Annotated in this window: 44 protein-coding genes and 1 riboswitch (1 of these 45 running past the window's edge); of the genes, 32 read left to right on the top strand and 12 right to left on the bottom strand. The window is 58.7% G+C overall.

Annotated features, from left to right (window positions below; all coding sequences use genetic code 11):
• Nucleotides 1–4,080, bottom strand: a 4,080-nt coding sequence (locus B9Z50_RS18110; RefSeq protein ID WP_370463065.1) for a beta strand repeat-containing protein, incomplete at its 3' end; no start/stop codon positions are given.
• A gap of 407 nt (nucleotides 4,081–4,487) precedes the next feature.
• On the opposite strand from B9Z50_RS18110, the gene B9Z50_RS09455 reads away from it, so the two are divergent.
• The 4 genes from B9Z50_RS09455 to B9Z50_RS09440 are packed head-to-tail and all read left to right on the top strand — an operon-like array spanning nucleotide 4,488 to nucleotide 10,625.
• The gene (locus tag B9Z50_RS09455) at nucleotides 4,488–6,203 is read left to right on the top strand and encodes a type I secretion system permease/ATPase (RefSeq protein ID WP_108363545.1); all 1,716 of its coding nucleotides are present in this window, start codon (nucleotides 4,488–4,490) and stop codon (nucleotides 6,201–6,203) included.
• Nucleotides 6,200–7,906, top strand: a complete 1,707-nt coding sequence (locus tag B9Z50_RS09450) for a type I secretion system permease/ATPase (protein ID WP_108363543.1) — start codon at nucleotides 6,200–6,202, stop codon at nucleotides 7,904–7,906. Before B9Z50_RS09455 ends, B9Z50_RS09450 begins: the two co-directional genes overlap by 4 nt.
• On the top strand, nucleotides 7,903–9,234 hold the full coding sequence (locus B9Z50_RS09445) for an HlyD family type I secretion periplasmic adaptor subunit (RefSeq protein WP_108363541.1): 1,332 nt from the start codon (nucleotides 7,903–7,905) through the stop codon (nucleotides 9,232–9,234). The genes B9Z50_RS09450 and B9Z50_RS09445 overlap by 4 nt, the downstream gene beginning before the upstream one ends.
• Before the next feature lie 2 nt (nucleotides 9,235–9,236).
• Complete coding sequence (locus B9Z50_RS09440; RefSeq protein ID WP_158270656.1) at nucleotides 9,237–10,625, top strand: TolC family protein; 1,389 nt, start codon at nucleotides 9,237–9,239, stop codon at nucleotides 10,623–10,625.
• On the opposite strand, the gene B9Z50_RS09435 is transcribed toward B9Z50_RS09440, so the two are convergent.
• Nucleotides 10,549–11,781: a glycosyltransferase family 4 protein gene (locus B9Z50_RS09435; RefSeq protein ID WP_108363537.1), complete on the bottom strand. Its 1,233-nt coding sequence runs from the start codon at nucleotides 11,779–11,781 to the stop codon at nucleotides 10,549–10,551. The two genes, B9Z50_RS09440 and B9Z50_RS09435, sit on opposite strands and share 77 nt — an antisense overlap.
• Nucleotides 11,782–12,150: 369 nt before the next feature.
• Complete coding sequence (locus tag B9Z50_RS09430) at nucleotides 12,151–13,125, bottom strand: NADPH:quinone oxidoreductase family protein (protein WP_108363535.1); 975 nt, start codon at nucleotides 13,123–13,125, stop codon at nucleotides 12,151–12,153.
• A gap of 194 nt (nucleotides 13,126–13,319) precedes the next feature.
• Between B9Z50_RS09430 and surE the strand changes: the two genes are divergently transcribed.
• From surE to rlmD, 5 genes are all read left to right on the top strand, one after another.
• Nucleotides 13,320–14,090 carry a 5'/3'-nucleotidase SurE gene (gene surE, locus B9Z50_RS09425; RefSeq protein WP_108363533.1) on the top strand — a complete coding sequence of 257 codons (771 nt, stop codon included), beginning with the start codon at nucleotides 13,320–13,322 and terminating at the stop codon, nucleotides 14,088–14,090.
• On the top strand, nucleotides 14,087–14,920 hold the full coding sequence (locus tag B9Z50_RS09420; RefSeq protein ID WP_108363531.1) for a protein-L-isoaspartate(D-aspartate) O-methyltransferase: 834 nt from the start codon (nucleotides 14,087–14,089) through the stop codon (nucleotides 14,918–14,920). The genes surE and B9Z50_RS09420 overlap by 4 nt, the downstream gene beginning before the upstream one ends.
• Nucleotides 14,921–14,934: 14 nt before the next feature.
• Nucleotides 14,935–15,756: a peptidoglycan DD-metalloendopeptidase family protein gene (locus tag B9Z50_RS09415; protein WP_370463069.1), complete on the top strand. Its 822-nt coding sequence runs from the start codon at nucleotides 14,935–14,937 to the stop codon at nucleotides 15,754–15,756.
• Nucleotides 15,757–15,801: 45 nt separating this feature from the next.
• Nucleotides 15,802–16,587 carry a 3'-5' exonuclease gene (locus tag B9Z50_RS09410; protein ID WP_108363529.1) on the top strand — a complete coding sequence of 262 codons (786 nt, stop codon included), beginning with the start codon at nucleotides 15,802–15,804 and terminating at the stop codon, nucleotides 16,585–16,587.
• 65 nt (nucleotides 16,588–16,652) lie between these two features.
• The gene (rlmD, locus tag B9Z50_RS09405; protein WP_199221701.1) at nucleotides 16,653–18,089 is read left to right on the top strand and encodes a 23S rRNA (uracil(1939)-C(5))-methyltransferase RlmD; all 1,437 of its coding nucleotides are present in this window, start codon (nucleotides 16,653–16,655) and stop codon (nucleotides 18,087–18,089) included.
• An 84-nt stretch (nucleotides 18,090–18,173) separates the two neighbouring features.
• Here the strand turns inward: rlmD and B9Z50_RS09400 are convergent, their stop codons facing one another.
• A complete protein-coding gene (locus B9Z50_RS09400) occupies nucleotides 18,174–18,866 on the bottom strand; it encodes a Bax inhibitor-1/YccA family protein (RefSeq protein ID WP_108363527.1) in 693 nt (230 codons plus the stop codon).
• A gap of 192 nt (nucleotides 18,867–19,058) precedes the next feature.
• On the opposite strand from B9Z50_RS09400, the gene B9Z50_RS09395 reads away from it, so the two are divergent.
• Nucleotides 19,059–19,466, top strand: coding sequence for a heme-binding protein (locus tag B9Z50_RS09395; RefSeq protein WP_108363745.1), 408 nt, complete (start codon nucleotides 19,059–19,061; stop codon nucleotides 19,464–19,466).
• A 105-nt stretch (nucleotides 19,467–19,571) separates the two neighbouring features.
• Here the strand turns inward: B9Z50_RS09395 and ilvD are convergent, their stop codons facing one another.
• Nucleotides 19,572–21,272 (bottom strand): dihydroxy-acid dehydratase, encoded by a 1,701-nt coding sequence (gene ilvD, locus B9Z50_RS09390; protein ID WP_108363525.1) that lies wholly within the window; start codon nucleotides 21,270–21,272, stop codon nucleotides 19,572–19,574.
• A 103-nt stretch (nucleotides 21,273–21,375) separates the two neighbouring features.
• On the opposite strand from ilvD, the gene lgt reads away from it, so the two are divergent.
• The 3 genes from lgt to B9Z50_RS09375 all read left to right on the top strand — a co-directional run bounded on the left by lgt (nucleotide 21,376) and on the right by B9Z50_RS09375 (nucleotide 24,899).
• Complete coding sequence (gene lgt, locus B9Z50_RS09385; RefSeq protein WP_108363523.1) at nucleotides 21,376–22,173, top strand: prolipoprotein diacylglyceryl transferase; 798 nt, start codon at nucleotides 21,376–21,378, stop codon at nucleotides 22,171–22,173.
• An 87-nt stretch (nucleotides 22,174–22,260) separates the two neighbouring features.
• On the top strand, nucleotides 22,261–23,256 hold the full coding sequence (locus B9Z50_RS09380) for a tripartite tricarboxylate transporter substrate binding protein (protein WP_108363521.1): 996 nt from the start codon (nucleotides 22,261–22,263) through the stop codon (nucleotides 23,254–23,256).
• 77 nt (nucleotides 23,257–23,333) lie between these two features.
• The gene (locus B9Z50_RS09375; protein WP_108363519.1) at nucleotides 23,334–24,899 is read left to right on the top strand and encodes a malonyl-CoA synthase; all 1,566 of its coding nucleotides are present in this window, start codon (nucleotides 23,334–23,336) and stop codon (nucleotides 24,897–24,899) included.
• A gap of 67 nt (nucleotides 24,900–24,966) precedes the next feature.
• On the opposite strand, the gene B9Z50_RS09370 is transcribed toward B9Z50_RS09375, so the two are convergent.
• Together B9Z50_RS09370 and B9Z50_RS09365 are read right to left on the bottom strand one after the other, a co-directional pair.
• Nucleotides 24,967–26,205: an ABC transporter substrate-binding protein gene (locus tag B9Z50_RS09370; RefSeq protein WP_108363517.1), complete on the bottom strand. Its 1,239-nt coding sequence runs from the start codon at nucleotides 26,203–26,205 to the stop codon at nucleotides 24,967–24,969.
• A gap of 228 nt (nucleotides 26,206–26,433) precedes the next feature.
• Nucleotides 26,434–26,877, bottom strand: a complete 444-nt coding sequence (locus B9Z50_RS09365; protein WP_108363515.1) for a universal stress protein — start codon at nucleotides 26,875–26,877, stop codon at nucleotides 26,434–26,436.
• A 107-nt stretch (nucleotides 26,878–26,984) separates the two neighbouring features.
• Between B9Z50_RS09365 and B9Z50_RS09360 the strand changes: the two genes are divergently transcribed.
• The 9 genes from B9Z50_RS09360 (at nucleotide 26,985) to B9Z50_RS09320 (ending at nucleotide 34,876) form a co-directional block, all read left to right on the top strand.
• Complete coding sequence (locus B9Z50_RS09360; RefSeq protein WP_108363513.1) at nucleotides 26,985–29,375, top strand: cation-translocating P-type ATPase; 2,391 nt, start codon at nucleotides 26,985–26,987, stop codon at nucleotides 29,373–29,375.
• Between the two features lie 10 nt (nucleotides 29,376–29,385).
• The gene (gene ccoS / locus B9Z50_RS09355; RefSeq protein ID WP_062405104.1) at nucleotides 29,386–29,523 is read left to right on the top strand and encodes a cbb3-type cytochrome oxidase assembly protein CcoS; all 138 of its coding nucleotides are present in this window, start codon (nucleotides 29,386–29,388) and stop codon (nucleotides 29,521–29,523) included.
• A 73-nt stretch (nucleotides 29,524–29,596) separates the two neighbouring features.
• Complete coding sequence (gene ccoN, locus B9Z50_RS09350; protein WP_108363511.1) at nucleotides 29,597–31,033, top strand: cytochrome-c oxidase, cbb3-type subunit I; 1,437 nt, start codon at nucleotides 29,597–29,599, stop codon at nucleotides 31,031–31,033.
• Between the two features lie 13 nt (nucleotides 31,034–31,046).
• On the top strand, nucleotides 31,047–31,673 hold the full coding sequence (gene ccoO, locus B9Z50_RS09345; protein ID WP_108363509.1) for a cytochrome-c oxidase, cbb3-type subunit II: 627 nt from the start codon (nucleotides 31,047–31,049) through the stop codon (nucleotides 31,671–31,673).
• A gap of 9 nt (nucleotides 31,674–31,682) precedes the next feature.
• Entirely contained in the window at nucleotides 31,683–31,823 is a 141-nt protein-coding gene (locus tag B9Z50_RS09340; protein ID WP_090046611.1) for a cbb3-type cytochrome c oxidase subunit 3, read from the top strand.
• Between the two features lie 42 nt (nucleotides 31,824–31,865).
• Nucleotides 31,866–32,798: a cytochrome-c oxidase, cbb3-type subunit III gene (gene ccoP, locus B9Z50_RS09335; RefSeq protein WP_108363507.1), complete on the top strand. Its 933-nt coding sequence runs from the start codon at nucleotides 31,866–31,868 to the stop codon at nucleotides 32,796–32,798.
• Nucleotides 32,799–32,855: 57 nt separating this feature from the next.
• Entirely contained in the window at nucleotides 32,856–34,313 is a 1,458-nt protein-coding gene (gene ccoG / locus B9Z50_RS09330; protein ID WP_370463064.1) for a cytochrome c oxidase accessory protein CcoG, read from the top strand.
• A 24-nt stretch (nucleotides 34,314–34,337) separates the two neighbouring features.
• Nucleotides 34,338–34,622 (top strand): nitrogen fixation protein FixH, encoded by a 285-nt coding sequence (locus tag B9Z50_RS09325; RefSeq protein WP_108363505.1) that lies wholly within the window; start codon nucleotides 34,338–34,340, stop codon nucleotides 34,620–34,622.
• 17 nt (nucleotides 34,623–34,639) lie between these two features.
• A complete protein-coding gene (locus tag B9Z50_RS09320; protein ID WP_108363503.1) occupies nucleotides 34,640–34,876 on the top strand; it encodes a hypothetical protein in 237 nt (78 codons plus the stop codon).
• Nucleotides 34,877–34,915: 39 nt separating this feature from the next.
• On the opposite strand, the gene fnr is transcribed toward B9Z50_RS09320, so the two are convergent.
• Nucleotides 34,916–35,638, bottom strand: coding sequence for a fumarate/nitrate reduction transcriptional regulator Fnr (fnr, locus tag B9Z50_RS09315; RefSeq protein ID WP_108363501.1), 723 nt, complete (start codon nucleotides 35,636–35,638; stop codon nucleotides 34,916–34,918).
• Between the two features lie 207 nt (nucleotides 35,639–35,845).
• Here fnr and hemN point away from each other — a divergent pair, with 207 nt between their 5' ends.
• From hemN to B9Z50_RS09300, 3 genes are all read left to right on the top strand, one after another.
• On the top strand, nucleotides 35,846–37,228 hold the full coding sequence (gene hemN / locus B9Z50_RS09310; protein ID WP_108363499.1) for an oxygen-independent coproporphyrinogen III oxidase: 1,383 nt from the start codon (nucleotides 35,846–35,848) through the stop codon (nucleotides 37,226–37,228).
• Between the two features lie 82 nt (nucleotides 37,229–37,310).
• Entirely contained in the window at nucleotides 37,311–37,988 is a 678-nt protein-coding gene (locus B9Z50_RS09305) for a sulfite exporter TauE/SafE family protein (protein ID WP_108363497.1), read from the top strand.
• Between the two features lie 91 nt (nucleotides 37,989–38,079).
• Nucleotides 38,080–38,820: an SIMPL domain-containing protein gene (locus tag B9Z50_RS09300; RefSeq protein ID WP_233249817.1), complete on the top strand. Its 741-nt coding sequence runs from the start codon at nucleotides 38,080–38,082 to the stop codon at nucleotides 38,818–38,820.
• Nucleotides 38,821–38,861: 41 nt separating this feature from the next.
• Here the strand turns inward: B9Z50_RS09300 and B9Z50_RS09295 are convergent, their stop codons facing one another.
• The 3 genes from B9Z50_RS09295 to B9Z50_RS09285 form a co-directional block, all read right to left on the bottom strand.
• On the bottom strand, nucleotides 38,862–39,677 hold the full coding sequence (locus tag B9Z50_RS09295) for a sulfite exporter TauE/SafE family protein (RefSeq protein ID WP_108363493.1): 816 nt from the start codon (nucleotides 39,675–39,677) through the stop codon (nucleotides 38,862–38,864).
• Between the two features lie 275 nt (nucleotides 39,678–39,952).
• Nucleotides 39,953–40,285, bottom strand: a complete 333-nt coding sequence (locus B9Z50_RS09290) for a cell division protein ZapA (RefSeq protein WP_108363491.1) — start codon at nucleotides 40,283–40,285, stop codon at nucleotides 39,953–39,955.
• Nucleotides 40,282–40,521 carry a DUF904 domain-containing protein gene (locus B9Z50_RS09285; RefSeq protein WP_108363741.1) on the bottom strand — a complete coding sequence of 80 codons (240 nt, stop codon included), beginning with the start codon at nucleotides 40,519–40,521 and terminating at the stop codon, nucleotides 40,282–40,284. The genes B9Z50_RS09290 and B9Z50_RS09285 overlap by 4 nt, the downstream gene beginning before the upstream one ends.
• 84 nt (nucleotides 40,522–40,605) lie before the next feature.
• Nucleotides 40,606–40,853, top strand: a riboswitch (cobalamin riboswitch).
• Between the two features lie 67 nt (nucleotides 40,854–40,920).
• Between B9Z50_RS09285 and B9Z50_RS09280 the strand changes: the two genes are divergently transcribed.
• From B9Z50_RS09280 to B9Z50_RS09250, 7 genes are read left to right on the top strand one after another with little or no spacing between them, the layout of a single operon-like run.
• Entirely contained in the window at nucleotides 40,921–42,798 is a 1,878-nt protein-coding gene (locus B9Z50_RS09280; protein WP_108363489.1) for a TonB-dependent receptor domain-containing protein, read from the top strand.
• The gene (locus B9Z50_RS09275) at nucleotides 42,798–43,607 is read left to right on the top strand and encodes an ABC transporter substrate-binding protein (protein ID WP_108363487.1); all 810 of its coding nucleotides are present in this window, start codon (nucleotides 42,798–42,800) and stop codon (nucleotides 43,605–43,607) included. The genes B9Z50_RS09280 and B9Z50_RS09275 overlap by 1 nt, the downstream gene beginning before the upstream one ends.
• Complete coding sequence (locus B9Z50_RS09270; RefSeq protein ID WP_108363485.1) at nucleotides 43,600–44,571, top strand: ABC transporter substrate-binding protein; 972 nt, start codon at nucleotides 43,600–43,602, stop codon at nucleotides 44,569–44,571. Before B9Z50_RS09275 ends, B9Z50_RS09270 begins: the two co-directional genes overlap by 8 nt.
• Nucleotides 44,568–45,572: an iron ABC transporter permease gene (locus tag B9Z50_RS09265; protein ID WP_108363483.1), complete on the top strand. Its 1,005-nt coding sequence runs from the start codon at nucleotides 44,568–44,570 to the stop codon at nucleotides 45,570–45,572. The genes B9Z50_RS09270 and B9Z50_RS09265 overlap by 4 nt, the downstream gene beginning before the upstream one ends.
• Nucleotides 45,569–46,336, top strand: a complete 768-nt coding sequence (locus tag B9Z50_RS09260; protein WP_108363481.1) for an ABC transporter ATP-binding protein — start codon at nucleotides 45,569–45,571, stop codon at nucleotides 46,334–46,336. The genes B9Z50_RS09265 and B9Z50_RS09260 overlap by 4 nt, the downstream gene beginning before the upstream one ends.
• Before the next feature lie 38 nt (nucleotides 46,337–46,374).
• A complete protein-coding gene (locus tag B9Z50_RS09255; protein ID WP_089961140.1) occupies nucleotides 46,375–46,617 on the top strand; it encodes a glutaredoxin domain-containing protein in 243 nt (80 codons plus the stop codon).
• A gap of 38 nt (nucleotides 46,618–46,655) precedes the next feature.
• Entirely contained in the window at nucleotides 46,656–47,639 is a 984-nt protein-coding gene (locus B9Z50_RS09250) for a TauD/TfdA family dioxygenase (RefSeq protein WP_108363479.1), read from the top strand.
• 16 nt (nucleotides 47,640–47,655) lie between these two features.
• Here the strand turns inward: B9Z50_RS09250 and B9Z50_RS09245 are convergent, their stop codons facing one another.
• Nucleotides 47,656–47,686: the 3' portion of a DUF2894 domain-containing protein gene (locus B9Z50_RS09245; protein ID WP_108363477.1), read on the bottom strand. It continues 608 nt past the right edge of the window; the window shows 31 of its 639 coding nt (coding positions 609–639); the start codon falls outside the window, past its right edge — the gene reads right to left on this strand; the stop codon is at nucleotides 47,656–47,658.

Raw genomic sequence — 47,686 nt, 5'->3', positions numbered from 1 at the left:
GATGCGGTAATCGCCAAAGCGCCCGGAGAAGACGGCGATGTCTTTGTCGTTGGGGCCATCGCCGCCAATGAGGGTGTCGCTGCCTGCGCCGCCGACCAGCGTGTCGTTGCCTGAGCCGCCGATCAGGAAGTCGGAGCGGTCGCTGCCCTCCACCGAGTCGTTGCCAGCGCCGGCATCAAGGTACTCGGCATTGGCGCCAGCGGAAAGGGTTTCGCTGGCATCGGTGCCCATGAGCTCGCGCAGGACGGTGAAGCGGTAAGCCTGAACGCTGTTGAGGGGCAGTTGGTTGTTGAAGACTTGCACCGCCAGTGCGCCATTGGCATCGAGCGTGGTGGATTGGATTTGATCGGGCCAGGTGCTGTTGTTGAAGTTGGCGGTGTTGGCCGACAGGGTGGAGCCATCGCCACCGGCAAAGCTGATGCGTACGGACTGGTTGGCGGTGCCACCGGTGAGCTGGAACCAGTCCTTGTCGCCCACAAAGGTTTGGCCAGTGGTGGCTTGGCCGAAGCTGACTTGGGTGTTGGTGTTGGCCTGAATGTTGGAGATGTCATCCAGGATGCGCTCGGTCAGTCCGTCCAGGAACTGGATGCGCTGGATGTTGATGAGGGTGTCGGTGCCGTCACTGGCATAGGGGGTGCCGGCGATGGCGCGCACGGTAACAGAGCCGTCACTGAGGCGAGTGACGATGTAGTCGTATTCGCTGCCTGCGTACTCGACGACGTTGAAGCCCGCACCACCATCGATGGTGTCGTTGCCGGACCTGCCCACCATCGTGTCGTTGCCGTCCGATGCGATGACTGTTCCTGACCAGTCAGCGGGCAGAGTGCTGTATTCAAATCGACCCGCTTGCGTGAGCTCAATTCGATTGATTTCGTGGAGTGTTAGACCCGTGTAGTCTTGGTTCAAAGCCACTTTAAGATGACCATTGGCCGATGTGATTCTTTCCACATCCACAAACGTTAGGCCTGCAATCGATGGGTTGCTGCTGTCGGCCACAAAAGTGTCAAAGCCAGCGCCGCCATCGATCAGACCGCCTGCATCACCGGGCACATCGGTGAGGGTGTCATCCCCCTCGCCGCCGCGCAGGGTGTCGTTGCCTGCGCCAGCCACCAGTCGGTCGTTGCCATCACCGCCACTGAGTGAGTTGTCGCCCTCATCGCCCACCAGCAAGTCAGCGTTGGCACCACCAATCAAGGTGTCATTGCCACTGGTGCCACGGATACCTACAAAACCTGCTGGCAGAGTGCTGACATCGGTTTGGCCGGGCGTGGTCATTTTGAGGATGAGGCCTGCCTTGCCGCTGAGGTTGTCTTTGAAATGGTCGTATTGCGTTTGCGTCAACGCCAAACTCGCAGAGTTGGCCTCGAGCTTCTCAATGCCCGTCAATGTGGCGTTGGACAGGTCCACATCACTGCCTGTGATGCGCAGGGTGTCGGTGCCTAAGCCACCGTGAATGGTGTCGGTCAGCGTGCTCTTGCCACTGACAATGACCAGGTCATTACCGGCGCCTGCATCGATATTGTCTGTGCCAGAGCCGCTGCTGATGGTGTCATTGCCATCGCCTGCTGTGATGCTGTCATTGCCGCCGTAGGTGGTCAGGGTTTCACTGGCAGCGGTGCCTGTGAGTGTGTAGTTTTGATCGCCGCTGACGCTGATGGTGGCGCCGTTGGTTAGGACTTTGGCGCTGAGGTCCACCGTGCCGCCGCCTTTGACGACAAAGTTGCCGCCAGACAGGGTGGTCAGGCCGGCGAGCTGTGAAGCGTTCAAGTAGATCGCTGAAGGGCCGTAAGCGTAGGAAACACCTGCATAGGTGTAATTGCCTCGGCTCAATTCAATGTGTTCAAACCCCTCAACCTTGGCTTGGCTCAGATCGATGCCAAACGGCAACTCTGTTGCCGGACGTTCGTACTCCCAACGCCAACTGCCAAGCACGTTGTAAAGGGATTCATTGAATGCAAACTTGAGCGTATCATTGCCGGTGCCGCCGGCATAACTGCCTTGAATTAAATAATTTGAGCCATTGGTTGTTGAGGAAATAACTTGCTCTGCGCGGTGTTGCAAGTCCCAGTTAGAACCCCAGCCCCTTTCCCAGACCACTGTGTCGTTGCCTGCTCCGCCCACGACGGTGTTGTTGCCCGCAAAAGGGCGAATGATGTTGTCACCCGCACCCGCCTTGAGGACATCGTCTCCTGCCGTGCCCTCGAGTGTGTAGCTGCCGCCCAAGGCGCTGAAGTCTTGGTTGCTGCCGCTGAAGATGACGTTGTTGGCGCTGTCAAAACCGGCCAATTGTGCGGCGGTGACGGTGACGCGCTGGCCTGTGCCTTGCATCAACTCCACCGAGTTGAACGTCGCTCCCGTGAGGTTGACATCGCTGGTGACCAGCAAGGTGTCGGTGCCTTCGCCCCCGTCAAACAAGTCGTTGACGCTCGTTTCACCGGAGGTGATGAAGGTGTCATTGCCTGCCTCGCCATACAGCGCGTCGGTGCCTGCACCGCCCCGGAGGCGGTCATCGCCTGCGCCTGCGTTGATGGTGTCGTTGCCATCGCCGCCGTCAAAGGCCTCGCCCCGCTCGGTGCCGGTGATCTTGTCGTTGCCGCCCAGGCCTGCCACCTCATCGGCCTTGGTCTGCTCCGTCGCACCGTCGGTGCTCAAGGTGTCGTCACCCGCGGTGCCTGCGCGGTAGCGGCTGATGCTGATGCTGTAGGCACCCTGATTGGGATCGTTGTAATTGGGTTCGTCACCCCACTCACTGTTCATCACAATGAAAGCGGTATTGCCGCCGAATGCGCCACCTTCAGCGTTGGCACCCCACTGGATGCCCTTGATCAGGTACTCCCGCGTGCCGCTGAAGTAATTCAAATCAAAGCTGTTTTTGGTGCTGTTGTCTGACAGGTCGGTGAACTGCAGGGCCGAGCCCGATACGTTGACAAACGACAAGGACTTGCCGGTGGGGAAGTAGCCATCGCGCATGGTGACGGTGACCTTCAAGGTGGTGTTTTTGTCCACCACCTGCCGGCCAAAGTCAAAAGCGATCCAGTCGTCGTCGTGGCGGTTGGTGAACCGGCCCTCAATGACTTGGCCCATTTGGGCGAATTGGGACTGCGTCTGGATGTCGGTGCCGCTGAAGACGTCGTGGTCATCGACCCCGTAGTCCAAGTCTGCAAAGCGCAGGACCTCTACACCTTTGACAAAGTCTACCTCGCCGGTGCTGATGTGGCTGATTTGCCACCAAACGTCTTGGGCCGGGTTCTCGCTGGAGGTATTGGAATTGGTGATGCGGTAATCGCCAAAGCGCCCGGAGAAGACGGCGATGTCTTTGTCGTTGGGGCCATCGCCGCCAATGAGGGTGTCGCTGCCTGCGCCGCCGACCAGCGTGTCGTTGCCTGAGCCGCCGATCAGGAAGTCGGAGCGGTCGCTGCCCTCCACCGAGTCGTTGCCAGCGCCGGCATCAAGGTACTCGGCATTGGCGCCAGCGGAAAGGGTTTCGCTGGCATCGGTGCCCATGAGCTCGCGCAGGACGGTGAAGCGGTAAGCCTGAACGCTGTTGAGGGGCAGTTGGTTGTTGAAGACTTGCACCGCCAGTGCGCCATTGGCATCGAGCGTGGTGGATTGGATTTGATCGGGCCAGGTGCTGTTGTTGAAGTTGGCGGTGTTGGCCGACAGGGTGGAGCCATCGCCACCGGCAAAGCTGATGCGTACGGACTGGTTGGCGGTGCCACCGGTGAGCTGGAACCAGTCCTTGTCGCCCACAAAGGTTTGGCCAGTGGTGGCTTGGCCGAAGCTGACTTGGGTGTTGGTGTTGGCCTGAATGTTGGAGATGTCATCCAGGATGCGCTCGGTCAGTCCGTCCAGGAACTGGATGCGCTGGATGTTGATGAGGGTGTCGGTGCCGTCACTGGCATAGGGGGTGCCGGCGATGGCGCGCACGGTAACAGAGCCGTCACTGAGGCGAGTGACGATGTAGTCGTATTCGCTGCCTGCGTACTCGACGACGTTAAAGCCCGCACCACCATCGATGGTGTCGTTGCCAGTGCCACCGGTCAGGGTGTCGTTGTTAGGGGTTCCGTTGATCAATGACATGGAATTTTCCTTACTCAAGGAGACGCCGCAACAGCGGCAGGGGCCGAGCTAAAATGCAATACCTGTATTTTCTGTCAATTTATGCATTTTTATAAGAATTTTTGCGCTCAATGACTAAAACCTATTTTTCTAACATATATCTGATTTGTTAATCATTTTTACCATTGATATAACGTAATATTAATTTTTTACTTACATCAGTCTGTTCTATCTGGGTGCGTCTTTTTTTAAGGCTGTTCTAATTCTGGAGTTTGATTTGAGGATAAAGTCCATAATTGTGGTTGAGGTTGAGGTTGATTGATTGAAGTGAATCATAAAGTTTTATTTTTAATTCAGTTATCAAATTTTTTAATGTTATTACCAATCTTTGAGGCTTGTCTTTCTTCATCGATCTGTGAAAAAGTTCCATGACAATACCTGTTGACCACGCTGAGCTGCGTCAATCCTTTTCAGTCCTTCGACCTTACTGGGGTCGCTGCTTACTTTTTTCATGCTTGCTTGGTCTTTTGGTACTCGTTTCAACGTTTTACATGTTCGAAGTTTATGAGCGCGTTGTGAACAGTCGAGACATCACCACCTTGCTTGTATTGACCGTGTTGGTGTTGTTTGTATACGTCCTGATGGAGGTTTTGGAGTGGTCGCGGAGCGAAATGCTCCGTGCGATGGGGCAGCGCTGGGACGCGCAACTGACCCCTCGTTTGCTGGATGTGGCGCGGCGTGCCCGCTTGCAACGCCAGGATACGCCGCCAGGACAGGTGCTTGATGACTTTAGAATTTTGCGCGATGGGCTCATGAATCCAGTTGTCGGCGCGGCCATGGAGGCGCCGATGTCTTTGGTTTTTTTGTTGTTGTTATTTGCATTTCACCCCTTGCTTGGCTGGGCTTCACTGGTAGGGGCAGTGGTTCAGGTTGCCATTACCGCCTGGAACGAAAAACGCAGCAGTGCTGCGCTGCGTGAAGCCGGTCGTGCATCGATGGCAGCCCAGGCTTCGGTGGACGAGGCTCTTCGTCACACCGATGTGGTTGCGGCCTTGGGGTTGCAGCCAGCTTTGCTCCAGCGCTGGGGGAAATGGCAGTCACGTCTGGTGGCCCAGCAGGCCCAAGCCTCGGACAGTGCCGGAGTCTTTCAAGCTGTCAGTAAATTTTTGCAAACATTGATGGGCTCTTTGTTGCTGGGTTTGTCGGCTTATCTGCTGCTGCTCAATGAGTTGCCTGGCGGCGGTGGGCTGATGATCATGGCGTCGGTACTGGGGGGGCGTGTGTTGACCCCTCTGGTGCAGGCGGTAACGCAGTGGCGTGCTGTGGTGAACATGCGTGAGGCCTGGAAACGCCTGTCCAGTGCACTGGCGTCGCTGCCGCTCACGCAGCCCACCATGCCCCTGCCAGCGCCCCGAGGTCACTTGAGCGCAGAGGGAGTTTGGGCGCTGCCTCCGGGCGCAGGGCTGCCTGTGCTGCGGGGTGTATCTATGAATTTGCCGCCAGGGCAGTGCCTGGGTGTGATTGGCCCTTCGGGTTCGGGTAAGAGTAGTCTGGCCCGGGTGCTTGTGGGTTTTTGGCCTTCAAGCCAAGGTAAGGTGCGCCTCGATGGGGCTGATTTGTTCGCATGGGACAAGGCCGAGTTGGGACAGCACATGGGTTATTTGCCGCAATCGGTGGATTTGCTCGATGGCAGTCTGGCGCAAAACATCACGCGATTCAATGAGCCAGGGTCGGCCGCTTTGCGTGACGTGTTGGCGTTGACCGAACTTGACGAACTCGTGAATGCCTTGCCCCAAGGCCTAGATACGCCCTTGGGGCGCGATGGCGTGCGATTGTCGGCAGGACAGCGCCAACGCGTCGGACTGGCCCGGGCCTTGTATGGAGAGCCTGCCCTGGTCGTCATGGACGAACCCAACGCGCACATGGATGAAGACGGCGAACGGGTTTTGATGCGGGTGCTGACTGCGCTCAAGGCCCGAGGTGCGACGGTGGTGCTGATGACGCACCGAAATGCTTTGCTGGCCGCCAGCGATCAGCTCTTAATTTTGCGAGACGGCGTGACTCAGGCCTATGGGCCACGTGACGAGGTGGTTCGCGCTTTGCAAAAGGCTGCGGCTGCGGCCCAGTCAGGTAAACGGCCATGAACAAGCCTCGCACAGAGCTTCAATCGGTATTGTGGACACTGCGTCGTGGTTGGTGGGCTGTGGCCATTTTTTCTGGAGTGGCCAATGTGTTGATGTTGGCGCCCACCCTCTACATGCTCCAGGTCTATGACCGCGTGCTGATCAGCCAGAGTGGCATGACATTGCTGGTGGTTTCCGTAATCACGCTGTTTTTGCTCTGTGTCATGGCCTTTTCAGAGGCTCTGCGCTCACGGTTGCTTGTGCGTCTGGGTGTGAAGCTGGATGCGGCCCTGGCCAGACGTGTCTTCAATGCCAGTTTCGAATCGAATGCGTTGCAAGCCAACAGTCAGCCCTCCAAAGTTTTCAGCGATGTGCTGGAGCTTCGGCAATTTCTGACTGGGCACGGCATCATTGCTTTTCTGGATGCGCCATGGACGCCTGTTTACATTGGGGTGCTGTTTTTGTTGCACCCCACCCTGGGCTGGGTGGCTTGTGTGTTCGCCCTGCTGCAGGCCACTTTGGCCTGGCAAGGACATCAACGGGCCGTAGCGCCCGCAGCAGATTTGCAGGCCGCCCAGCAAAGCAGCAGTCAGGGTTTGCGCGAAATGATGCGGCAGATTGAGGCGGTACAGCCTATGGGGATGTGGCCTGCGTTGCAGGCACGCTGGCTTCAAGGGCATGAGGCCTACCGGCGCGCACATCTGCAATTGCATGCGGCCAGCCACCGTTTGACTGCCTGGAGCAAGGGCCTGCGATACAGCCAGCAGTCATTGTCTTTGGCGGCTGGCGCCTGGTTGGTCATCTATGGCGAGATGTCGGTGGGTGCCATGATTGCGGGCAATGTGCTGATGACGCGTGCATTGGCTCCGATCGACCAGATGGTGGGGTTGTGGCGACAGTGGTTGGGTGCACGCGCTGCCTACCAGCGCCTAGACAATTTGCTTGAAGCTCATCCTGAGCGGCAATTGGCACTGCGCCGCACGCGCCCGACGGGTGCATTGAACTTGCGCGGGGTCAGCGCGTGGTTAAGTGGTCGTCAGACACCAATCCTTGACGGCATCGATTTGAGTTTGAAGCCTGGCACGGTGACGGTGATAGTGGGCCCCTCTGGCAGTGGTAAGTCGACGCTGGCACGGGTGATGTTAGGCATCTGGCCCCAAGTTAGCGGCGAGGTGTCACTCGACGGTCTGTCGATCTCTGAATGGGACCGCTCGGAGCTAGGGCCCTACCTGGGGTATTTGCCGCAGTCAGTGGAGCTGTTTCAGGGCTCTGTCGCCCAGAACATCGCCCGATTTGATGAGGTCAATCCGCAAGCCGTGGTTCAAGCTGCCGAGCAAGCAGGGTTGCATTCACTGCTCTTGCAGATGCCGCAGGGCTACGACACGCCGGTGGGTGAGGTGGGTGAACGCCTGTCTGGCGGACAAAGACAGCGAATTGGACTGGCACGTGCGCTGTATGCCAACCCCGCGCTGCTGGTACTCGACGAACCCAATGCACATCTCGACGACGCTGGAGAAGCTGCGCTGGCTCAGGCGGTCAGAGACATGAAGGCCCGTGGACAAACCGTTGTACTGATCACTCACCGGCCTGCCATCGTAGCGCAGGCTGATCATTTGGTGTTGTTGCGGGCTGGACGTATCCAATGGCAGGGTCCGCGCGAACAGGCGCATCAACTTCTTGATGCGGGCACAGTGGCCAAGTCAGCCACAGGATCTCACGAATGAACAACGACAACCCACCTCAAACCTCCACCAAACTTGCGTCTCCTGATGATGTGGCTAGCGTTGCCCGCTGGGGCTTATGGTCATTGGGTCTGGGTTTGGGGGGCTTTATGCTTTGGGCCAGCTTTGCTCCCCTGGATGAGGGCGTACCTTCCCCAGCTGTGGTGGCTATTGAAACCCAGCGTAAGGCGGTCCAGCACCTCAGCGGCGGTATCGTACAGGAGGTTCGTGTGCGTGAGGGCCAAATGGTCAAGGCAGGGGAGGTGCTGTTTCGGCTGGACGAAGCTGCAGCTCGAGCAAACCACGAGAGTGTGCGGCAACGGTATCTGGGTTTACGTGCAGTCCAGGCCAGATTGCAAGCGGAACAAGCCGGGCGGCTGACTTTGTCCTTGCATGAGGATTTGCAGGCGGCGCTCGAGAAAGATCTACTCATCCGGGCTCAGGTGCAAACCCAGCAGGCGCTGCTGACCACGCGTGCCCTAGGCTTGCAGGCAGAGTTGCGTGGCATTGAAGAAAGCATTCTGGGACAACGTGCACTCATCGAATCAACTGCATTGATGCAAGGCAGTCGCCAAACCCAGCTGAAACTGATACAGGAAGAGCTGCTCAACACGCGTGAGTTGGTTATCGAGGGCTATGCGCCTCGCAACCGCCAGCTGGAGCTAGAAAGGGCGGTTGCCGATGCGCAGGCCTCGCTGTCTGAGTTGCGTGGTCGCCACGAACAAGCCTTGCGAGCCGTGGCTGAATTGGAACAGCGGAGTCTGCGTGCCCGGCATGCGTTTCTTCAAGAGGTTCAAACCCAATTGGGTTCGGTGACGTTGGAGGTGCAGTCTGATGCCGACAAGCTCCAAGCCTTGGCCAATGAACTTGGACGCACGGAAATCGCTGCATCCGTCTCAGGTCAGGTGGTGGGCCTGGCGATTCAAACGGTGGGTGGGGTGATTCAACCTGGCCAAAAGCTTCTTGACATCGTGCCGGATGCAGAGCCTATGGTTTTGGAAGCCCGCATTGCCCCTCACCTCATCGACAAAGTGCGACCTGACTTGATAACGGATGTGCGGTTTTCAGCATTTGCGCACAGCCCTCAGTTGGTGGTGGAGGGCAAGGTCCAATCTGTGTCTCAAGATTTGCTCACTGATGTCAACAGTGGTGTGACGTATTTCTTGGCACGTGTGGTGTTGACACCCGATGGAATGGGGGCCCTTCAAGGCCGCCGATTGCAGGCGGGCATGCCTGCTGAAGTGGTGATCAAGACAGGGGAGCGCTCTTTGCTGACGTACTTGCTGCATCCGCTGACCAAACGGCTTGCCGCTTCACTTAAAGAGGAATGAGCATGTGCGTGATCGGCCGTTGCATGCTGTGGTTTGTTTTGGGGGGCAGTTGTTTGGCAGCCGCAACTGGCGTCCGTGCCGAGCGCCTGACTTTGCCCGATTTGTATGGAATTTCTGTGGGGCATGATCCTGCTGTCAAGGCCGCGCGCGCCGCAGTAGCTGCAGCTGCTGAGAGATTGCCTCAGGCTCAATCGCAGGGTCTGCCCCAGGTCATATTGAGTGCAGACCGGTTTTCCAACCAGCTGGGAATGATGTCTCGGCAAGATCGGTACGAGAGTTCCAACCAGACCCTGCAAATTCGCCAGCCATTGTTGAGGTTGGGCCTGGCAGCAAGCATCGAACAGGCTGTGCGTGCGCATGACGAGGCCAAAGCCCTGCAAGAAAATGCTGAGCAGGACCTGTTGTCCCGATTGAGTGGGGCTTTGTTTGAACATTTGTTGGCGATGCAGCAGCGAGACTATGTGTTGGCCTTGAAGCTGGCCTCCAGCACACAGCTGCAAGCAGCCGAGCGCTCGCTCCTGGCGGGTTCGGGGGTGCGTACAGACGTTGATGAGGCCCGTGCGCGGTTGGATGCAGCACGCGCTCAGGAGCTTCAGGTGCAGTTGCAAATCGAAATGACCCGTCGACAGCTGGAACGCTTGGGAGGCCGCAGTTTGGGTCAATTTGCACTGTTGACTGTTGAAGACCCTTGGAACAAAGAACCTGCCTTGGATGCATTGACCCTTTGGCTTGAGCGGGCAAACAACCATCCCCAATTACGTGCTCTGCGTGCTCGCGCTCAAGCTGCGCAATACGAAGTAACCAAGGCACAGTCTATCGATATGCCCACAGTGGACGCGGTGGCGCGCTGGACCCGTAGTGAAGGCGAGAATGTGTTCAACTCCGGTGGCAGTTACCGTAACCATCAGCTGGGTTTGCAGTTCAATTGGCCCTTGTACCAAGGCGGCGCATCCCAGGCAGCGGTGCGTGAGGCATTGGCACGGGTGGATGAGGCTGAACACAGGCTGCTGGCCACGCGCGATGAATTGGCGCAGCGCTTGGAGGGTCAGTTCAGATTGGTGCAAGAGGGGCGATCGCGCATTGAAGCTTTGCGCCAAGCTGCCTTTTCGGCAAGACAAGCACTGGTGTCGAGTCGTCGCTCATTTCAAGCCGGAAGCCGTACACAACTTGATGTTTTGAATGCCGAGCAAGCATTGGCGCAAACGGCACGAGATCTGGCACAAAGTCGGTTGAGTTATCTGCAAGCTCAATTGCAATTGGCTCTGTACGCAGGACTTGAACCCGCTCAAGCCATGGACAGAATTAGGTCGTGGTTCAGCCTTGTGCCAGCAGGGCCTGAATCCAAGCCATTTGTTGCGGCAAACAGTGGGTGGTTAGGTCGTAGCGACTGAGCACTGTTTCCCGGGCGGCTTGCTTGATTTTCAACTGACGAGATGTGTCATTGAGGCATTCGATAATTTGGTTGGCCAGCGATTCAGGCTGAAAAAAATCGACGAGCCAACCGTTTTCACCATGTTGTATGACCTCTTTCACTGGGGCTGTATCCGACGCTACAACGGTAGCACCTAGACTCATGGCCTCCAGAAGTGACCATGAGACGACAAACGGGTAAGTGAGGTAGGTGTGCACCGTGCTGCACTGGAGCGTTTGGATGAATTTGTTGTATGGCAGATGGCCGACGAAATGAACCCGACTCATGTCGATTTGTCCGATAACCTCGTTGAGAAACTGCGCTTTCCACGTGCCACTGGCAGGAGGTGCGCCATAGGAGACACCATCTCCACCGATAATCACGACCTTGGCAGTCGGGTGCTGTCGCAAAACAATGGGTAATGCCCGCATGAATTGGTGGTAGCCTCGAAACGGCTCCAGATTTCGTCCCACGTAAGTGATGACTTTGTCACGGGGCGTGAGGGTGAGTGAGCGATTTTGATCATCGATCAGCGTGACCGTGGCCATTGGATCTGGCCGAACAGTCTGGGCATCGATACCGTCGTGGATAACCTGAACTTTGGCTTGGTATTCAGTTGGCAGGGTGCTAAATTGCCAATGGGTTGGGCAAATTCCCGCATCCATCAGTGACAGGTTCAGCAAATTATTGGCATTCTTGGCCACCAATCGAGCTTGAACTGAAAGAACAGTCTTACCAAATTCCGGATCAAAGCCGACATCTTGTCCGGTGCTTCGGTAGTAAAACTCCAGGTAGTGCAGTTGCCTTGTGTGAGGCCACAGTTCTTTCAGAAACAGAGGCTCTCCCCAGCCAGGGTGTGCGCAAATCAGATCAGGTGTGTAGCCCTGATGAGCCAGTTGTGCTGCCGCTCGTAAACAAGCCTCGCCACGAATTACTTTGGTTTCAAAATCATGTGCAAAGGGGTGCGTGGTTTTGCTGCTTGTGCGCTGTACACCATATCGAAAATATCGAATTCCTGGCATTGATGGCCGTTCAGCCATGCCGAGTGCTGTAACTTCGTGTCCTTGCTGTGCCAATGCTGGTGCGAGGTATTTGTATTGGCCAGGAAAGTTTTGATGGACAAAAAGAATTTTCATGAGCGCCACGGTTTTGCTGCAATCAAGGCATTTGTGCCAAAGCAATCATAAACAGATCAATTCAGACTTCTACAGGGATCTTCGATTGCTCATTTTTGAGATAGGCTGGTCAATGTCTCCACTACTTACCCCTGAATTGATTGAATTCGGTCTGGCACAAAAAGCTCCAATCAGATGATATAAAAGATGTTGTGCGATCGAGCCGAATTCAACAGGTATTTTGCCCACGGATGGCTTTGCGCATGCATTAGGGGGGCAGCAACAGCTGAGTCAGAAACTGATCAAGTGCAGAGTACCTAAGCCACGCGATGTTGTGCAAACCATAGATACTTGGACACAGCCCCTTGCAACGGGGCCGTTTTCAGCCCATCAGTTGACCATCACCAGTTTGCCCTTGACGCTGCGTGAACCCATCAGGGCGTACGCTGCTTTGAGGTCGCTCATGGGCAGGGTGCGGTCCAGCACGGGTTTGATCTTGCCTTGGCCGTACCACTGGGCCAGCTCGCCCATCATGGCCGCGTTGGCTTGGGGTTCGCGTTTGGCAAAGTCGCCCCAAAACACACCCACCAGCGATGCACCTTTGAGCAGGGGCAGGTTCAGTGGCAGAGAGGGGATAGGACCGCCTGCAAAGCCCACCACCAGATAGCGCCCACGCCAGGCGATGGAGCGAAAAGCAGGTTCGGCCAGCTCGCCGCCCACGGGGTCATACACCACGTCGGGGCCTTTGCCTTCGGTGAGGGTTTTCAGGGCCTCGCGCAGGTTTTCGCGGCTGTAATTGATGGTGGCATCGGCGCCCAGTGTGGTGCACAGTGTGCATTTTTCGTCGGTAGATGCCGCTGCAATGACTTTGGCCCCCATGGCTTTGGCAATCTGAATGGCCGCCGTGCCCACGCCGCCTGCAGCGCCGAGCACCAGCACGGTCTCACCCGCTTTGAGGGCCGCGCGGTCCACCAACGCGTGGTGCGAGGTGGCATACGTCATGATGAAGGCCGCGCCATCGGTGGCCGGAAAACCGGCGGGCAAAGGCATGCACAGTTTGGCTGGAGCCAAGGTGTGGGTGCCAAAGCCGCCAGTGCCCGACAGGCAGGCCACGCTTTGTCCAACTTTCAAGTGCGTCACGCCTTCGCCGACGGCCTGCACCGTGCCGGCGTACTCCGAGCCCGGCACAAAGGGCAACTCGGGCTTCATCTGGTATTTGTTTTGCACGATCAGCAGGTCTGGAAAATTCAGGCTGGCCGCCTCAATCTGAAGGAGTACCTGACCTGGCCCGGGTGTGGGGGTGGGCAGTTCTTTCCAGGTGAGGGCGTCAACGCCCGTGGGGTTCTCGCAAAGCCAAGCATGCATGCCGTGTCTCCAAATGAAATCAGGGATCAAAAGGCTGATCTTAGGCATTCAGGCGCTGCCCTTCGTGTCCCCCTAGCGACCGCCTGCGCAGGGCCTGAGCGCCGCCTGTTTTGGCCGCCATCGTGGCCTTTATTTGGTGGGCCTGCGCACCTGGGGCATCGCCCTACAATGGCCGACTGAACAAACGCTCATCTATGAAAATCCTGATCTCCAACGACGATGGCTTTCGGGCCGAGGGCATCGTGGCCTTGTACAACGCGCTCAAGGACATGGCCGATGTCGAAGTGGTGGCCCCAGAGCACAACAACAGTGCCAAATCCAATGCTTTGACCCTGCACACGCCGCTGTATGTGAACCGGGCAGACAACGGGTTTCGGTATGTCAATGGCACGCCTGCAGACTGTGTGCACATCGCCTTGACGGGCTTGTTGGGCTATCGCCCGGATCTCGTGATCTCGGGCATCAACAACGGGGCCAACATGGGGGACGACACCTTGTATTCCGGTACCGTGGGCGCCGCCATGGAGGGGTATTTGTTTGGCATTCCGGCCATTGCGGTGTCGCAAATCGACAAAGGCTGGGCGCACCTGGATGCGGCCGCCAGCACCGTGGCGCGCATGGTCCAAGAAATGATGCGGCAGAGCCTGATCGGCACGCGGCCTTGGTTGTTGAATGTGAACATCCCCAACTTGCCTTTGGATCAGATCAAGTCACCCAAGGTGTGTCGCCTCGGGCGGCGGCATGCGGCCGAGCCGGTCATCACCCAGGTGGACCCGCGGGGCCAGACCATGTACTGGATTGGCGCTGCCGGTGCAGCCATGGACGACAGCGCAGGCACCGATTTCCACGCGGCTGACCAGGGGCATGTGGTGGTGACACCACTGAAAGTGGATTTGACCGAACACGATCACTTGCAGGCCTGGAGCCAGACCTGCGCTCGCCTGTGGTCACAGGACGGGGCATGAAAGCCAGGCCCAGCTTCCCTGCCAAATTGCCTCCTGCCGGGGGGCAGACCGCGGCTTCGTTGAGCCCTAAGGCCGCCCCGGTCCATCCACACCCTGCAGCGGGGCTGGTGGCACGCAATGGGCTGCCCAGCCCGATGCCGGGGCGATCTTCACCCGTGTCCGCCAGGCCTGTTTCCAGCGGTTTGGGTTTGGATTCGAGTGCGGTGCGTGCCCGAATGGTGGCCAAATTGGCCGAACAGGGCGTGCAAGATCTGTGGGTTTTGCAGGCCATGGGCCAGGTGGAGCGGCACCGTTTTGTCGAAACCGCCTTGGCAGGTCAGGCCTATGAAGACACCAGCTTGCCGATTGGTTTGGGGCAAACGATTTCCAAACCGAACGTTGTGGCCCGCATGATCGAGTTGCTGCGACAAGATGCGCCGGGCAAACTGGGACGCGTGCTGGAAATTGGGACGGGTTGCGGCTACCAAGCGGCTTTGCTCAGCCTGGTGGCCAGCGAGGTCTACAGCATCGAGCGTTTGCGCGGCTTGCACGAAAAAGCCAAGAAAAATCTGCTGCCGTTTCGCTTGCCCAATGTGCACCTTTTATTGGGGGACGGCATGCTGGGGTTTCCTAAAGGCGCGCCTTACGCCGGGATCATTTCGGCCGCGGGAGGCGATGATGTACCTCTGGCTTGGTTGGATCAGTTGGCCGTAGGGGCTCGGCTGGTGGCCCCCACGGTTACGGCCTCGGGGCACCAGGCGCTGGTGGTGATTCGCAAAACCGCCACGGGCTTTGATCGACAAGTTCTGGAAGCGGTTCATTTTGTACCTCTAAAATCGGGGATCGCATGAAAGAATGGCACCGGATGATGTTTCGTGAAGTTTCCCGTTTTTGGCTCGCAGCTTTGACACTGCTGGTGTTGGCAGGTTGCACCTCCTCACCTCGGGCGCCAGCCCCGGTAGAAACGCGCGGTACCAGCCCCAAAATGAGTGCACCGGTAGCCGCGCCTGCAGCCGAGACAGTGAAAGTCCTGCCGGGCGCGGAAAACGCCGGTAAGCCGGGTTATTACACGGTGCAGCGTGGCGACACCTTGACACGAATTGGCTTGGACCATGGCCAGTCCTGGCGCGATTTGGTCAGCTGGAACAACCTGCCCAATGCCCACTTGATCGAAGTGGGGCAAGTCCTGCGCGTGGCTCCTCCAAACGCCACGGTTGCCGCCAATGGCGTGGTGGTTCAGCCGATGGGGGGCAGCACCGAAGCGGCGACGCCCGCCAAGCCTGCGGCAGCACCCGTGCCCGCACCGTCTGCCAACGACGAGGGATTGGGTTTTGCCTGGCCCGCCAGTGGCAGCGTGATCGGTGGCTTTGACGAGGCCAAAAACAAAGGTTTGGACATTGCCGGCAAAGCGGGTGACCCGGTGCTGGCGGCTGCCGATGGCCAAGTGGTTTATGCCGGTGCAGGCTTGCGCGGCTATGGCAACTTGATCATTCTCAAACACAACAACACCTTCTTGACCGCCTATGCGCACAACCAAGCCTTGCTTGTCAAGGAAGATCAAAAAGTGCGCAAGGGCCAGAAAATTGCCGAAATGGGCAAGACCGATGCAGACCGTGTGAAGCTGCATTTTGAGATCCGCCGCCAAGGCAAACCGGTGGATCCGGCGAAATACCTGCCTGTGCGCTGAAGCGCCAAGCTGTTGGGTCGATCTTCACAAGCGCAGGCTCGAACCATGCCTTGGCCTGTTCTGGTGTTCGATATCGAAACCATCCCCGACATGGCGGGTTGGCGTCGGCTCAACCCGAATGACGCAGCCTTGAGCGATGCGCAGGTGCACGCGCAGTGGCAGACCGAGCGGGTGGCAGAGGGCAAAAGTGATTTCATGCCCTTGTACCTGCAGCGCATTTTGTGCATCAGCTGCGTGTTTCGCAATGCCGAGGGTTTGCGCGTGCACTCCTTTGTGGACCGCGATGGCCACAGCGAAGCCAAAGTGGTGCAGACCTTTTTTCAGGCCATTGAAAAGCACGCACCGCAGTTGGTCAGCTGGAACGGCAGTGGCTTCGATTTGCCGGTACTGCATTACCGAGGCTTGATGCACGGTGTGGTGGCCGATAAGTATTGGGACCTGGGCGACGATGACCGTGAGTTCAAGTGGAACAACTACATCTCGCGCTACCACATGCGCCACTTGGACCTGATGGACCTGTTGGCCAAATACACGCCCAAAAACAACGCCCCTATGGACGCACTGGCCAAGCTGTGCGGCTTTCCCGGCAAGCTGGGCATGGACGGCTCGCAGGTCTATGCGCAATTCCAGGCCGGGCACACCGAAGACATCCGGCGTTACTGCGAAACCGATGTGATGAACACCTATTTGCTTTATTGCCGCTTTCAGAAAATGCGCGGCGGCTTCACCGAGGCCGAGTACGAGCAAGAAATCGCCTTTGTCCAAGACGAGTTGGGCAACTTGGCCCCGCAAGAGCCGCACTGGCAAGAATACCTGCAGGCCTGGACCTGAAGTTTCCTAGCGAAACTGTGTGCTGGGCCCTTAAGGGCGGCCTCACATCCTGAGACAATCAGGGGATGAGCGATCCAGACATTTCCCTATCCCAAGCCCACGCCGACGAACCCAGCCACTCCAGCGCCGACCTGCCAGAGGGCTGGCTGCGTGTGGGCTCCTTGGACATGGATGCCCAAGGCATCGCCCGCCGAGCTGATGGCAAAGTCGTGTTCATCGAAGGTGCTTTGCCTTTTGAGCTGGTCTCGGTCAATGTTCACCGCAAAAAGAACAACTGGGAGCAGGGCACCGTTACCCAGATCCACCATGAGTCGTCCCAGCGTGTGCGTCCCGGCTGCCCGCATTTTGGTTTGCATGCGGGTGCCTGCGGCGGCTGCAAGATGCAGCACCTGGAGGCCTCGGCCCAAGTGGCCATCAAGCAACGCGTGCTCGAAGACAACCTGTGGCACCTTGGCAAAGTCAAATCCGAAACCATGCTGCGCCCCATCGAGGGGCCGACTTGGGGCTACCGCTACCGCGCTCGCCTGTCGGTGCGTTATGTGATCAAAAAAGGTGAAGTGCTGATTGGCTTCCACGAGCGCAAGAGCCGTTACATCGCTGACATGAAAGTGTGCCCAGTTCTGCCGCCCCATGTCAGCCGCATGTTGCTGCCATTGCGCGCCTTGATCGGCCAGATGGAATCCCGCGAAACCTTGCCCCAATTGGAGCTGGCCTGCGGCGACGAGGTCACGGCTTTGGTGCTGCGCCACCTGGAGCCCTTGAGTGATGGCGACAAAGCCCTGTTGAGGACATTTGCCGCCGAGCACCAGGTGCAGTGGTGGCTGCAGCCCAAAGGCCCGGACACGGTGCATTTGCTGGACGAGGGTGGGGTGCAGCTCAGTTACGGCCTGCCCGACTTTGACATCACCATGCCGTTTCGGCCCACTGATTTCACCCAAGTCAATCCCTACATCAACCGCGTGTTGGTGGCCCGCGCGCTGCGCCTGCTGCAAGCACAAAAGACCGAGCGGGTCATTGACTGGTTCTGCGGCCTGGGCAACTTCACCTTGCCGCTCGCCACGCAAGCGGGCGAAGTGCTGGGTATTGAAGGCGCCGAGACCCTGGTCGCGCGTTCACGTGACAACTACGCCCGCAACCAAGCCACTCGGCCCGAAGGTCAGACATTGGCTCCTACACAGTTTGTGGCGCGCAATTTGTTTGAGATGACGCCCGAGATGCTGGTGGCCGACGGCACGGCCGATAAATGGCTGGTGGACCCGCCGCGCGAAGGCGCCTTTGCCCTGAGCAAGGCGCTGGCCGAATTGCACGAAAACCATGATCTTCGCCAGGGCTGGACACCGCCAAAACGCATTGTGTATGTGAGCTGCAACCCCGCTACCCTGGCCCGTGATGCGGGCATTCTGGTGCACCGCACTGGCTACCGCTGCGTGGCCGCAGGGGTGATCAACATGTTTGCGCACACGGCCCATGTGGAGAGCATGGCGGTGTTTGAGTTGGCCTGAAGCCGCTCAATGGGAGGCCGGGCATTCGTCCGGAACCAACAAAAAAGGCTCCCGAGGGAGCCTTTTTTGCGCATGCAAAGCAGATCAGTCGCGTTCGCCGCCCATGATGCCGAGCAATGCCAGCAGGCTTTGGAAGATGTTGAACACGCTCATGTAAAGGGCCAAGGTGGCGCTGATGTAGTTGGTCTCGCCTCCATCCAAGATGCGCTTGAGGTCATACAGCAAGAAGGCGCTGAAGATGCCGATGGCCAAAGTGGAGATGACCAGCATGCCGGCGGTGGAGCCCACGAACACGTTGATGATGCCGCCCACCATCAGGACCATGGCGCCAACAAACAGCCATTTGCCCATGCCCGACAGATCGCGCTTGATGACGCTGGCCAAGCTGGCCATGACAAAGAACACACCGGCAGTGCCTGCAAAAGCGGTCATCACCAGGTCGGAGCCGTTCTTGAAGCCCAAAACCATGGCGATCATGCGCGAGAGCATCAGGCCCATGAAGAAGGTGAAGGCCAGCAGCACGGGCACGCCAGCGGCCGAGTTTTTGGTTTTCTCGATGGCGAACATGAAACCAAATGCGCCACCCAGGAAAACGATCAGGCCCATGAAGCCTGTCAGGGATTGGGTGATGCCTGTGCTCACGCCGACCCAAGCACCCAGCACAGTGGGCAGCATGCTCAGTGCCAGCAGCCAATAGGTGTTGCGCAGAACGCGGTTGCGTGCCGCCAGGTCCACATGGCCCCAGCCAGCGGAATTGAGGGTGCGAAGGTCGCTCATGGTGTATCTCCTGAAAAGGCCTTAGAAAAAGGATTGTTCATTGTAGGGGCCCCAACCGGGCGGGGTACAAAAGCCAGGGATTTCCGGCAGATGATGGGGTTATCCGGGTGAATCACTTTTGCATTGGGGTGAGCAATCAACGGGCAGCGCGCGTGTATGCTTGTGGTTTTCATTTTTAAGATCCTCACGCCCATGAAAACTCAGTCCTGTCTCGAACTGTCCGATGTCAAAGCCATTGCCGCAGCGGCCGAAGCCGAAGCCCTCCAAAACAATTGGGCGGTCAGTATCGCCATTGTGGATGCGGGTGGCCATTTGTTGCACTTTGCCCGTCTGGACGGTGCCCCACCGGTGTCTGCGCACATCGCCCCGTCCAAAGCGCACACCGCAGCCTTGGGTCGCCGCGAGAGCAAGGTTTACGAAGACGTGATCAATGGTGGACGCGCTTCCTTTTTGTCGGCCCCGACGATCCAAGGCATGCTCGAAGGTGGTGTGCCGATCATGAAGGACGGTTTTTGCTTGGGCGCAGTCGGTGTGAGTGGCGTGAAGTCGAACGAAGACGCTCAAATCGCCAAAGCTGGTATCGCCGCCATCGGTCTGTGAACCCCTGTTCAGGGCGGCATGGAGCCGACCTGAAGGTTTTGTAAAAACCATGGACCCACAAAAAAGCCGCTTGACAGCGGCTTTTTTGTGGGCGTCAAGAACGCGTCAATACAAGTCGAGAACAGCGCCTTTGCTGGCGCTCGATGCGTTGAAGGCGAACTTGGCCTGCACGCCACGGGTGTAACGGGGCTCGGGGGCTTTCCAACCTTCGCGTCGCTTGGCCAGTTCCGCTTCGGGCACGTTGAGTTCCAAAATCAGCTTGTGCGCGTCGATGGTGATGCTGTCGCCTTCATGCACAAAGGCGATGGTGCCGCCAGCTGCGGCTTCTGGGGCGACGTGGCCCACCACCATGCCCCACGTGCCGCCGGAGAAACGGCCGTCGGTGATCAGGCCTACGCTTTCACCCAAGCCTGCACCGATCAGCGCGCCCGTGGGGGCCAGCATTTCGGGCATACCGGGGCCGCCTTTGGGACCCAGGTAGCGCAAAACCATCACATCACCAGCCTGGATCTTGCCTGCCAAAATGGCTTGCAGGGCTGATTGCTCGTCGTCGAACACGCGGGCTGGACCGGTGATGACCGGGTTTTTCAGGCCGGTGATTTTGGCCACAGCGCCTTCGGGCGACAGGTTGCCCTTGAGGATGGCCAAGTGGCCTTGCTTGTACATCGCGTTTTCGATGGTGTGGATGACGCTTTGCTCTTGCGGGGCGTCTGGCACATCCTTGAGCACCTCGGCGATGGTCTGGCCGGTGATGGTGATGCAGTCACCGTGCAGCAAACCGGCGTTGAGCAAGATCTTCATGACTTGCGGAATACCGCCTGCCTTGTGCAAGTCAACTGCCAAGGCCTTGCCGCTGGGCTTGAGGTCACACAAAACGGGCGTGCGCTGACGGATGCGTTCGAAATCGTCGATGGTCCACTCCACACCTGCGCAGTGGGCAATCGCCAAGAAATGCAACACCGCATTGGTCGAGCCCCCGGTGGCCATGATCACGGCCACGGCGTTTTCAATAGACTTGCGTGTCACGATGTCGCGCGGCTTGATGCCTTTGCGGATGGCTTCCACCAAAACGCGGGCCGACTCTTTGGCCGATTCGACTTTTTCGTCGTGCACGTTGGCCATGGTGGAGGAGTAGGGCAAAGAGATGCCCAGCGCTTCGAAAGCCGAAGACATGGTGTTGGCGGTGTACATGCCGCCGCACGAACCCGTGCCGGGGATGGCGCGCTTTTCGATCTCGAGCAGGTCATCGTCGCTCAGCTTGCCTGCAGCGTTTTCGCCCACGGCTTCGAAGACGCTCACGATGTTCAGGTCTTTGCCTTGGTAGCGGCCCGGCAAAATGGTGCCGCCGTACACGTAAATGGCGGGCACGTTGGCGCGCAGCATGCCCATCAGGCCGCCGGGCATGTTCTTGTCGCAACCGCCGACCACCAGCACGCCGTCCATCCACTGGCCTTGCACGCAGGTTTCCACGCAGTCGGCAATCACCTCGCGCGACACGAGCGAGTATTTCATGCCCTCGGTGCCCATGGCCATGCCATCCGAGATGGTGGGGGTGCCAAAGACTTGGGCGTTGCCACCGGCGGCTTCGATGCCCTCAATGGCGGCATCGGCCAACTTTTGCAGGCCGCTGTTGCAAGGGGTGATGGTGCTGTGCCCGTTGGCCACGCCCACCATCGGTTTGACGAAATCGCTCTGTTCATAGCCCATGGCGTAGTACATCGACCGGTTGGGGGCGCGCGATTTGCCCTCGGTGATGTTGGCGCTGCGGCTGTTGATGGGGGTGATCGGGATGATTTTGTCGCTCATGGTGGTGTCTCAGTAGAAGCCCAAAAGAAGGTCGCCACATTCTAACGGGCGCTTGCCAGGCCTTTGTGTCCTTTAGGGCGCATCTCCGGTGCACAATCCAGACATGCTGATCCATCCTCAAATTGACCCCGTCGCCCTGCATTTGGGGCCCTTGGCCATCCACTGGTATGGCCTGACTTATTTGGCCGCCTTTGGCCTGTTTTTCTGGCTGGGCGTGCGGCGTCTGGGCCATGCGCCCTTCAAACACCTGCCGCAATGGCAAAAACGCGATGTGGAAGACATCCTGTTTTTGGGTGTGCTTGGTGTCATCTTGGGCGGGCGCGTGGGGTATTGCCTGTTTTACAAACCCGCTTATTACCTGTCCAACCCGCTCGAAATCTTCGCCATCTGGCAAGGCGGCATGAGTTTTCATGGGGGCTTACTGGGCGTGATGCTGGCCATGGTCTGGTTTGCCCGCACCCGCGAGCGGCCGTTTTTGCAGGTCATGGACTTTGTCGCGCCGTGTGTGCCCACAGGTCTTGCCGCCGGTCGGGTGGGCAATTTCCTCAACGGCGAACTTTGGGGCCGGGTGACTGACCCCTCGCTGCCATGGGGCATGGTGTTCCGGGGGGCGGGCGATTTGCCGCGTCACCCTTCGCAGCTCTACCAGATTGCGCTGGAAGGTTTGCTGCTGTTTGTGTTGTTGTGGTGGTTCGCCCGCAAAGACCGACCCACCGGCCAGGTTTCAGGTGCGTTCTTGCTGGGCTATGGCTTTTTCCGCTTCGTGGCCGAATTTTTCCGCGAACCTGATGCGCATCTGGGCCTCTTGAGTTTGGGCATGAGCATGGGGCAGTGGCTGTGCGTGCCGATGATGTTGGGCGGCATCTGGTTGATGGCATGGTCTCGCAAGACACCACGGTGACATTTCTGGCCATGGGGGTTTACATGGGCTGTTCTTTGAATGAGGCTTGACTTTATGGTGCGTCTACTTAAAACAAGGAGACACTTCATGACCGATCAGTTCAATTTTTCCCAACGTCGTGATTTTTTGAAGGCCATGGCCGCTGTCACAGGCTCTTTGCCTTTGTGGGCTCAGGCCCAAAGCAGCTGGCCCAGCAAGCCTGTGAACATGGTGGTGCCCTTTCCTGCGGGCGGCGGCACGGACGCTTTTGCCCGGCCCATGTCGGCCGCGTTCGCCAAGCTCACGGGCAAGCAGCTGATCATTGACAACCGTGGTGGAGCGGGCGTCACGCTGGGGGCCGGCATCGCGGCCAAGGCAACGCCCGATGGCTACAACTATTTCATGGGGGCGGTGCACCACACCATCGCGCCCAGCATGTACCACCGCCTGGACTACGATCTGGAGCGTGACCTGATCCCTCTGATTCAGGTGGCCAGCGTGCCTCAGGTGCTGGTGGTCAACCCCAAGAAAGTCCAGGCGGCTGACTTCAAGGCCTTCTTGGATTTTGTCAAAAAGAATCCCGCACGCTTGAACTATGGCTCTGCAGGTGGTGGCACCTCGCACCATTTGGCGGGCGAGTTGTTCAAGCTGCAGACCCAGACCTTCATCACCCACATCCCTTACCGGGGTGCTGGCCCGGCCTTGCAAGACCTGATTGCGGGCAACGTGGACATGATGTTCGACGGCCTGGGCTCGTCGGCGGCGCACATCAAGGGCGGCCGCATCAAGGCCCTCATGGTCTCAGGAGCCAAGCGCAATGCCGCTTTCCCTGATGTGCCTTGCTCGGACGAGTTGGGTCTGCCCGATTACACCGTGTCCACTTGGTACGGTGTATGGTCCCCCAAGGGAACACCTGCCGACGCACAAGCGCGTGCGATCGAGGAGTTCCGCCTTGCCTGCCAGACCGACGAGGCCAAAGCTGTCTGGGCCAACCAAGGCGCGGAGTTCCCCAACCTCACCGCAGGCCAGTTTGATGCCTTCATCAAGAAAGAGCTGGCCAAGTGGTCGCAGGTCGTCAAGGCCTCTGGGGCCAAGCTCGATTGATACCCTCATGGCATGAAAAATGGGGCCTGTGATCGGGCCCTTTTTCATGCTTTTTTAAACCTTGTGATTTTGCAACCATGACCCACGAGAACCTGTTTTCGGCCCTGCGGGCTGCTTTTCCGGCTGACTTGACGGCCACGGCGGTCGAGACCGATGAAGGCCTGCGCTACAGCTGGCAAGACCTGGACCGTGCCACGGCCATGATGGCCAATTTGCTGCAATCGCTGGGCTTGCCCGAGGGCAGTCGGGTGGCCGTGCAGGTGGAAAAATCGGTCGAGGCGATGATGCTGTACTTGGCCACGCTGCGCGCCGGGTATGTATTTTTGCCGCTCAACACGGCCTACCAGAGTGCTGAGATCGAGTACTTCATTGGCAATGCCGAGCCTGCGGTGGTGGTGTGCAGCCCCGCCAACTTTGGCTGGGTCAGCAAGATCGCTTTCAAGGCTGGGACTGAGCATGTGTTCACCCTGGGGGATGACCGCACGGGCAGCTTGCTGGACCGCGCAGCCCACCACAGCGATCAGCACAGCGCCGTGCCCCGGCAAGCCGATGACCTGGCCGCGATCCTCTACACCAGTGGGACCACTGGGCGCAGCAAGGGGGCGATGCTGACGCATGGCAACATGCTCAGCAATGCGTTGACGCTCAAGGATTACTGGGGTTGGTCAGCTACCGGAGGGCCTGAGGGCCGGGGCGATGTGCTGATCCATGCCTTGCCGATCTTCCATGTGCACGGTTTGTTTGTGGCCATACATGGCGCGCTGATCAATGGCAGCAAGATGATCTGGATGGCCAAATTTGACCCCAAGCGGGTGCTGGCCCGATTGCCCGAAGCGACGGTGTTCATGGGGGTGCCCACGCTGTATGTGCGCTTGTTGGCCGAACAGGGCCTGACGCGCGAAGCGACAAAAAACATGCGCTTGTTCATCGCGGGCTCGGCACCGTTGTTGATCGAGACCTTCACCGAATGGCAGCAGCGCACCGGGCATACGATTTTGGAGCGCTACGGCATGAGCGAGACCGCCATGCTGACGTCTAACCCTTATTCAGCAGATCAGCGCTATGGCCAGCAGACTGAGCGCCGGGGTGGCACCGTGGGCTTTCCTTTGCCCGGGGTGTCGCTGCGGGTGCGCGGCGATGACGGGCAAGACCTGCCGGTGGGCGAGATTGGCGGCATCCAGGTCAAGGGCCCCAATGTGTTCAAGGGCTACTGGCGCATGCCCGAAAAAACGGCCGAAGAATTCACCGCCGATGGTTATTTCAAGACGGGTGATGTGGGCAAAGTGGATGAGCGCGGCTATGTGACGATTGTGGGCCGCAGCAAGGACCTGATCATCAGCGGCGGCTACAACGTTTACCCGGCCGAGATCGAGGGCTACATCAATGAGATGCCTGGCGTGGCCGAAAGCGCCGTCATTGGTGTGTCCCATCCCGATTTTGGCGAGGTGGGCGTGGCGGTGGTCATTGCCAAGCCCGGGGCCAAGGTGCAACCTGAAGCGGTTTTGGCCGAACTCAAGGCCCAACTGGCCAACTTCAAGATTCCCAAGCGCTGTTTTGTGGTGGCCGAGTTGCCGCGCAACACCATGGGCAAGGTGCAAAAAAACCTGCTGCGTGATCAGTACAAAAACCTGTTTTCGGTTTGAGGGGTTTCACCCGCCGATGACGCGCCTTGCCTGAAATGGCCGCATCCTGCGGCCATTTCCGTGCCCTTCATTTGAGGTACGCGTTTTTCTCGTGCACGCTCTGGATGTGCCGAGCCGCTTGTTCGGGCGTGATGTCTTGGTTGAGAACTTTGACGTTGGCAAACCAAAGCTCCTCTTCCATGGAAGGCCAGACGCGGTTGATTTTCTGGGCGTTCAGGCGGATCGTGTCCTGGCAGCTGCGTCGCCAATTCATCATCTCTTGGCCCAAGGGGTCATTGAATTGGATCGGGTGGTCCGCCAAAGGAAAGTAGCCAGTCAACGTGTCGGTGAGCAACTGGGCGAAATCGGCGGTGCCCAGCCAGGCGATGAATTTGAGTGCAGCGTCCTGGTTCGGGCTGTTCTTGTTCACCCCGATGCCGAAATCGGGGTGAACCGAGATGTGGCAAGCCTGGCCGTCATGTTCAACAGGAGGCTTGAAGACACCCAACTCGATGGGCTTTTTGTAAGCAAAGCTGGTGCTCCGCAAAAAGTCGATGTCCCAAGAGCCTGAGGGATAGACCGCCGCGTTGCCCGTGGCAAACAGCAGCTGAATGTCGCCGTTGGACATGCTGTTTTGTTCCGGGTGCATGTAGGGTTTGAGCCGGGCCATCATGCCCCAAGCCTTGAGAAAGCCCGGGTCGGTGAATTTAACGGTGCCCTCCATCAGCCCTTGCCTGGCCTTTTCACCTTCCCAAAAGTTGGGGCCCAAGCCGGTGAACACCACCTGGGTCGATTCCCACATGTCGGCGGTGCCCAGTGCCAAAGGGGTCACCGTCTTGTTGGCCGCTACTCGGGTGAGCAATTGGTAAAAATGTTCCCAAGTCTTTGGGGGCTCGAGCTTCAAGTCACGCAGGATTTTCTTGTTGTAGAACAGGCCATGCATGACATAGGCCACGGGCAGGCAGTAAGTGGTGCTGCCGTCGTCGGTGGTCCAAGCCCGGCGAGCCTGTGGATTGAAGTTTTGGAGGGCCTCTTCTTTCAAAGGCAGAAGATAGCCCTTGGCCTGCATGCGCACGCTGGCATCAAAAGGTCGGCAAAAAATCAGGTCGCCTGCGCGCCGGGTGGACAGCCTGGCCTCCAGCCGCGAATCGTAGGCCAGTGGCTCCTCGGGTTTGAACTGCAACTTGATCTCAGGGTGCAGACGCTGAAAGGCCGGGATCAGGACCTTGTCCCAGAAAATCTGGTCGTCTTTGCGCCAGCTCTCGATGGTCAGCGTCTGGGCTTGCGCTGTCGCCAGACCCAGTCCTAAAGCGATGAGCCAAACCATGCCCAGGGCTTTTGACCAAAGTGAGCAAGGCTGGTTGGGTCTTGGTCGGTCGGAGATTCGGCGAAACCTGAAATGTGTGCTCATGGTCGGGTCGGCAGGGTTGAAGTGAATTTATTTTAGTTAATTAAAACTTTTTAACACATTCAAGCCGCAGCTTTCACATCGACGCGCTGCGCCGTATCACTGCCGTGCACACAGCACGTGGCTATGCGTAACCTCAGGTGCCGATCAGCGCAGCACCAGCACCGGGATGTGCGAATGCGTCAGCACCTGCTGTGTTTCGCTGCCCAAGAGCAGGCGTTTGATGCCTTTGCGGCCGTGCGAGGCCATGACGATCAGGTCGGCTTTGTGCTTTTTGGCCGCCGCAATGATGGCGTCCGAGACCACATCCGATTTGACGGTGATGGCTTTTGTGCTGACAGCTTTGGCTTTGGCATTTTTTTCGACCGTGGCCAACTGCGCTTGGGCGGATTCAGTCCATTGTTTTTCAACCCGCGATATTTCTTCGCTGGACAAGGGGATGCTGCCTTCAAAGTAGGCCTGTGGGTAACGGGGCACCACCTTGATGGCGATCAGCTCTGCGCCGCAGGTGGCCGCCAGTTCGATGGCGCTGGTCACCGCTTTTTTGGACAAGGTCGAGCCGTCTGTGGCCACAAGGATGCGTTTGTACATGGGGTGCTCCTGTTGAAAGTGACAAAAACCCAGCTTAAAAGAGCAGCAAACGGACGCGCTTGATGTACATCAAGCTTTGATCGAGCGGGCTGTCGTATCTTCGAAACATGACCCAAGTCAATGTTTTGCCCAGCCTGAACCCGACCCCCCATCACGCGGTGGAATCGGTGGCACGGGCATCCGCCGAGCACGACACCCCGCAGCAGCGGCTGGAACTGCTCGACGCGCCCGAGGAGTGGGCCGCCTTCAGCCTGCCCGAAAAATCCGAATCGGGCTGCTGGCGCTCCAGCGTGGTGTTCGAGGGCATGCATTGCGCGGCCTGCGCCATCACCCTGGAAGATGCTTTGCGCGCCGTGCCCGGCGTGCAGTCGGTGCAAATCAGCGGTGCCAGTCACCGGGGCCAGATTGTCTGGTCGCCCGAGTTCACGCGCCCCTCCGAATGGATGCGCTCGGTCGAGCGCCATGGCTACAAGGCCTTGCCCGCCAACGATGCCCACGCCCATGCGCGCCGGCGCGAGGAGGCCCGGCGCATGGTCTGGCGTTGGGCGGTGGCGGCCATGTGCATGATGCAAGTCATGATGTACGCCACACCGACGTACCTCACGCAGCCGGGCGAGATCTCGGACGAAGCGGTGCATTTGCTGCGCTGGGCGTCCTGGGTGCTGTCTTTGCCGGTGATGTTTTTCTCTTGCACCCCGTTTTTTAGCCAGGCCTGGCGCGACCTTCGCGAGCGCCAGATCAGCATGGATTTGCCTGTGGCACTGGGCATGGTGGTGACTTTTGTCGTGAGCACGCTGGGCACCTTCGAGCCGGAGGGCCCCTTTGGGGCCGAGGTGTTTTTTGACTCGTTCACCATGTTCGTGTTCTTTTTGCTGACAGGGCGCTGGCTTGAGTTGCGCATGCGCGACCGCACGGCCGGGGCATTAGAGGCGGTGCTCAACCGCTTGCCCGACAGCGTGCGCAAGCGCCAAAGCGATGGCACTTGGGCCCTCATGTCCATCCGTCGCTTGCAAGTGGGGGATGTGATCGAGGTATTGCCCGGCGAGGCTTTTGCGGGCGATGGCCTGGTGCTGGCGGGCCAGACCCAGGTGGACGAAGCTTTGCTGACAGGCGAGTCGCGCCCGCTGGCGCGGAGCGCGGGTGAGCGAGTGATTGCAGGCAGCCACAACCTGAGCGGCACGCTGCAGGTGCAAATCGAGCAAATTGGCGCGGCCACCCGCTATGCGCAAATCGTGGCACTGATGGAAAGCGCCTCGGTTTCCAAGCCCGCCATGGCGCAGCTGGTGGACCGCTGGGCCAAACCCTTTTTGGTGGCGGTGATGCTGGCCTCGCTGGCTTCGGCCATTTACTGGTGGCCCACCGACCCTGCGCATGCGGTGATGGTGGCGGTCGCGGTGTTGATCGTGACCTGCCCTTGTGCCTTGTCGTTGGCCACGCCTGCGGCCATGTTGGCCACGGCTGGTGCATTGGCGCGCAGCGGCGTGCTGGTGCGGCGCCTGAGCGCCCTGCAAAACCTGTCGCTCATCGACACCGTGATTTTTGACAAAACCGGCACCTTGACGCGTGATGCTTTTGAAGTGGCCCGCATCCATACCCGCGACGGTGTGAGCGAGGCTCAGGCCCTGGACTGGGCAGGCAGTCTCGCGCGGCATTCCTTGCACCCGGTCTCGCGTGCCCTGTGGTCGCAGGCAAGGCGTTGCGCCGAAGACGCCGGACGTTTGCAAGCTTTGGAAGCGCTGGCTGCGCTCGACGTGAGCGAGCTGGCAGGGCAGGGGGTGCAAGCCACCTTGACTTTGCCAGGCCAAGCCGCACAAACCATGCGTTTGGGCTCGGCCGCTTTTTGCGCGGCCCCGTTACGCGCAGGGCACCACCTGCAGGTCAGCCTGGCCGATGCCTCGGGCTGGCTGGCCAGCTTTGAGTTGGCCGAGCAAGTGCGCCCCGAGGCGGCGGGTGTGGTGCGTGCTTTGTCGCAAATGGGTTTGAGCATGAAGGTGCTGTCGGGCGACGGCCCGGCTGCGGTGACCCAGGTGGCGCAGGTCGTGGGCATCGTGGATGCGCAAGGCGGCTGCAGTCCCCAGCACAAATTGCAAGCCTTGCAGGCCTTGCAGGCCCAAGGTCACAAAGTGGCCATGGTGGGCGATGGCCTGAACGACGGGCCAGTGCTCGCCGGGGCCGATGTGTCCTTCGCTCTGGGCCAAGCGGTGCCGCTGGCGCAGTCCAAATCCGATTTTGTGTTGATGGGTGGGCAGCTCGAAGTGCTGGTCAGCACGGTGCAGCGCAGCCGCCAAACGATGCGCATCGTGCGGCAAAACCTGTGGTGGGCGGCGGCCTACAACGCCGCTTGTGTGCCGCTGGCCTTGATAGGCTGGTTGCCTGCATGGGCCGCAGGACTGGGCATGGCGCTCAGCTCATTGCTGGTGGTGCTCAATGCTTTGCGCCTGTCGCAGGCCTTGCCCGAGTCGCTGCAGCAGCAGGCGATGGTTCTTCAACCCGTTTGAGAAAAACAGCATGGACATTCTTTATTTGCTGATTCCTTTGTCTGTGGCCCTGGTTTTTTTCATTTTGGCGGGTCTGTGGTGGGCGATTGACCGAGGCCAATTTGAAGACATTGAGGCCGAAGGCGATCGGATTTTGCGTGACGATTGATTTTGATCAAGTGTCCCAGGCAAATACCCGGGCACACTTCAAAAGTAGATTTTTTTAAAAACAAGAGGTGAAAATGCAATTTGCCAATATGCAGGCGACGACCTACAACGACAAAGTTGTCAGGCAATTCGCCATCATGACGGTGGTTTGGGGTGTGGTGGGCATGCTGGTTGGCGTGATCATCGCGGCCCAACTGACCTGGCCGGAACTCAACTTCGGTATTTCCTGGCTCAGCTATGGCCGTCTGCGGCCCTTGCACACCAACGCGGTGATTTTCGCGTTCGGTGGTTGTGGCTTGTTTGCCGCTGCTTACTACGTGGTGCAGCGCACCTGCAATGTGCGCCTGATCAACGACAAAGTGGCCGCTTTCACCTTTTGGGGTTGGCAGCTGGTCATCGTCTTGGCGGCCATTTCGTTGCCTTTGGGCCTGACCCAAAGCAGGGAATACGCTGAGCTGATTTGGCCCATTGACTTGCTGATCGCGGTGGTCTGGGTGGCGTTTGCTTTTGTGTTCTTTGGCACGGTGGGCATTCGCAAAGTGCGTCACATTTACGTGGCCAACTGGTTCTTTGGTGCTTTCATCATCGCCGTGGCTTTGTTGCACATCGTCAACAACATCCAGTTGCCCACAGGCCTGCTGCACTCGTATTCTGCTTATGCAGGCGTGCAAGACGCCATGGTGCAATGGTGGTACGGCCACAACGCCGTGGGCTTCTTCCTCACGGCCGGCTTTCTGGGCATGATGTATTACTTCATCCCCAAGCAAGCCGAGCGGCCCGTCTATTCATACCGCCTGTCGATCGTGCACTTCTGGGCGTTGATCTTCACTTACATGTGGGCCGGCCCTCACCACCTGCACTACACCGCTTTGCCTGACTGGACCCAGTCCGTGGGCATGGTCTTCTCGCTCATCTTGTTGGCCCCCAGCTGGGGCGGCATGATCAACGGCATCATGACCTTGTCGGGCGCTTGGCACAAGCTGCGCGACGACCCGATCCTGCGCTTCTTGATCGTGTCCCTGTCTTTCTACGGCATGTCGACCTTTGAAGGCCCGATGATGTCCATCAAAACCGTGAACGCCTTGAGCCACTACACCGACTGGACCGTGGGCCATGTGCACTCAGGTGCTTTGGGTTGGGTGGGTCTGGTGACCATGGGCTCGATGTACTACCTGATTCCCCGTTTGTTCGGCCAAAAGCAGATGTACAGCGTCAAGGCCATTGAAATCCACTTCTGGACCGCCACCATCGGCATCGTGATTTACATCGCTGCGATGTGGATTGCCGGTGTGATGCAAGGCCTGATGTGGCGCGCCATCAACGCCGACGGTACCTTGACTTACACCTTTGTGGAGTCTGTCAAAGCCACCTTCCCGTTCTATGCCTTGCGTTTGCTCGGCGGCGTGTTGTACCTGAGTGGCATGGTCATCATGCTTTGGAACACTTTCAAGACCATGTCCATGGGACGCTCTGTGGAAGTTCGGATCCCGACACTCGCACCTGCACACTGAGGAGAAATAAAACATGGCTCAAAACCAAAAATCAGGCGGCTTGTCACACGAGAAAGTCGAGACCAATAACTTTTTGATGATCGTTCTGATCTTCATCGTTTTGTTGGTGGGCGGCATGGTCGAGATCGTGCCCTTGTTCTTCCAGAAGTCCACCACAGAGCCGGTGCCGGGCCTCAAGCCCTACACAGCACTGCAAGTGGTCGGGCGTGATGTGTATGTGCGTGAAGGCTGCTACAACTGCCACTCACAAATGATTCGCCCCTTCCGCGCTGAAACCCTGCGTTACGGCTCTTACTCGCTGGCCGGTGAATTCGTCTACGACCGTCCCTTCCAATGGGGCTCCAAGCGCACCGGTCCTGATTTGGCCCGTGTGGGTGGCCGCTACAGCGATGAGTGGCACCGCATTCACTTGACCAATCCCCGTGATTTGGTCCCCGAATCCAACATGCCCGCTTACCCATGGCTGGAAAAGACAGCGGCCGACCACGGCACGGTGGTGGCACGCATGTCGGCCTTGCGGACCTTGGGCGCACCTTACGCCGATGAAGAGTTGGCCAAAGCAGCCGATGAAGTCAAAGGCAAAACCGAATTGGATGCCGTCATTGCCTACCTGCAAGTGCTTGGCGTTCACCGCAAATAAGGCTCAGCCATGGACATCAATACTCTCCGATCTATCGTGACCGTCCTTGCCTTCTTGGCATTCATCGGCATCGTGGTCTGGGCTTGGTCGCGGCGCAACCAAGCCAGCTTTGACGAAGCGGCGCAATTGCCGTTTCGTCAGGACGACTGAGCGGTCCTCCAGAACTCTAAAAAAATACTTCAAGGAAACTCCATGAGTGACTTCATCAGCAACTTCTGGCACTTGTATGTGGCCGGCATCACGCTGGTCAGCATCATTGCCTGTCTGCTTTTGTTGTGGTTCAGTGGCAAGGCCAAGGCCATGACCGCCAACGACAACACCACCGGCCACGTCTGGGACGGTGACCTGCGCGAGATGAACAACCCGCTGCCCCGCTGGTGGGTCGGCTTGTTCATCATCACGGCGCTTTTTGCCTTTGTGTATTTGGCCATGTACCCCGGTGCCGGCAACTTTGCCGGTAAATTCGGCTGGTCGTCGGCCGGTCAGTACGAGGCCGAATTGGCCAAAGGCAATGCCGAAGTGGCCCCGCTCTACGCCAAGTTCTCGGGCATGCCGCCCGAAGAGGTGTCCAAGGACCCGCAAGCCCTGGCCATTGGTGACCGTTTGTTCATGAACAACTGCGCACAGTGCCATGGCTCTGACGCACGCGGCAGCAAGAGCTTCCCCAACTTGGCCGATGGCGATTGGTTGTACGGCGGCACACCTGAGGCGATCAAAACCACCTTGTTGCAAGGCCGAGCCGGCAACATGCCGCCCATGGCCGCTGCCGTGGGTACGCCCGAAGACGTGCGCAACGTGGCGCACTACGTGCTGAGCATGTCGGGCAGTCCGCACGATTCGCTGCGCGCACAACTGGGCAAATCCAAGTTCGGTGCTTGCGCAGCCTGTCACGGCATGGACGGAAAAGGCAACCACGCCATGGGCGCGCCCAACCTGACCGATGACATCTGGTTGCACGGTTGGGGTGAGAACGCGATTGTGAAAATCATCAACAACGGCAAGGTCAACCAGATGCCCGCTCAGGCTGACAAACTGACCGAAGGCCAGATCCACGTCCTCGCTTCGTATGTTTGGGGCTTGTCCAACAACGCTGTGGTCAGCGCTGCAGTCAGCCCTGCCAAGTGATGTAAACCCCCTGCGGCAGGCTGTCCCTGCTGCAGGATTTGAACCAAGGTCTGCGTTTTGTCCACCCCTGAAGATCGTCCCTCCCGCAGCGTGATCCCGATCACCCCCGTGCCCGCTGAGGGCGATGTGGAAATGGTGTCGCTGTACCAAGCACATCAAAAAATCTACCCCCGAAGCGTTCAAGGCGTGTTTGCCAAATGGCGTTGGCTCATGGTGGTGATTACGCAGTTGGTCTTCTACGGCTTGCCTTGGCTGGAGTGGGGGCAGCGTCAGGCGGTGCTGTTCGACCTGGGGGCTCGCAGGTTCTATATCTTCGGCTTGGTGCTTTATCCGCAGGACTTCATTTACTTGACGGCTTTGCTGGTCATCTCAGCGCTGTCGCTGTTTCTGTTCACCGCCGTGGCGGGCCGTTTGTGGTGTGGCTTTGCCTGCCCGCAAACGGTTTACACCGAAATATTCATCTGGATTGAACGCCAGTTTGAGGGTGACCGATCGGCCCGCATGCGCCTGGACGACGCACCCATGAGCCTGAACAAGGTTTGGCGCAAAACAGGTAAACAACTGGCTTGGATCGTTTTCTCACTCTGGACTGGTTTCAGTTTTGTGGGTTACTTCACACCGATCCGTGAGTTGACAGTGTCGATCTTGTCGCTTGGTTTCGGTCCGTGGGAAATTTTCTGGATTTTGTTCTACAGCTTTGCCACCTATGGCAACGCAGGCTTCATGCGCGAGCAGGTGTGCAAATACATGTGTCCCTATGCGCGTTTTCAAAGCGCCATGTTCGACAAGGATACCTTGATCGTCACCTACGACGAGGCGCGTGGTGAGCCTCGTGGCGCTCGTTCCAAAAAAGCAGACCCCAAAGCGCTGGGCTTGGGCGCTTGTGTGGACTGCACCTTGTGTGTGCAGGTCTGCCCCACGGGCATCGACATCCGCAAAGGTTTGCAGTACGAATGCATTGGCTGCGGCGCTTGCGTAGACGTGTGCGACAACGTGATGGACAAGGTCGGTTACGAACGCGGCCTGATCAAGTTTTCGACGCAAAACGCCATGGACAAGGGCTGGAGTTGGGCGCAAACCGTGCGCCGCATTTTCCGTCCCCGAGTCTTGGTGTACACAGCAGTGTTGTGGACCATCATCATCGGTGTGGGGCTGTCCTTGTGGACCCGAGATCCGTTCAAGGTCGACATCGTGCGCGACCGTGCCACCATGGCCCGCATTGTGGCGGGTGGCAAAATTGAAAACGTCTACCGCTTGCAAATCATGAATGCGGCTGAGCAGACCTTGAGCTTCCAGTTGCAAGTTGACGGTCTGCCGGGCCTGAGTTTGGCCACCGAGCCTTCGGTGGACGTGGGTGCCACCGAGTCGCGTTGGGTGTCCGTGCGCTTGCAAGTGCCGTATGACTCGGCGCCTGCGGGTTCTCACCCGATCCATTTCCGCATCGAGTCGCGCTCGGCCGATGGCCAATCCGTCGGTCAGCTGAGCGAGAAAACCGTGTTTCTGGTCCCTCGCTGAGTGACCCCATTTTGAAAGATTGCCATGAACAAGGTTCTGAATGTGAGCAAAGAGGGTCAGCCCTGGTGGCGTTTTGGTTTGGTATGGATGGTTGTGGGTGGCCCTGCCGTGGTGGTGGTGGCCGGTTTCATCACTTTCTACATTGCCGCGACCAACCCTGATCCGGTGCTCCAAGTCACGCCGCGCACCGCCTTGCAAGAGCGCCAAGGCATCTCCCATGTGCCCGCCATGCAAGGGCGCAACCATGCGGCCACGGGCGAGTTGCCTGCTGCGCTGCAAGCGCCTGTTGATCAGCCCAGCAAACCCTGACGCCAAAGGAATACACGATGCTTAGTCAACGCTGGATGTGGATAGCCTGGCCGGCATTTTTGGTGGCGGGCCTATTGGAAATGTTGGTCTTCGCTTTTGTCGATCCTCAAGACCTGCATTGGTTCGGACATGGCTTTGAGCTGTCCCGACAAGCGATTTACACGCTGGCCTTTTTTGCCTTCTGGGCTTTGACCATGGTCTCAAGCGCCTTGACGCTGTTGCTGGGCATGTCCTCGACGGATGTGAACCGCTGAAAGCACCGAACAGTACTGTTCAGTTCTCAAGCTGAAAAATCAGTGGCAATGCGCGGTGTTGTTGACCAGCCGCTGCAGACCTTCGGTGTCCAGAATGCGCACATGGCGCTGCTTGACTTCCACTGTGCCGTCTTCCACAAACTTGGAAAAAGTGCGGCTCACGGTTTCGAGTTTCAGGCCCAAATAGCTGCCGATTTCTTCGCGCGTCATGCGCAGCACCAGCTCCGACTGTGAAAAACCACGGGCGTGCAAACGTTGCACCAGATTCAGCAAAAATGCCGCCAGGCGCTCTTCGGCCCGCATGCTGCCCAAGAGCAGCATCACGCCATGCTCGCGCACGATCTCGCGGCTCATGATTTTGTGGACATGGCTTTGCAGCGCGGTCACCTCGCGCGAAATTTCTTCGATCCGATCAAAAGGCATGACACAGACTTCTGCGTCTTCGAGTGCCACCGCGTCGCAGCTGTGCTGGTCGTTCACGATACCGTCCAAGCCAATGATTTCGCCCGCCATCTGAAAGCCCGTGACCTGGTCACGCCCGTCTTCGGTGGCCAGACAGGTCTTGAAAAAGCCGGTGCGGATGGCGTAGAGCGACGTGAACTTTTCGCCGTTGGTGAACAGCGTGTCGCCCCGCTTGATCCGGCGGCGCACAGCCACCAAATCGTCGAGGCGGTTGAGGTCATGTTCGCTCAGGCCCATGGGCATGCACAACTCGCGCAAGTTGCAATTGGAGCAGGCGACTTTGATAGCTTGGGGATTCATGGTTTATCTCTTGGTTGAGCAATGGATTTGCCTTGGATCAAGACTTGAGCTTAAACGGAAAAAACGGCTTTATTTGCGGGTATACCCTGTCCACGCCAAAAATCCCGGAAAACCGGTAAAGGGTTTGACCTGAGTCAATGCATGGGCCGATGCATGTGGGCAAAGTGATGCCTTCTTCTGTACACATTCGAATGAAGGGGCAGACACATGTCCGTTATCACACCGCAATTGCTGACACGCTTTGATGTGCCCGGCCCACGCTACACCTCCTACCCCACCGCCGACCGTTTTGTTGAAGCCTTTGGCGAAGCCGATTATGTGCAAGCGCTGGTGCAGCGCCAATCGGGCACAGTGGGCAAACAACCACCGCTGTCGCTTTACGTGCACATCCCGTTTTGCGAGTCGCTGTGCTACTACTGTGCCTGCAACAAAATCATCACCAAGCACAAAGAGCGGGCTGCAGTTTATTTGAAATACCTCAGCAAAGAGGTTGAGCTGCACACCCGACACCTGGGGCGGGGCCAAGCGGTCAGCCAGTTGCACTTGGGCGGGGGCACGCCCACCTTCATGAGCGACGAGGAGCTGCGGCAACTCATGGCCATGTTGCGCGAGCACTTTGAATTCGTCCCGGGCGGTGAATACTCTGTCGAGGTGGACCCGCGCACCGTGAACGAGAGCCGGCTGGCCGTGCTGGCCGAGCTGGGTTTCAATCGCCTGAGTTTTGGCGTGCAGGACTTTGACCCTGCGGTGCAAAAGGCTGTGCACCGCATCCAGCCCGCAGAGCAGGTGTTTGCTTTGGTTGAGGCGTCGCGCCGATTGGGTTTTGAGTCGGTCAATGTCGACCTGATTTACGGACTGCCTTTGCAAACGCCCGAGTCTTTTGACCGCACTCTCGAGCAGGTGAAAAGTCTGCGCCCTGACCGCATCGCCTTGTACGCCTACGCGCACCTGCCCGAACGCTTCAAGCCGCAGCGACGCATTCATGCGCAAGAGCTTCCTGCTGGCGGAGCCAAAGTGGCCATGCTCTCACGCTCGCTCGATGCTCTGACAGAAGCGGGCTATGTATACATCGGCATGGACCACTTTGCTTTACCGGGTGATGCCTTGGCCGTGGCCAAACGCCAAGGGCGTTTGCACCGCAATTTTCAAGGCTACAGCACCCAGGCCGATTGCGACCTGATTGCGCTGGGTGTGTCCTCGATCGGCCGCATCGGCGCGACCTACAGCCAAAACGCCAAGACCTTGGAAGAATATGCCGATCTGCTCGATCAAGGTCATTTCCCGGTGGTGCGGGGCCTGGCGCTCACGCGTGACGATCTGATCCGCCGCTCGGTCATCATGGCGCTCATGTGCCAGGGGCATTTGCAATACGAGGCCATCAACCTGGCTTGGCTGGTCGACTTCAAGACCCTGTTTGCCCCAGAGTTGCGCCAGCTCGAAGACATGCAAGCACAAGGCCTGGTGCAGTTGAGCGAGACCGGCATTCAGGTCACGGCCATGGGCTGGTTCTTTGTGCGCGGCGTGGCCATGGTGTTCGACCGTTTTGTGCAGGCCGACCGCAACCGCACGCGGTTTTCCAAAATCATCTGATGCGCCGAGGGTGGGGGTTGAAGTGCATCGAGGCGGTCTGCATCACCGACAATGCACCTCTCAACATTCAAGCAAATAAGCCATGCAAAGTTCTTTGGCCATCACGGCCTTGATGATGGGGGTACTGGGCGGGCCACATTGTGTGGCCATGTGCGGCGCTGCCTGTGCGGGCCTGGGCCAAGCTGCGGGTGAGCGGCGGGCGCAGGCCTTGATGGCCTTTCAGCTGGGGCGCTTGGGCGGCTATGCACTTTTGGGCGCGGTGGCTGCGGCCAGCGTGCAGGGCTTGGGCTGGTTGACCACGCAGTCGGCGGCCATTCGTCCGGTCTGGACATTGTTGCACCTCACCGCCCTGGTCTTGGGCTTGCTGCTCATGCTGCAGGCACGCCAGCCCGTGTGGCTCGATGCCGCCGCTCGCCGCTTGTGGGCGCGTGTGCGGGCTTTCAACAACCGCTGGGGGCGTGCCGCGCCCTGGATGGTGGGGGGGCTGTGGGCCTTCATGCCCTGCGGCTTGTTGTATTCGGCCTTGATGGTGGCCGCTTTGACCAGCCAGCCCTTGGAAGGCGCTGCCACCATGGCCTTGTTTGCGCTGGGCAGCAGCATCAGCCTGTGGGCCGGGCCTTGGCTGTTTTTGCGCATGCAGACCTTGGGCGATGGGGCCTGGGGCATGCGCGTGGCAGGCTTGGCACTGGCGTCTGTGTCGGCCTGGGCTTTGTGGATGGGTCTGGTGCATGACCAGGCGCCCTGGTGCGTTACACCCTGACACCAAAACGCTGCGCTGGGTCAGCAGGCAAGACCCTGGCGGCCTTCACAATCGGCCAGTCGATTTGACTTGGATGATGGAAAGGACCCCGATGACCATGAAATCCACACCCGCATTGGCCTTGGCCTGCATGATGTCCTTGGGCCAGCCTTGGTGCTTAGTTCAAGCACAAAGTCCGTCCCCGACATGGCAGCCAACAGCCCAGGCTGCACCCCATCAGGTGCTGCATTTGAGTGCTTCGGCGCACACGGAGGTGGCGCAAGACTGGCTGGTGATGAGCTTGGCGGTTCAAAAAGAGGGCATGCAAGCCCCGGCGGTTCAAAAGCAGCTCAATGCCGTGTTGTCCGCCGCCTTGGCGGTGGCCACGCCCCTGGCCAAGCCGGGTGCCGTGGAGGTGAGCACAGGAGAGATGAATGTCTCGCCGCGTTATGGCCGCGAGGGCAAGATCAATGGCTGGTCTGGTTCCGCGCAACTGCTCCTGCAAGGACGTGATGCCGTTCAGATCGCGAGCCTCGCCGCACGTTTGCAAGACCTCACGGTGGCCCAGATCGGATGGCAGCTGAGCCCAGAGCAAAAAAGCGCAGCCGAAATGCGCATTCAGGCACAAGCGGTGGCGGGTTTTCAGAGCAAAGCACAGGCGCTGACGCAGCAGTTCGGCTTTGCAGCTTACACGCTCAGGGAAGTTCGCGTGAACGCGCAAGAGGCCGGGGAGGCCAGCGTCATGCCGCGCTTGTCGATGGCCTCGATGGACTCAGCACCTTCACCAACGCCCACGCTGGCAGGCAAGTCACGTGTGGTGGTGAACGTTTCGGGCAGCATTGTGCTGCGCTGAAAAGGCCGGGGTCCCGGCCTTGAGCATCAGCAGCAGATCGATCAGGCGAACAGACCCTTGTAGAGCATGTACCCGGCCAGCAGGTAAAGCACACTGGCAAACACGCGCTTGAGTTGTTTGACAGGCAGCTTGTGTGCAACGCCAGCGCCCACGGGCGCCATGAAAATGCTGCACACAGCGATCACCACCAAAGCGGGCAACCACAAGTAGCCAAAACTGTAGGCCGGCAGGTTTTGCACGTTCTGACCGCTCACGATGTAACCGGTCACGTTGGCCAGCGCGATGGGAAAGCCCAGGGCTGCGCTGGTGGCTACGGCGTTGTGGATGGCCACGTTGCACCAAGCCATGAAAGGCACGCTGATGAAACCGCCGCCAGCCCCGACCAAACCCGAGAGCAAGCCGATCAGGCCGCCCGCGCCGAGCAAACCCTGAAAGCCGGGGACCTGGCGCGAGGGCGCAGGCTTTTTGTCCAGGAACATTTGGGTGGCCGAAAAGCCCACAAACAGCGCAAAGAACAACGCCAGGTAAGTGCCTTTGGCAAATGCAAAAATGCCCAAGCTGCCGATCAGGCTGCCAATCACGATGCCCGGAGCCAAGCCCTTGACCAAATCCCAGCGCACGGCTTTTTTCTTGTGGTGGGCGCGCACGCTCGAGACGCTGGTGAAAATGATGGTGGCCATGGAGGTGGCAATCGCCATCTTGACGGCCAAATCCGGGCTGACGCCACGAGCGCCCAACATGTAAGTCAAAAACGGCACCATGATCATGCCGCCGCCAATGCCCAAGAGGCCCGCCAAAAAGCCCGTGCACAGGCCAAGTACAGCCAATTCGGCCAACAGCAGAGGTTCGATGATCATGTGGGGGAATGGGGAGGTAAAAAGAAGGTGTCTGCAAGTGCCACCGGACCGGCATCCTGAACCGGGGTTCAGGTGGGCGAGGGCAGACTGGCGTTGGGTTCATCTGACGCGAGATGATCACGCTCACCAGCCAATGTACCAAGCCCGGGCTCTAAGAGCATTGGTTCAAGGAAATATAAAGCCCGGCATGCACTGCAGACAAAGCCATTGTAGAGGCTAAAGCGCAGGGTGGGCAGTCACCTGAACAACAGGCCGCAGCACTACAGCCCGGATTTTCAAAGCAACTGGCCGTCTTGCTCAATGACCCGGTCCAGGCGCTGCAGCAATTGCGTCAGCCGGGCTTGCGCATCGGGCGTCACGTCAGCCGCTGGGGTGTTGGCGTTACCTTGATCGGCGGCTTGGGGTGCCTCGACTTGTTCGAAGGCCAAGTTCAAAGCGGCCAGCACGGCAATGCGGTCACGCGCCTTGATCTTGCCCGCGTCGCGGATCTTGCACATGGCTTCATCCACCTTGCGCACTGCACCCAGCAAACGCTCTTCGCCGCCGTCGGGGCAGCCCAAAATGTAGCTTTGGCCCATGATCTGGACGTCGATTTGTCGGTTGCTCATGCGGAAGCCTCAGGCGATGCGGGGGCAGCTGTGGTGGCCGATGTGGGCAGCCGCTCAATGAGGGCGTCCACACGGGCTCGGGCTGCGGCCAGGCGCGACTTGAGCTGGTCACGCTCCAGACTCAGCGCTTGCACTTGTTGGGTCAGTAAAGCGTTGGTGCGTTGGAGCTCTTCGTGGCGCAGCAGCAAGTGATCCACACGCTCGGCGATTTGATCGATGGTGTCGGAATAGGCCATGGCAAACAAGAAAAAGGAAGACCTCCATTGTAGGGTCTGATGCAACGTGTCTACCGATTTTGTAGGTTTGTAGACAGCTTTGCACCTATAATGAAAGTTGTTGGTGCTCGCGCTGCCGGTTCACGGCGCGCAGTTCAACGGGAAGCAGGAGGGACAAGCCATCTCGGCCCACCTAACCTGCGCTGCCCCCGCAACGGTAAGCAGACGGGTCTTCATTCGCATGAAGACTCCGCTTTCATCTCAAACCACTGGGCGCCCTGAAACAGGCGGCTGGGAAGGTGATGAAGGTCGCTCTGTCAGCCCGGATACCGGCCAACAAGGTGACCTGTCGCAAGGCAGGTTGTGAAGCCCATGCACTGTCGGGGAAGGCGGTGAGGGCGTTTGACTTGTTAGTTTTGAATGAAAAATCGTACCTTTCGTGCACGCCCTGCTGTGCACGCCCTTTCCATTTTGTCCTTGGCTGTCAGCGTTTCCGTTCAAGCCCAAACCATTGAAATCAATCCGGTTGTCATCACTGGCGCTCGTATTGAACAACCTTTGTCGCAGGCGCTGACTTCTGTGTCTGTGATCACACGTCAGGAAATCGAGAAATCGCAGTCCCCTACCTTGGCCGATTTATTGCAAGGCGAAGCCGGCTTTGAATTTGGCCGCAATGGTGGCCCTGGCACGACCACATCTTTCTTCTTGCGTGGTCAAAACAGCATCAATGCTGTTGTCCTGATCGATGGCGTTCGCTCCCAGGTGGACTCACTTGGGTCATTGCAAGTGCTGGACGTGCCTTTATCCCAAATTGAACGTATTGAGTTGCTGCGTGGTAATGCCAGTGCTTTGTATGGCGATGCGGCCATCGGGGGTGTGATCAGCATCACAACCCGCCATGGCAAAGGTACTCCAGCTGCGTACGGCTCTGTGTCTTACGGCTCGCGCAACAGCGTAGATGCCTCTGTCGGTTACGGCGGCAAGTCTGAAGACTACCGCTTCAATGTGCAAGCAGGTATCAAAAAAACCGACGGCTTTTCGGCGATCAATACCCAACAACAGCCCACAGCTAATCCAGACCGTGATGGCTACAGTGGTGAATTCATGTCTGCGCGTGTTGAAAAAATGCTAAGCCCAGACGCCACAGTTGGTGTTCGATGGCTGGGTGACCGATCAACAGCAGAAACCGACAATGCATGGGCCAGTTCGCCGCTGGATATTCAAGAATTCAAAAAACGCAACAACACCCTGGGGGTCTTCTGGCGTCAAGCATTCACCTCGGATTGGGTTAGTCAACTGGACGTGTCGACTTCATCTCTGACCTATGAAGACATCGAAAACGGCAAGCGCTTGAGTTCTTATGGGCTTTTTGAAGGCCGCCAAAATCTGGGACGTTGGTTCAACACATGGCAAGCGGGAACCGATACGGCAGTGACTTTTGGTGCGGATGTTACGAGGGACAACTTCAAAGTTGACCAAGGCAACGCCTACGACATGAAGCGAGACGCCACTGGAATTTTTGCTGGAGTAACTCAGAAGTTGGGCGCACTCACCATTCAGATGAATGTGCGCCATGACGACGTGAGGGTTGAAAACCGTGAGCCGGGTATGCCAAACAGCAGCAATCGATCTGATGCAGACACAGGCCTCTTGGGTTTGAGTTATGCCATCACGCCCGCGTGGTCTGTGACGGGAACGGTGTCCAATGGTTTCAGGGCTCCGACCGCATCCGAAGTTTCCAAGAACCCGCAACTCAGGCCTGAAACCCACCAAAGTTCAGAGATCGGCACAAGCTACGCGATCGATAACTTGCTGGCCCGCGTCGTTTACTTTGATACCAACACAAAAGATGCGATTGTTTACAAACGGTTGCAAGGCTGGGATTACACCTATGAGTCTGTGGGTCGTGTGAGCAACCGTGGTTTGGAGGCCACCTTGCGCTCAAACTGGCGTGGTTACACCATCAAAGCTTCTGTTGTTAGCCAGGATCCTATGAATGAAGTGACCCAAAAGTCGATGGAACGCAGGGCCAAGAACTATGGTTCGCTTGACATCTCTCGTTCTTTGGGTCTCTATGAAGCAGGCGCCAGACTGTATGCTTCAGGTGAACGCCCCGATAGCTTGCGCACTTTGGCTGGGTACAGTCTGTGGTCGTTCTACGCCAGCCGCAAGATCGACGACAACTGGACGGCCCGCTTGCGCTTGGAAAACGCCTTCGACAAGCAGTATCAACTGGCTTATGGCTACAACACCCCCGGTCGTGGTTTGTTTGCCACCTTGCAATACAGTCCAAAGTGATGAATCCCGCTGCACTTACACCCCAACGCATCGTCTGTCTCACCGAAGAGACAACGGAGTGGCTGTACCTGTTGGGGCAGGAGCAGCGCATCGTGGGCATCTCGGGCTACACGGTGCGCCCGCGCCGGGCCCGCGAGGAAAAGCCCAAGGTCAGTGCATTTTTGAGCGCGAAGATCGACAAAATTTTGGCGCTCAAGCCCGATTGTGTTTTTGGTTTTTCAGACTTGCAGGCCGACATCGCTTCTTTGCTGATCAAGGCCGGTGTACAGGTCACAGTTTTCAACCAGCGCAGTGTGGATGAGATTTTTTCGGTGCTCTACCAAGTGGCCGCGATGGTGGGGCAGGCCGAGCAGGGCTTGGCCCAGTTGTCGCGCATCCGCGCTGAGCTCGATGCCATCGCCCAAAAGGCGGCTGGTTTCAAGCGCCGACCTCGTGTGTATTTTGAGGAATGGGACGAACCCCACATGAGCACCATCCGCTGGGTGTCTGAATTGATGGGCATTGCGGGAGGGGACGATATTTTTCCTGAGTTGGCACTTCAATCCATGGGGCGTGACCGCATCATTGCCAGTGGCCAAACCATTGTCGACCGTGCGCCTGACATCATCATCGGCTCTTTGTGCGGCAAGAAGTTTCGCCCCGAAAAAGTCGCGGCCAGGCCCGGTTGGCAAGACGTGCCTGCTGTGCGCACCGGGCAGATTTTTGAAATCAAATCGGCCGACATTTTGCAGCCCGGTCCTGCCGCGCTCACCGATGGCGTGACGCAGATGCACCGCATCTTCAGCCAGTGGGAAGCGCTGCATGGTTGAGCGATGGTGTTCAGCCTTGCCCGTCGCTGGCCAAGCACGGGTTTGGATGCCCGCCAGCTCGGGCATGACGGCATCTGGGGTGTTGGCGGTGTTGGTCTGTTTCTTTTCAAGCGTATTTTTCCAGTCCGCACAAGCCGTCACTGTGCTCGATGACCGCCAGCAAAAAGTGCAGATCGCTCAAGCCCCGCAACGCATCGTGAGCTTGCTGCCGTCGCTGACCGAAACCGTCTGCGCCCTGAAGCAGTGCCACAAATTGGTGGGACTTGACCGGTATTCCAATTGGCCCGAGTCGGTCAAAGCTGTGCCGCGTGTGGGCGGGGGGCTGGACCCGAACATCGAGAGCATCGTCGCGCTCAAGCCCGACCTGGTGCTGGCTGCGGGCTCCACCCGGGGCGCTGACCGCTTGCAGGCGCTGGGTCTGAATGTGCTGCGTCTTGAGCCACGCAACCACGCTGACGCGCAGCGTGTGTGGCGCACTGTGGCGCTGGCGCTGCATGTGCCCTGCGCCGACAGCGACCGGGTCTGGCAAAGCATTCAGGCCGGTGTGCAAACGGCGGTGCAATCGCTCAGCCCCGCCGCCCGGCAGCAGCGGGTTTACTTTGAAGTGAGCCCCGCGCCCTATGGCGCAAGTGCGTCATCTTTCTTGGGCGAGACGCTTACGCGCATGGGCGTGGCGAACATCTTGCCTGCATCGATGGGGCCGTTTCCACAGGTCAACCCGGAGTGGGTGGTACAGGCTCGGCCCGACGTGATCATGGTCGGCGACAGCAGCCGCGCCAGCATGCTGCAGCGCCCTGGCTGGGGCCGCTTGCGGGCCATGCAAGACCAGCGACTGTGTGTGTTCAAGCAGGATGAATCCGACATGCTGGTCAGAGCTGGCCCGCGCATGGCCGAAGGCGCACAGCTGATGGCCGATTGTTTGAACCGCGCAGCGGCCCAAGCCGACACCGGAGTGCAGCGGTGAACACCCACACCCAAGCACCACGTTGGGCACTGCTGCTCTTGGCCGTGGGTCTGGCCGTGGTCGTACTTGGCACGGCCGCTGGCAGTCAGGGCTGGCAGGCCTGGTGGTCGGCGCAGACCGATGCCGTGTCGCGCCAGATCGTGTGGGACATCCGTTTGCCGCGCAGCCTGGGCGCTTGGTTGGGCGGAGCCTTATTGGGGCTGGCCGGTGCAGTGGCGCAAGGCCTGTTTCGCAACCCCCTGGCCGATCCGTACTTGCTGGGCAGTGCCTCGGGCGCGTCGCTGGGGGTCGGGGTGTATTTGAGTTTGTGGGGCGGCAGTTCGTGGGTCATGAACAGCTGGTTGGGCTTGGGCCTGACGGGCGCGGCCTTTGTGGGTGCGGTGTTGGCTGTGGTGCTGACCTTGTTGTTGGCCCGTGGTGTGCAGCAAACGCTGCGCCTGTTGTTGGCGGGCGTGGTGGTGGGTGTGGTGTTGGGGGCGCTCACGTCCTTGATCTCGCTGATGCAGCCCCAAGTCTTGCAGGCCATGCAGGGCTTCATGCTGGGCTCGACCGCGTTTGTCAGCTGGATCGCCTGCGCCACGATGGCGGCGGTGCTGGCCTTGTGCATGGCCTTGGCCTGGGTCTTTGCCCGTGTGCTGGATGCGCTGAGTTTGGGTGAAGCCACTGCGCAAAGCCTGGGAGTGCCTTTGCCACTGGCCCGCATGGTGCTGGTGGGTGTGATTTCTTTGGCCACGGGCGCTGCGGTGGCGCACATTGGACTGGTGGCTTTTGTCGGCTTGGCAGCGCCGCATTTGGTGCGTTCGCTGGTGCGCTGCACGCACGCCTGGCGCTTGTTTTTGTCGGCCTTGATGGGCGGGGCCTTGCTGGTACTGGCCGATGTGGTGGCCCGTGTGCTGTTGGCGCCGCAAGAGCTGCCTGTGGGCGTGCTCACGGCGGTGCTGGGTGGGGTCTATTTGCTCTGGCGCGTCTACCGCGATGCCGGCACGGGAGCGCGCTCATGAACGCCGCCCTGCAAACCCGGCAACTGAGCGCCGAGTTGGGTGGCCGCCAGGTCCTCAAAAGCATTGACCTGCAGATCACGGCGGGCCGATGGACCTGCGTGGTGGGCCCCAACGGCGCGGGCAAATCGAGTTTGCTCAAGGCGCTGGCGGGTTTGCTGCCGCACAGCGGGCAAGTGCTGTGGCAGGGCCAGCCGCTGGCCTCGCTCACGCGCCATCAAAGAGCGCTGCAACTGTCCTGGCTGGGGCAGGGTGAAGCCAGCACGCTGGACCTGCGCGTGTGGGACGTGGCCATGCTTGGCCGTTTGCCTCACCAAAGCTGGCTGGGCACCCCTTCGGCGCAAGACGCCCAAATGGTGGAAGCCGCACTCCGGGCCACGCAGGCTTGGGACTGGCGCGAGCGCACGCTGGGCGAGTTGTCGGGCGGTGAGCGCCAACGCGTGCTGCTGGCCCGCGCCATGGCGGGCAATGCGCCCACCATGCTGATGGACGAACCCTTGGCCAACCTGGACCCGCCACACCAAGTGGACTGGCTGGAGCAGGTGCACTGCCTCTTGGCGCAAGGCACGACGGTGGTCAGCGTGCTGCACGAAATCGGCATGGCGCTGCACGCCGATGACATCGTGGTCATGTGCGAAGGTCAAGTCGTGCACCACGGCGCAGGCAGCGATACAGCCACGCACGCCGCCATCGAGGCCGTGTTTGACCAGCGCATCCGCATCCACGCGCTCGGTGGGCAATGGGTGGTGCTGCCCCACTTGGCTTGATGCCTGTTGCGGGCATGGCCATGGCTAGAATCCAAGCCATGGAACTCAAAATCGTCGTCTACTCCAAGTCCGCCTGCCCGCAGTGCGAATCCGCCAAAATGGTGCTCAAGTCCAAGTCATTGGCCTTTGAAGAAATCAAAATCGACGGCGAAGCCGAACGCATGGCGTTTTACGAAAAATGTGGCCCGTCGGTGCGCCAAATGCCCCAGATCTTCATCAACGACCAGCGCGTGGGTGGTTTGGCGGGTTTGCAAGCCGCCTTGGTTCAATTGGGCCGTTAAAACACATTGGTGGCTGTGTCCACGTTCAAGGAATCGCCATGAGCCTGATCATGAAACAAGCCATCACCGGGCCAGCGGTATGGAAGGGCGCCGACTTGGTCAACGACACCACTTGGGTGCATGTTTTGAGCCCTGAGGTGTTGGCGACCCTTGACGCCGCGCTGGCCCATGTCAAGGCCAAAGGGCTGACGTTTCCGAATTTTGGTCGCGAGGACTTTCCCATTGGTGACTGGGCGCAGGCCCTGAAAGCCCATAGCGACGAGCTGGAAAACGGTCGCGGATTTTTGGTGCTGCGGGGTTTGCCAGTTGAGCGCTACAGCGAAGAAGAGATTCAAATCATCTACTACGGCATTGGCCTGCACATGGGTGTGCCTGTTCGGCAAAACCCCAAGGGTGACCTGTTGGGCCTGGTGATGAACGTGGGCGATGTGACGAAAAAAACCACCCGTGTTTACGAGACCAACCTGTACTTGCCTTACCACTCAGACCCCTCAGACGTTGTGGGGCTGTTGTGCATCCGCAAGGCCAAGCACGGCGGTTTGAGTTCGCTGGTGAGCGTGGCGGCGATTTACAACGAGATTTTGCAAAAGCACCCCGAGTACCTGGGTCTGTACTACCGCACTTGGTATTTCTCGCACCTGTGTGAAGACCTGCCCAGCTTGTCGCCCATCTTCAGCCACCACCAAGGTAAGCTTAGCTGCCGCTACCTGCGCCAGTACATCGAGTTGGGTCACGAAATCCGCAACCTGCCGCTGTCCAAGGTCGAAATCGAAGCGCTCGACTTGTTTGACGAAATCATGCACCGCGAAGATTTCCGATTGAGCATGATGCTGGAGCCCGGTGATTTGCAGTTTGCCAACAACTACGCCGTGCTGCACTCGCGCAATGAATTTGAAGACCACGGCGTGCACGAACTCAACCGCAAGATGCTGCGCCTGTGGGTCAAGATGCCCAATGCGCGCAGCTTGGCACCCGAGTTTCCAGGGCGCAACGGTTTCCCGGCACCTGCGACTTTGGCCTGAGCGGCTCAGGCCGCCCTCAACGCTCTGACTTGTTCGCGGGGACGGTC

Origin of the sequence: Limnohabitans sp. Bal53 (assembly GCF_003063355.1) — a bacterium.
In the GTDB taxonomy this organism is placed as follows: Bacteria; Pseudomonadota; Gammaproteobacteria; order Burkholderiales; family Burkholderiaceae_C; genus Limnohabitans_A.
This window is presented reverse-complemented; position numbering and strand designations above follow the sequence as displayed.

Coding starts and splice junctions, on each gene's coding strand:
- B9Z50_RS09455 (WP_108363545.1), top strand. CDS start 4,488: ATGACAATACCTGTTGACCACGCTGAGCTGCGTCAATCCTTTTCAGTC.
- B9Z50_RS09450 (WP_108363543.1), top strand. CDS start 6,200: ATGAACAAGCCTCGCACAGAGCTTCAATCGGTATTGTGGACACTGCGT.
- B9Z50_RS09445 (WP_108363541.1), top strand. CDS start 7,903: ATGAACAACGACAACCCACCTCAAACCTCCACCAAACTTGCGTCTCCT.
- B9Z50_RS09440 (WP_158270656.1), top strand. CDS start 9,237: ATGTGCGTGATCGGCCGTTGCATGCTGTGGTTTGTTTTGGGGGGCAGT.
- B9Z50_RS09435 (WP_108363537.1), bottom strand. CDS start 11,781: ATGAAAATTCTTTTTGTCCATCAAAACTTTCCTGGCCAATACAAATAC.
- B9Z50_RS09430 (WP_108363535.1), bottom strand. CDS start 13,125: ATGCATGCTTGGCTTTGCGAGAACCCCACGGGCGTTGACGCCCTCACC.
- surE (WP_108363533.1), top strand. CDS start 13,320: ATGAAAATCCTGATCTCCAACGACGATGGCTTTCGGGCCGAGGGCATC.
- B9Z50_RS09420 (WP_108363531.1), top strand. CDS start 14,087: ATGAAAGCCAGGCCCAGCTTCCCTGCCAAATTGCCTCCTGCCGGGGGG.
- B9Z50_RS09415 (WP_370463069.1), top strand. CDS start 14,935: ATGATGTTTCGTGAAGTTTCCCGTTTTTGGCTCGCAGCTTTGACACTG.
- B9Z50_RS09410 (WP_108363529.1), top strand. CDS start 15,802: ATGCCTTGGCCTGTTCTGGTGTTCGATATCGAAACCATCCCCGACATG.
- rlmD (WP_199221701.1), top strand. CDS start 16,653: ATGAGCGATCCAGACATTTCCCTATCCCAAGCCCACGCCGACGAACCC.
- B9Z50_RS09400 (WP_108363527.1), bottom strand. CDS start 18,866: ATGAGCGACCTTCGCACCCTCAATTCCGCTGGCTGGGGCCATGTGGAC.
- B9Z50_RS09395 (WP_108363745.1), top strand. CDS start 19,059: ATGAAAACTCAGTCCTGTCTCGAACTGTCCGATGTCAAAGCCATTGCC.
- ilvD (WP_108363525.1), bottom strand. CDS start 21,272: ATGAGCGACAAAATCATCCCGATCACCCCCATCAACAGCCGCAGCGCC.
- lgt (WP_108363523.1), top strand. CDS start 21,376: ATGCTGATCCATCCTCAAATTGACCCCGTCGCCCTGCATTTGGGGCCC.
- B9Z50_RS09380 (WP_108363521.1), top strand. CDS start 22,261: ATGACCGATCAGTTCAATTTTTCCCAACGTCGTGATTTTTTGAAGGCC.
- B9Z50_RS09375 (WP_108363519.1), top strand. CDS start 23,334: ATGACCCACGAGAACCTGTTTTCGGCCCTGCGGGCTGCTTTTCCGGCT.
- B9Z50_RS09370 (WP_108363517.1), bottom strand. CDS start 26,205: ATGGTTTGGCTCATCGCTTTAGGACTGGGTCTGGCGACAGCGCAAGCC.
- B9Z50_RS09365 (WP_108363515.1), bottom strand. CDS start 26,877: ATGTACAAACGCATCCTTGTGGCCACAGACGGCTCGACCTTGTCCAAA.
- B9Z50_RS09360 (WP_108363513.1), top strand. CDS start 26,985: ATGACCCAAGTCAATGTTTTGCCCAGCCTGAACCCGACCCCCCATCAC.
- ccoS (WP_062405104.1), top strand. CDS start 29,386: ATGGACATTCTTTATTTGCTGATTCCTTTGTCTGTGGCCCTGGTTTTT.
- ccoN (WP_108363511.1), top strand. CDS start 29,597: ATGCAATTTGCCAATATGCAGGCGACGACCTACAACGACAAAGTTGTC.
- ccoO (WP_108363509.1), top strand. CDS start 31,047: ATGGCTCAAAACCAAAAATCAGGCGGCTTGTCACACGAGAAAGTCGAG.
- B9Z50_RS09340 (WP_090046611.1), top strand. CDS start 31,683: ATGGACATCAATACTCTCCGATCTATCGTGACCGTCCTTGCCTTCTTG.
- ccoP (WP_108363507.1), top strand. CDS start 31,866: ATGAGTGACTTCATCAGCAACTTCTGGCACTTGTATGTGGCCGGCATC.
- B9Z50_RS09325 (WP_108363505.1), top strand. CDS start 34,338: ATGAACAAGGTTCTGAATGTGAGCAAAGAGGGTCAGCCCTGGTGGCGT.
- B9Z50_RS09320 (WP_108363503.1), top strand. CDS start 34,640: ATGCTTAGTCAACGCTGGATGTGGATAGCCTGGCCGGCATTTTTGGTG.
- fnr (WP_108363501.1), bottom strand. CDS start 35,638: ATGAATCCCCAAGCTATCAAAGTCGCCTGCTCCAATTGCAACTTGCGC.
- hemN (WP_108363499.1), top strand. CDS start 35,846: ATGTCCGTTATCACACCGCAATTGCTGACACGCTTTGATGTGCCCGGC.
- B9Z50_RS09305 (WP_108363497.1), top strand. CDS start 37,311: ATGCAAAGTTCTTTGGCCATCACGGCCTTGATGATGGGGGTACTGGGC.
- B9Z50_RS09300 (WP_233249817.1), top strand. CDS start 38,080: ATGACCATGAAATCCACACCCGCATTGGCCTTGGCCTGCATGATGTCC.
- B9Z50_RS09295 (WP_108363493.1), bottom strand. CDS start 39,677: ATGATCATCGAACCTCTGCTGTTGGCCGAATTGGCTGTACTTGGCCTG.
- B9Z50_RS09290 (WP_108363491.1), bottom strand. CDS start 40,285: ATGAGCAACCGACAAATCGACGTCCAGATCATGGGCCAAAGCTACATT.
- B9Z50_RS09285 (WP_108363741.1), bottom strand. CDS start 40,521: ATGGCCTATTCCGACACCATCGATCAAATCGCCGAGCGTGTGGATCAC.
- B9Z50_RS09280 (WP_108363489.1), top strand. CDS start 40,921: ATGAAAAATCGTACCTTTCGTGCACGCCCTGCTGTGCACGCCCTTTCC.
- B9Z50_RS09275 (WP_108363487.1), top strand. CDS start 42,798: ATGAATCCCGCTGCACTTACACCCCAACGCATCGTCTGTCTCACCGAA.
- B9Z50_RS09270 (WP_108363485.1), top strand. CDS start 43,600: ATGGTTGAGCGATGGTGTTCAGCCTTGCCCGTCGCTGGCCAAGCACGG.
- B9Z50_RS09260 (WP_108363481.1), top strand. CDS start 45,569: ATGAACGCCGCCCTGCAAACCCGGCAACTGAGCGCCGAGTTGGGTGGC.
- B9Z50_RS09255 (WP_089961140.1), top strand. CDS start 46,375: ATGGAACTCAAAATCGTCGTCTACTCCAAGTCCGCCTGCCCGCAGTGC.
- B9Z50_RS09250 (WP_108363479.1), top strand. CDS start 46,656: ATGAGCCTGATCATGAAACAAGCCATCACCGGGCCAGCGGTATGGAAG.